Origin of the sequence: Acetobacter vaccinii, assembly GCF_008365315.1 — a bacterium.
Taxonomy (GTDB): Bacteria; Pseudomonadota; Alphaproteobacteria; order Acetobacterales; family Acetobacteraceae; genus Acetobacter; species Acetobacter vaccinii.
Genome location: NZ_CP043506.1, coordinates 230,125 through 286,901 on the forward strand (window position 1 = coordinate 230,125; position 56,777 = coordinate 286,901).

Sequence of the window (56,777 nt, forward strand, 5' to 3'; positions counted from 1 at the left end):
GCTGACCCCGTTCCTGACACAGGCATGGGCAGGACGGATGCTGAACATCCACCCAAGCCTCCTGCCCTCATTCCCCGGCCTGCACACGCATGAGCGCGCGCTGGATGCAGGGGTGCGCGTGCATGGCTGCACCGTCCACCTTGTGACCGAAGGGATGGATGAAGGCCCCATTCTGGGCCAGGCCGCCGTGCCTGTTCTTGCTGATGATACAGCCGACCTGCTGTCCGCCCGTGTGCTGGAGCAGGAACACCTGCTATACCCCCGCGCGCTGCGGCATTTTCTGACCCGACAGCCTGCATCAGCCAGCACAGCCTCGGCCCTGCTGGTGGCCTGATTACGGCCATTTTTCATTCCATCCTGCTGCCACAACACGGTTGTTCCCCGATCCCATGACATCTTCCCCGCGCCCAGCCCGCCCCGGACGGCGGGGCCAACCCCGCCCACAGCCCGACCCCACGCGTGACATCGCCTTCGATATCCTGTGTGGTGTGGTGGAACACCGCCGCATGCTGGACACCAGCCTGTCACGGGCGACAGAAACCCATAAGGCAGACCCCAGAGACCGCGCAGCGGCCCATCGGCTGGCCGCCGCCACACTGCGCCACCTGGGCACCCTGCGCGCCGTGCTGGAGCCATTCCTGCGCAAGGAACCACCCGAACCCGTACGCGTGGCCTTGATGATGGGCTGCGCCCAGCTGCTCTATCTGGAAACACCGCCCCACGCTGCCGTGGGCACAACCGTCTCGCTCCTGCGCCGCCGCGGGCTGGCCCCGTTCGCAGGGCTGGCCAATGCCGTGCTGCGCAAGGTCGCGACAGAAATGGGGGCCCTGCTTGAAGGGCTGGACCAGCCCCGGCTGGATATTCCCCAGTGGCTGTGGAGTTCCTGGGCCACCATGGGGCCAAAGGTTCCCCGCGCCATTGCCACAGGGCTCAGCCACGAAGCCCCGCTGGACATTACCCTGCGCCCAGGCGTTGCCGTGCCAGAAGGCGGTGTGCTGCTGCCTAACGGGTCTGTCCGTTTCCCCGCTGGTACCCGCGTAACCGAGTTGCCGGGCTATGAGCAGGGTGATTTCTGGGTACAGGACGCCGCAGCCACCTTGCCAGCCCGCCTGCTTGGCGCGCGTGAGGGCGAGCATGTGGCCGACCTGTGTGCAGCCCCCGGCGGCAAAACCGCCCAGTTGGCCCTGACAGGAGCCACCGTCACGGCGGTTGAAAACAATCCGGCCCGTATGCCCCGCCTGTTGGAAAACATCAGCCGCCTTGGCCTGACAGCCCAGGCCATTCAGGCTGATGCCACAAGCTGGCAACCCCCGGCACCGCTGGACGCAGTCCTGCTGGATGCCCCCTGCTCCGCCACAGGCACGGCCCGCCGCCACCCCGATGTGCTGTGGGTCAAACGCCCGCGCGACCTTGCCGGGCTTGCCGCCACCCAGGACCGCCTGCTTGCTGCCGCGCGTGACATGCTGCGCCCCGGCGGGCGGTTGGTCTATGCCGTATGCTCCTTGCAGGAAGAGGAAGGCCCAGCCCGCGCCCGCGCCGCCGAAGCCATGGGGCTGGAACCCATGCCCTTTACGGAAGAGGAACTGGCCTTTCTGCCAGAAGCCCGCACACGGGAAGGCTGGCTACGCACCCACCCCGGCCTGTGGGCGGACAAAGGCGGTATGGACGGGTTTTTTGCCGCCCGTTTCACACGCAAAGGCTAGGCGGTACACTGGCCACACCCCATGGTTGCACCGCATCGCGGAATTTCGGATAAGAAACATATGCGCCCAGCCTCCTGCCCCCTGATTGCCCCCAGCCTGCTTGCAGCCGACTTCACCCGTCTTGGGGAAGAGGTTGAGGCCATAGCAAACGCCGGGGCGGACTGGCTGCATCTGGACATTATGGATGGGCATTTTGTGCCCAATATTTCCTTCGGCCCGTCCGTGGTCAAAGCCCTGCGGCCCCGGACCTCCCTGCCGTTTGACGTGCACCTGATGATCGCCCCGGTGGACCCCTATCTGGAAGCTTTTGCCCAGGCTGGGGCGGACCAGATTCTGATCCATATCGAAGCCGGGCCACACACCCATCGCTCCCTTGAACGGATTCGCAGCCTGGGCGCCAAGCCCGGCATCGTGCTGTGCCCCGCCACACCGCCCGAAGCCATCGCAGAAGTGATGGACATGGTCGATGTCATCCTGGTCATGACCGTTAACCCAGGCTTTGGTGGCCAGAAGTTTCTGCACAGCCAACTGGCCAAGATCAGCCGCCTGCGGGACATGATTGCCCAGACCGGCCGTGACATTCGACTGGCTGTGGATGGGGGGATTGATACCACAACAGCCCCACTGGCAACCAAGGCCGGAGCGGATGTGCTGATTGCAGGCAGCGCAGTTTACGGCAAAGCTGATTACGCCGCAGCAATAAACGCATTGCGGGCACATTAGCCCTGCCAAAGCCACGCTCTGGCCAAAAAGGTTTTTTACTCCTGTAAGTCCACGCTGCCTTACCCCACCCCAGCCATGGAGTTCTTGCCGACGATGCCCCTGCGCCGATGGACCCGTGGAGCCCGCCTGATTTACGCCATGCGCAATCCGCTTGGCGGTTTTACCCGCGTGCCTGCGGCCCCCAGCATCACTCTGCGCGACCTGTGGCCCGGCAATGCCGCCATTGGCGAACGGCTTGTCCGCAATCAGACCCAGTACGACGGTGTCACCCGTAGCCTGCATGCCGGACAGTGGGATGACAGCGCGTGGCCTCAGTCCTACCGACGCTGGCTACAAGGCTTTACGTGGCTGCGGGACCTGCGCGAGCTTGGGGCGGAATCCGCCCGCATCAAGGCCCGTACCCTTGTTGCCCAATGGATGCGCCTGCCCCCTTCGGAGCGCCCCGTGGCAGACCCGTCCATTACCGGCGCGCGCCTTGCCGCCTGGTTGGGCTGTTATGATTTCTTTGCGGCTTCAGCGGACGACACATTCCGCCAGAACCTGATGGCCTCGCTGATCATGGAGGCCCGCTCGATCATGACCCTGCTGCCCGAGGCCACGCAGGGCTGCGGGACGCTGACTGCCCTGAAAGGGCTCCTGGCCACGGCGGTCTCCCTGCCCGACCAGCCCGAATTCCTGACCCGTTACCTGCGCCTGATAGACCCGGTGCTGGCAGACCAGTTCCACCCTGATGGCGGACATTATTCCCGCAACCCGCAGGACCAGTTTCTGGCCGTGCGGGAACTGGCGGAAATGCTCTACACCCTTCAGGCAGCCCGCCTGCCGCTGCCCACAGGCCTGCTGGAAGCCGCCAACCGGGCAGCCCCGGCCCTGCGCGCAATGCGCCATGGTGATGGAGGGTTGGCGCTGTTCAATGGCAGTGCGGAACAGGACAGCCAACTGATCGAGCATGTCCTCAACCGGGCATCACGCAGCAGGGTTGTGGCGGCGGGCCTGCCTGATACAGGCTTTGTACGCATGAGCAGCGGCCATGCCCTGGTGCTGGCCGACGCCGCAGCCCCTGCCCCACCCGGCTTTGACCAGAACGCCCATGCGGGCATGCTATCGTTTGAATTTTCATCCGCCCGACAGCGGCTGATCGTCAACTGCGGGTCCAGCATGCACCCCGGTTGGGCAGGGGCGCTGCGCTACCCCGCCGCGCATTCCGTTCTGGAAATGACAGGCCTGTCACCGCTGGACTTCAACCCGGATGGCACCGTTGTCAGGCCGCCGCAGGTCACCCGCACCCATGTCACGCGCGACGGCGCACATTGGCTGGAGATGACACATAACGGCTACGAACATCAGGGCGCTGGCCTGTATTACCGTCAGCTTTACCTGAGCCGTGATGGCCGGAGCCTGCGGGGGGAGGAACAGGTACGCGGTGCGCACTCGCCCCTGTCGCTTTGCATCCGCTTCCATCTACATCCTGACATCATGGTTGAAACAACCGAAAACGGCTATCTGCTGCATGCCGAGGACGAAAGCTGGCTGTTTCAGTCCGATGCCACCATCAGCGTGGAAGAAAGCGTTTATCTGGGCAAGGGCACACCCACCCCAACGCTGCAACTGGTCCTGACACCCCCTACCCCGGCGAGCCCCGCTCCCCAGCCGCTCTCCGAACCTCTTGAAGACCCGGCCCCCGAGCAGGAGCAGGAGGACGGTGCCCCAGTCGAGCATGATGCCGAACAGACGCGTGATGACGATATCACCACCGCGCCGCCAGCAGACCTCCCTCTCCCACTGGCGGAACCACTGCCACCCGCCATCGAGGCCATACCGCCCCCGCTTGTTCCCGCAGGCCTGCGGCCCATCCACTGGGCGCTGTCACTCGTCAATGACTAGTGCGGGCTGAACCTGTGTGAAAATTCTCGAAGTCACCAACACCGACTTCGCACTGGCGCATTTTGTGCTCCCGCTGATGCGCGCACTCAAGGCAAACGGGCATGATGTGGTTGGGGTCTGTGCAGATGGCCCCTTGCTGGCACAGGCCCGCGGGGAAGGCTTTCGGGTAGAAACACCCCCACTCGCCCGCAACTGGTCGCCCACCGTCCAAGTGCGTGCCCTAATTGCGCTGGTCAGGCTGATCCGGCGGGAGAAACCCGACCTGCTGCATGCCCACATGCCTATCAGCGGTATTCTCGCCCGGATTGCGGCCCGGATCTGCAACGTGCCCTGCATTGCCTATACCTGCCACGGGTTTTTGTTCAATCAGCCTGCAACACCACTGCCCCGCCGCCTTCTGGCTTTGGTGCTGGAACTGATCTGCGGCCGCATGACCCATGTTTACATGACGGTATCACGCGAAGAAGCACAGGATGCCCGCCGCCTGCATATTCACCCAGCCCCCATAGCCATTGGCAACGGGCGGGACAGCCGTGTTTTCAAACCCGATGCCACCGCCCGCCTACGGATACGGCAGGAGCTTGGCACGGCAGAGACAACGCCTGTCATCATCATTGTCTCACGCCTGGTGCATCACAAAGGGTATCTGGAACTACTGGAGGCCATGACCCACGTTACAGCGGCTGAACTCTGGATTGTGGGGCAGCGCCTGCCCTCCGACCATGGGCTAGACCTGGCACCGGCACTCAGCAAGGCGCAGGCGGATATGGGTACACGGCTGAAATGTCTGGGCTATCGCACCGACATTCCCGCCCTGCTGGCCGCTGCGGATATTTTTACACTGCCCAGCCATTTTGAAGGCCTGCCCATGTCGGTTATCGAGGCCATGCTCTGCGGGCTCCCAGTGGTCAGCACCGATATCCGTGGGCCGCGTGAGCAAGTTGTGCCGGGGCAGACCGGGCTTGTTGTGCCTCCGGGCGCTCCCAAGCCTCTGGCGCAAGCCCTGAGCAGGCTTGTCCACGACCTGCCATCCGCACGGCAGATGGGAGACAGAGGGCGCACACGCGCCCTTGCTCTCTTTGAGGAAAATCAGATCCTGAACACAGTCGTCACCCTGCTCGAACGCCGGGGCTGACTGGCAAGCCGTGTTGCGTCAGGGGGTGCCCGTAGCCGCAGGTGCTGCGGGGGTAGCGGGAGCCTCCACAGGCTTGAGCAGGCGGATGGTCAGCCGCGATGGTGAGGCCGCAAGACGGCCACCGGTGCGGCTTTCATCCAGACGGATACGCACGCCATCATCATTTTCCATCAGCGAGCCGGAAACACCCCGGCCTATCGTGGCCTCGCCCGACAAGGCCCAGTAGGTGCCGGGAAAGTCCTCAATCCTCTGGAGATTGTAGACCTTGCCGATACTCTTGCCGGACGAAAAACCAACAGCAGCGGCCGAAGCCCCCGCCACTTCAAAAGGATACTGGCGACCGCCGTAGGTCAGCACCCCATGGCCCCATGTGTAGCCAAGCCCCAGACTGGCAGAGCTTGATACAAATGTGACCTCCGCCGTCACAGGGCCAAGCACGGGCTCGGCCCATGCAGGCATGGACCATACCCCACACAAGGTCATGGTCACGGCAAAACGGCAGGATGCTGAACGCATCAGGTACGCTCCCTGTAACAGCAGGCAAAAACGAAGCTGACTGCACAGGCCGGAAGAAAACCGCCAACCTGACAAGACAGATGCCATTTTGTTGTTATCGGCCCAAGGATGGCATACGCGCCACCCTCTGCAAAGCCCTTTCCTGAAAGGGGACTGACACAAGACGCGTTACCCCAGCCAGAGTGGTTCTTTCAATTTCCCGACAAATTCGGCGTGGCGGGCCAGTTCCTCGGCAGTGGGTGTCACGCGCACAACCGTGCGTGTGACCGGGGCATCGTAGGTTACAATCTGGGCCGGGCCACCATCGGCAACCAGACCCAAGCCATGCTGGCGGCCGCCCATCAGCTCAACATACACCTCGGCCAGCAGGGTGCAGTCCAACAGGGCGTTGTGGGTGGTACGGGCGGACAGATCTATGCCAAAGCGGCGGCACAAAGCATCCAGACTGTTGGGCATGCCGGGAAAGCGCGTGCGCGCCATGTCCAGCGTGTCCACCATGCGGCCCATATCCAGCGGCTTGTAGCCTGCCCGGCGCAGTTCGGCATTGAGAAAGCCAAAGTCAAAGCGGGCATTATGGGCAATGAGTTGGTCATCCCCGATAAAGGCCAGAAAGCGCTCCACCTCATCCGCAAACTTGGGCTTACCCTGCAAATCAGCCTGCGTGAAGCCATGGACGCGTGTGGCCTCCTCAGGCACATCCCGCTCCGGGTCCAGCACGACATGGAACTTATTGCCTGTTGGCAGGTCACCCACCAGTTCCAGCGCCGCAATTTCGATCACGCGGTCACCTGTCGCGGGGTCCAGCCCTGTGGTTTCCGTATCAAACAGGACTGAGCGTTTCATGCCTGCAAACTCCTTAACACCTGGCGCGCCTGCCGCCGTGTTTCATACAAAGACCCGCCCGTTTGCAATACACGATCAGCCCTGAGCCTGCGCCGGGCATCGGGCATCTGGCGGGCTATCAGCCTGCGGGCCTCGGGTGCTGGCATGCCCCGCCGGGCTGCCACCCGGCGGGCCTGTACCCAGCGCGGGGCCGACACGACCAGCACACGGTCGCACAGCTTCTGCCCCCCGGTTTCAAACAGCAGAGGAATATCCAGCACGACCCACCGCGTGCCCGCCCGCCGCTGCCGGGACAGAAAACGCGCGCGGGCAGCCCGAACCTGCGGATGGATGATAGCTTCCAGCTTACGCAAAAGGGCTGGATTTGCTGTTACGGCCTGCCGCAAGACAGCACGGTCCAGACTGCCATCACGCACCACGCCTGGCACAAGCCGCTCCATGGCCGACAGTACCGGGCCAGGGCTGGACTGTAGCCGCAGCACTTCGGCATCCGCATCAAACACAGGCAGGCCAGCACGGCGGAACAATGCCGCGACCGTGCTTTTACCCATGCCCATGCCGCCTGTCAGGCCCAGCACCTTCATGCGGGTCTCCGGCAAAGCAGGCCGGACTTAACTGCGGCCACCACGCAGCACGTAGTCACGCGTGGCGTCATCCACCTCGGGGTTGACACCAAACCATTCCAAAAACCCAAGCCGTGCCTGATGCAACAGCATGCCAAGGCCGCCCAGCGTTTGCAGCCCCTGCCGTTCGGCCTCAGCCAGCAACGGCGTTTTGCGCGGCACGTAGACAATGTCAGCGACCACAAGCCCGCGCCCTGCGGCCTTAAGAGACGGGCAGAACGCCGGATCAGGCCCGCCCTCCATACCCAGTGATGTCGTGTTGACCAGCAGGTCGTAAGCCCCAAGAGCTTTCTCCCAATCCTCCCACGGGCAAACCCCAAGCCCCGGCAGGGCCTCGACAAGCGCATCGGCCCTGTCGCGCGTGCGGTTGGTCACACTCACACGCATGCCAGTCGCCTGCAGGGCAGCCGCGATGGAACGCGCAGCCCCCCCAGCCCCCAGCAGCAGGGCATGCGGCTGCGCCAGACCACCGTGCCTGTCCAGACGCGCCAGCTTGAGACCTTCCGCCTTCAGGCTGGCGACAAAACCATCGCCATCGGTTGAGAGACCACGGATGCTCCCATCTGCCTCAAACACCAGCGTGTTGACCGCGCCTGCACGACGCGCGGATTCGTCCAGCACATCGGCAATCCGATAGGCTGCCTCCTTATGCGGGATGGTCACATTAGCCCCCCGGAAACCAGCCGCTTTCAGCCCCTGTACGGCGGTAGCAAAGTCCTCCGGTTTGACGGGCAGCGGCACATAGGCGCCATCCACCCCATAACGCCGCAGCCAGTAATTATGCAGCAGGGGTGAGCGGGAGTGGCCAACCGGCCAGCCCAGCACCCCCGCAAGCCGTGCGCGGCCCGTAATACGCTGCTCTGCCTGGGTCAGTGCCGGGGCTTTCATGGCTGTTCTCCATACACGTGGCAGAACTGCTGCCAGGCGGCAGGCAGCAGTCGGGCCAGACGTTGCGCCCATTCTGCCTGCCCTGCCGGGGTGGCTATCAGGTCCTGGCGGATTTCAATTTCCAGATACGGTAAGCCTCGCTTTTCGGCATGGAGCGGCACCGTGTAGTCGGATGTATCGGTCAGGGCGTAGGGTTCATTATCGCCCACCGTCAGCCCCTCGGCACGCAGCAGGTCGAGCATGATCTGCGCCAGCCGGGAATCGCGATTGTGCAAAATACCCGCCTGCCATGGTCGTGCCTTACCACGCATGGAGGGCGTAAAGCTGTGCAGCGCCACAAGCACCGTTGGCCTGTTCTGAGCCTGCCGCTCGTCCAGCGCTCGGGCAATACGGGCATGATACGGGTGCAGGATAACCTGCTGCCGCCAGGCCACCTGCTGGTCGGACAGGTCGTGGTTGCCGGGCACCGGTGTTTCATCACTCACCCGCACGATCGAGGTCGGGTGGCCGGGGGCACGGTTGCAGTCAATGACAAGGCGGGAATAGATCTGTTCTATCAGCACGGCGGGCAACAGCTCCGCCAGTGCCCGCCCCATGCCATCGATCCCAATGTCCCAGCCGATATGGCGCGCCCGTTCGGCCTCGCTCAGCCCCAGCCCTGCCAGATCAGGCGGTATGGCCTGCCCCGCATGGTCACTGACCAGCAGAAAGGGGCCACCCCCGTCCCTGCCATGCACGACAAAGCTGTCCGCCATATCCTCTCCCTTCCCTACCCCGTGCCGCCTGCCTGATATCAGGCGAGGGCAGACACAATAACCGTTGCCACACCGGCTTCGGCGCGCACTCGGCCAGCATCGTCACCGCCAAGCCCTTCGGCGTCCAGCCCGCTGCCATCCAGCCCGTAAACCAGATAGGCGGTGTCGGCACCGTCCAGAGCTTCCTCCCCGCCAATATCGTAACGGCGGGCGGCCACGTATTCCGGCCCACGCATTTTTTCTTCCATGCGGCGGACAGCGACCACGGGGCTTTCCGCCCGGATCACTTCCAGCAGCACATTGGCGCCCGGATCAATCACACCAAAGGTCTTAAGGTCGTGTGGTGTTGTCATGGTTCATGAACTCCCCGAATTACACACCGACTTTTAAGCAGAGAAACGCCCGCTGGGCCAGCGCCCACCCGACCACGAGGCCGTGGGTTGCCCGCAGGCGCGGCCCACCCGGCACGGGTTTGGGGTTTGCACGTGGCGCGCAGCCCCGGTAGGGTGCGGACTTTGCACCCGCGCCGTGACAGTATAAATCCGGCGCACATCAGGGCATGATGCCATGCCACCACCACGCAGCAAAGAACGGACCAGGCGCAGAGTGATGTCTCCGAACAGCCAGAACACCACGGAAAAAGCCAGCACGGACAACGCCAACGCCCAGTGGGGTGGGCGCTTCGCCGGTGGGCCGTCGGAGATCATGCAGGCCATCAATGCCTCCATCAGCTTTGACAAGGCGCTGTGGCGGCAGGATATTCGCGGGTCTTTGGCACACGCGGCCATGCTGGCGCATGTTGGCATCATCTCCAGCAGTGACGAAACCGCCATCCGTGACGGGCTGACCGGCATCGGGGCCGAGATCGAGGCTGGCACCTTTACCTTTTCCGAGGCGCTGGAAGATATTCACATGAATATCGAAGCCCGCCTGTCCGAACGGATTGGCGAGGCAGGTAAGCGCCTGCACACCGGTCGTTCCCGCAATGACCAGGTTGCAACCGACTTCCGCCTGTGGGTGCGTGACGCCATTGACGGACTGGACCAGCAGGCTGCATCGCTCATGCGCGCTCTGGCCCTGCGGGCTCAGGAGCATGCGGCAGACCCCATGCCCGGCTTTACCCACCTGCAGACAGCCCAGCCCGTCACCTTTGGCCACCACCTGATGGCTTATGTTGAAATGCTGGCCCGTGACCGTGGCCGCCTGGCGGACACCCGCCGCCGCCTGAACGAATGCCCTCTGGGGTCAGCCGCCCTGGCGGGCACCTCCTTCCCCATCGACCGGGCCATGACTGCCCAGACCCTGGGGTTTGACCGGCCGACCGCCAACTCGCTCGACGCCGTATCCGACCGCGATTTCGCGCTTGAATACCTGTCTGCCCTGTCCATTATGGCCATGCACCTGTCGCGGCTGGCGGAAGAAATCGTTATCTGGTGTTCTTCCCCCTTCTCTTTCATACGGCTGTCGGACGCGTTTACAACGGGTTCCTCCATCATGCCGCAAAAGCGCAACCCCGATGCGGCGGAGCTGATCCGCGCCAAGACAGGCCGTATTACCGGCAGTCTGGTCGGGCTGCTGACAGTCATGAAAGGGCTGCCCCTGGCCTATGCCAAGGACATGCAGGAAGACAAAGAACCCGTTTTTGCCGCAACCGACGCCGCTGCCCTCAGCCTTGCGGCCATGGACGGCATGGTGCGCGACATGCAGGCCAACACAGCGCAGATGCGCGCCCTGGCCGGGTCTGGCTATTCCACCGCGACCGATATTGCGGACTGGCTGGTACGTGTTCTCAAGGTGCCGTTCCGCACGGCCCACCACGTGACCGGCCGCCTTGTCGCCAAGGCTGAAGAAAAGAACATCGGCCTGGCCGAGCTGACACTGGAAGACATGCAGGCTGAAGAGCCCGGCATTACGCCAGACATCTACTCAGTCCTGACGGTTGATGCCTCCATTGCCTCGCGCACCAGCCTGGGTGGCACGGCAGCGGACAATGTGCGGGCGCAGGCACAACGCTGGCTGGCCACGCTTGCGGATACGCAGGCATGACCCCGCGCCTGCTCTGCGGGCTTGGTCTGGCCACCCTGCTGCTGCTGCCCCTGGCAGCCTGCGGCAAAAAAAGCCCGCCACACCCGCCCGGCCCATCCAGCCAGATTACCTACCCACGGACCTACCCGCCGGATGATTGATCCGGGCAGGCTCCCACCTCTGCCACCACGATAAGCCCCACGCTTTTCCCTCCCTGCCCGCTTTATTTCAGGTCCTGCTCACCCAATGGCTGACACTGCCCCCCCTACCGACGCCGATCCCACACTGGCAGAACTGCTGGCCACCCACCCCCACCTCCAGACCGACCCTACCTGTGGGCTGGTGTTTGAAGGGGTTGCCCTTAATGCCATTGCCGATGCCGTAGGCACCCCCTGCTGGGTTATGGGGGCTGGCACCCTGCGGCACCGGCTGCGCCGGATGCAGGCCGCCATGCAGGCCGCGGGGCTGAATGTGGGCATCCATTACGCCGTCAAAGCCAACGACCACACTGCCGTGCTGTCCCTGATCGGGGAAGAAGGGCACGGGGCGGATATTGTCAGCGGGGGTGAGTTGGCCCGGACTCAAAGAGCCGGTATTGCAGCCGGGCGTGTTGTCTTTTCCGGCGTTGGCAAGACCGATGCCGAGCTTGAGCAGGCCATCAGCCTTGGCGTTGGGCAGATCAACGTGGAAAGTGCTGAAGAGCTGGCAATCATTTCCGCCATTGCTTCACGCCTGGGGCGGACAGCCAAGGTCGCACTCCGGGTCAACCCCGATGTGGACGCCAAGACCCACGCCAAGATTACAACCGGACTGGCTGCCAACAAATTTGGCATTCCCTTTGCCGATGCCGCAGCCCTGTACGCTCATGCCGCCAGCCTGCCGGGCGTTCAGCCTGTCGGCTTTGCCACCCATATTGGCAGCCAGATCCTGACTGCAGCCCCTTACCGCGCCGCATACGCCCGTGTTGCCACGCTGGTACGCAGCGTGCGCGACAGCGGCCTGAGCGTCGAAGTCGTAGACTGTGGCGGTGGGCTTGGCATTTCCTACCGCACCGAGGCCGAAGGCCAGCCCGAAGCTCTGGCAGGTGCCATCCGTGCGGAACTTGGCGACCTTGGCGTGCGTCTGGCGATCGAACCCGGCCGCTGGCTGGCCGGACCTGCGGGAGTGCTGCTGAGCAGCGTCATCCTGCGCAAGGAGCAGGGCATGGCCGCCCCATTCCTGGTGCTGGACAGCGCCATGAACGAACTGCTGCGCCCCAGCATGTATGATGCCTGGCACGGTATTCTCCCCCTGGCTCCGCAGGCGTTCAGCCAGCCAACGGAACTGGCCCATGTTGTCGGCCCCGTGTGTGAAAGTGGGGACACCTTTGCGCGTGACCGCCTGCTGCCCCGACTGGAACGTGGTGCCCGGGTGGCCATACTGGACACCGGTGCCTACGGGTCTGTCATGAGTTCGACCTACAACAGTCGCCCTCTGGCCGCGCAGGTTCTGGTTGAAGACGGACGCTGGAAGGTGATACGCCACAGACAGACAGTGGAGGAACTGTGGCAGGATGAAACAATGCCTTCCCACCTTGCCGGACACGCATGAGCGCTGGTGGCCCGAAAACTGATCTGACCGCCTCAACGGCGGAAGGAGGCGCACTGGCGGCGCGGCTGGCCAGCACTCGCAGCCGTGCTGCCTATGTGCTGTGGGCCGAGCGCCTGTGGCCCGCGCTGTTGCCCCCCGCAGGTCTGCTGGGGCTTTATACTCTTGCCGGGCTGCTGCGCCTGCCCCAGAGCCTGCCTGATGGGCTGCGCCTTGTGCTGCTGCTTGTTGTTATGGGGCTCTGTGGCTGGTGGGCCTGGCGCAGACTGCGGGCACTCACCGCGCCCTCACCCGCCAGTATCGACCGCAGGATCGAGCAGGCATCCCACCTGCGGAACCGCCCCCTCGCCACCCTGACAGACATGCCTGTGCGGGCGGTGGCACAAGCAACCTCTGTTTTGTGGGAGGCGCACCAGCAGCGGGTTCTGGCCTCCCTTAGCACACTGCGCGCAGGCTGGCCGCATCTGCTACCCCGCACACTACCGGGCAGGGCCGCGCTGGTCTTGCTGCCTGTCACCCTTGGTGCGACAGCCCTACTTGTCGGCCCCTCCGCCCCCGGTCGGGTGCTGGCTGCCTTTCTGCCCGGCACGGATGACCCCGATGTGCCTCTGCCCCATCTGGAAGCCTGGATTACCGCCCCGGCCTACGCGCCGGAAGCCCCGATTTTCCTTGGTGCTGGTGCCCAGACCACGCCACAGGTTGCCGAAGGCGCGCGGCTGACAGCCATTGTCTCAGGCGTAGCCTCCCCCCCTCAATTACGCACCGCCAACGGGCTGGTATTGCGCAACGAGACCCGCCAGCAGCTTGATGCGCATAGCTGGAAACTGACTGCCACCCTGACCCATGGGGGCACGTTACGCCTGCGCGCGCGGGGGCGTATGCTGGCCCAGTGGCCCGTGACCGTGCTGCCCGATGCCGCACCCCAAGCCCAATGGGGGCCAAACCCTGGAGCCCGCAAGGGGGAATGGCGCACCTACCTGCCTTATGCCGCCAGCCATGCCTATGGCCTGTCATCGCTTGAAGTATCGCTGCAAGCCACGCACCCCGGCCGTGGGGCGGACACTGCCCGCAGGCTGACTGTGCCCATCCCGCTGACAGGCCACCCCCGCTCCACCAAGGGCGAGATTGCCCCCGACCTGTCGGAAGACCCGTGGGCCGGGCTGGAAGTTACCGGCAACATTGTCGCGCATTCTGTCAGCGGTCGTGAGGGCAAAAGTGCTCCTGCCACCTTCCGCCTTGGTGCCCGCGTGTTCCATGCGCCACTGGCCCGCGCCATTCTGGACGTTCGCAGGCGCTTTGCGCTGGGGCAGGAAAATCGCGCCGACACCGCCACAGACCTGGAAACACTGGGCACGACCCCTGGCCCCCTGCGTGAACATACCGGCATGTTCCTCAATCTGGCTGCTGTCATCGCCATTCTGGAAGACAATGCGGTTGATACCCAGACTGCACGCACCAGCACCACCAACCTGCTCTGGGATCTGGCACTGGATATAGAAGACCGCCGCACGGGGGATGATGCCAGCGCTCAGGCCTCGATCGACATCCGCGCGGCACAGGCAGCCGTGGCGCAGCAGTTGGCGCGTCTCCATGAAACCGGCAAGCAGGACCAGAACGCTCAGGCGGAACTGGAAACACGGCTGCAAACCCTCAAGGAAGCCATAAGCCGCAAGATGCAGGCCATGGCGCAGGCAGCGCTGCGTAACAACACTGCCATACCCGATCTGTCGGGCCTGTCAGACGCGGGCAACAAGGCGTTTTCCCGCCTGATGAAACAACTGCGCTCTGATGCCATGAACGGGCGGGCGGAAGATGCCCTCAAACGCCTGCAGGACATGGAGAGTGCGACCGAGCGCATGCGCAACGCCACCCCGCAGGACATGGCCGATCTAGCCCGCCAGATGCTGGCGCGCCAGAAAGCGCAGGAGCAGATGGCCGCCCTGAACGACCTGTCCAAAAAGCAGATGTCCCTGCTGGACCACGCCCAGTCCCGACTTGATGAAAACCAGCGCGCCCGTGACAAAAAACTGTCCGATCTGGCAGACGACGGTGATGGTGAAGCCGCTGAACACGCCGGTATCCCCATGGCGGAACTGCTCCAGCGGCTTGGCATTGGCAACACAGCAGGTAGTGCGCCAGCACCGGCCCCTCAGGACCAGCAGACGCAGCCCTCTCTGCCAGACCCTGCCAAAGCCGAGCAGCAGGCCGCCGCCCGCAGGACAGAGCGCGCCACACAGCATGCGCTGGAACAGGCGCTGGATGAACTCCAGAACGAGTTCCATGCCCTGACCGGCAAAACCCCCGATGCCTTTCCCACCGCGCACGACAGCATGCATGCCGCCCGCAAGGCTCTGGCTGACGGTAACGACGCCAGCGCCGCCCAGGCCCAGACCAAGGCACTGGAAGCCCTGAACAAAAGCCGCCAGCAGATGCGCGACATCATGCAGAATAACGGCAAAAACAGCCCCCCCAGCTTCTTGCCTGCCTTTGGCAGCCCCTCCGAAGGGGATGACAGCGGCCAGGGTGGTGCAGGCAGCCCGCAGGACAGTGCGGATGACGGGGCGCAGGAACAAGGCCGCAGTGCAGACAAGCGCGACCCGCTAGGCCGCAAACTGGGTGAAGGCCAAGATCAGACCGAAGACGACAGCACGCATATTCCCGATACTGTCGCCCGGCAGAAGGCGCGCGAGATCGAGCAGGAACTCCGCCGCCGCGATTCTGACCGCACCCGGCCCCAGCAGGAGCTGGAGTATCTGGACCGCCTGCTCAAACCTTTCTGACGCCGCCGTCTTTCCATCACAAAGGACTATCCAGCAGACTCATGGCCCGCTTTCTTGTTACCGGAGGCGCCGGATATATCGGCAGCCATGTTGTCCTGGCCCTTCTGGACGACGGGCACGATGTGGTGGTGCTTGATAACCTGCGCACCGGCCACCGGGCCGCTGTGCCACCTGCCGCCACCTTTATTCTGGGGGACATAGGCGACTCTGCCTGCCTCGACCGTGTTCTGTCCCGTGGCCCATGGGACGGCGTGCTGCATTTTGCGGCCCTGTCCCTTGTGGGGGAAAGCATGCTGCACCCCATGCAGTACATGCAGGTCAATGCCGGATATGGGTACGGGCTGATTGATGCCTGTATCCGCCATGGGGTGCAGCGCTTTGTTTTTTCCTCCACCGCCAACCTGTTCGATGCGGCCCCCACGGCATTGATTGACGAGGACACCCCCCTGTCCCCCGGCTCCCCTTATGGGGAAAGCAAGTTGATGGTGGAGCGCGCCCTGTACTGGGCGGACAGAATCCATGGCCTCAAAAGCGCCTGCCTGCGCTACTTCAACGCCGCAGGAGCCGACCCGGCGGGCCGCGCGGGGGAAGACCACAGGCCCGAGACCCATCTGATCCCACTGGTTATTGATGCGGCTCTGGGCCGTCGCCCGGCCCTGACCCTGTTTGGGGATGATTACCCAACCCCCGACGGTACCTGTGTCCGCGACTACGTGCATGTCTCGGACCTGGCACGGGCGCATCTGGCTGTGCTGCCCCTGTTGAATGAGCGGAGTGTTGTGTTCAACATCGGCACCGGGCTGGGTAATTCCAACCGGGAGATCATCACCGCAGTCCAGCGCGCCAGCGGTCTGGATGTACCCTGGGTTGCTGGTCCACGCAGACTGGGCGACCCGGCCCGGCTGGTTGCAAGCCCCGCCCGCCTGCACGCGGCAACTGGCTGGACCCCTGCTTTCACCTCCATCGACGCTATTGTCGAAACCGCCTTCCTCTGGCGCAAGGCCCACCCACAGGGCTACGGGGACTGATACGGTTTTCTTGAAATAATAGGATAACCTGCACAGACTGTGCGACCGCGCCCACAGCCGCGCCCGATCAGATGATGGCAACATGCGGGAGCGAAGCAGCCTTGTAAGACTTGATGAGCGAAAGCTCTGGCCAGACACCTCAAGGCTACTCAACGCGCAACCTACCACACCACTGTCGGCTTTTTGCCCGCTCTGGAAAGAATAGAGAGCGCCTACGTCTTTCAGACTAGCGGACTCTCCACCGACGCTATATGCGCGGGAAGAACCAACAAACCGCCCGACCTCCTCTCCTGAGGCAGGTCCATCAGGGTCTGTGACCTATGCCCACCATTCAAAACTCTCGCTCCAGTGCCCTCACCAAAGAACACCGCGCCACCCTGATCGGGCTGACGGCCATTATGTCATGGAGTCTGGCTGTCGGGTGGGTACGCAGTATCAGCAATGACTATGGCCCGGTTGGTGGCATGGCGCTGATGTATACTGTTGCCTCTGCTCTGCTGTTCCTGCTGCCGGGCCGGGTCGATTTCAAAACGATCTCTTATCGGTATCTACTGTTGGGGGGCGTATTATTTACCGGCACGGAGCTGACATTTTCATTATCGATTGGTTATGCGGTCAATAACCATCAGGCCATTGAAGTCAGTATGATCAATTACCTGTGGCCGACCTTTACCATGATCGCGTTCATACTGCTCAACGGGCGGCGGCCGACACTGCTGATTATCCCCGGTGTGCTTATGTCGGCTGCCGGTGTCTTCCGGGTGCTAGCAGAAGGGCATGGTATTGAATTTGCGGCAATCTACAGAGACATCGCCTCCAATCCGCTGAGTTATGGTCTGGCATTGTCTTCTGCCATTTTATGGACGCTGTACTGCACGCTTGCCGCCAGAATGTCGGGCGGCAAAAATTACGTGCCTCTTTTCTTTGTCGTTGTGGCGACGATCCTGTGGGGTAAATTTCTGCTCAGCAGTGACAGCATGGTCATGCCCAATGGCACCGCTATCGTACACCTGCTGGGCGGAGCCGCCGCAATGGCAGCCGGATACGCTGCCTGGAATACGGGTATTTTACATGGCAACCGGACACTCCTTGCCGGGGCATCCTACTTCATCCCTGTTCTTTCGGCGGCTTTTGCTGCGTTCCTGCTACAGACCCACCTAACGGTCACCTTCTGGCTGGGGGCAGGCATGGTCTGTGGTGGGTCTGTGCTGTGCTGGGTTGCGACACGCCGGACATAACGCCCACTGGCCCATTCCCAGCCCTGACCGCAGGTAAGTGGCTTTTCTGTCAGCCTGTCTCGACTGAGCCAGATCAAGGACACCCTCCCTACAAAGCGTGGTAGCCTGCGCGTGGCTCATCATCTACCGGGCCATGAAAACGGGAGGGCTGTTGACCATGTTTGCCATGCGCCTGCACGCGCCGGGTACGCCCCTGCGCTGGGAAAACGTACCAGACCCCACCCCCGGACCGGGGGAAATACGCGTCAAGGTACTGGCCTGCGGGGTCTGCCGCACCGACCTGCATGTGGTGGATGGGGAACTCCCCCACCCGACAGTGCCGATTATTCCCGGCCATCAGATTATCGGGCGAATTGACCGCCTGGGGGCCGCGGTCAGTTCCCTTTCTGTTGGGCAGCGCGTGGGCATACCGTGGCTGGGGCATACCTGCGGCCACTGCCCCTACTGCACCAGCCAGCACGAAAACCTGTGCGACCACCCGCAATTTACCGGCTACACGCGCGACGGTGGATACGCCACACTGGCCGTGGCCGATGCCCGTTTTACCTTCCCACTGGGTGAAAAGGGAGACGATGTGGCCCTTGCCCCCCTCCTCTGCGCCGGGCTAATTGGCTGGCGGGCCTTGGGCAAAGCACAGGATGCCCAGAGAATCGGGCTCTACGGCTTTGGGTCCGCCGCCCATATCCTCACACAGGTGCTGGCCCATCAGGGCAGGCAGGCCTACGCCTTTACCCGCCCGGCCGATACACGCACGCAGGAGTTTGCCAGAAGCCTGGGGGCCTGCTGGGCAGGGGGCTCGGAGTCCCTACCGCCAGACGCGCTGGACGCCGCCATTATTTTTGCCCCTGATGGCACTTTAGTACCCGCCGCATTGCGGGCCGTGCGTAAGGGCGGGCGAGTTGTGTGTGCGGGCATACACATGAGCACAATCCCCGCGTTTTCCTACGACCTGCTGTGGGAGGAACGGGAATTGGTGTCCGTCGCCAATCTAACCCGCCAGGACGGTCTGGATTTTCTTGGCCTGGCAGCGCGCATGGATATTCGCACCACAACAACGCGCTACGCCCTGCAAGACGCCAACACAGCGCTGGATGACCTGCGGCATGGCCGTTTTGAAGGGGCCGCCGTGCTTGTGCCCTAGGCGAAGGTTTTAGACACGATCAAAAAAACCATAAATTCTCAAAGGTTTCTGAGAACGCTTTTTGCAAAAAGCTTCAAAGACAACAGCCCACGGCACCAGCTTACAGCATCACTCTTCGGCGCACGTCCCGCCATCACGGAGCAGGCTGGCCAGAACAGAAGCCAGCAGGCCCGGAAAGCGCACCTCCAGTTCCTGCTCCCGCAGACTGTTCATATGGGTCACGCCCACAACCTCGGTGCGCAAAACCCCAGCGCGGCGCAACACCGCAAAATGGTGCGACACCGAGGACTTGGGCCGTCCATCATCCAGCGCGGCACAGCTTTGGGGCTGTGTAATCGCCAGCTTGTACACAATGCCAAGGCGGAACGGATCGGCAAGCGCATGCAGCACCTGAAGGAGTTGGATATCCGCAATATCGGGGTGCTGGTACTGTCTCATAGCCACAGCCTATAGCTTTTTCCCTTGCTTTGCCCAATAGTTCCATTAAAGTCGAACTATTGAGGCCTTACGCCCGCTCTCAAAAGGGACATACAGGATATGCCTGCTCTTTTCGATCCTTATACCCTCAAGGATGTCATTCTCCGCAACCGTATCGCCGTTGGTCCCATGTGCCAGTATATGGCACAGGACGGTGTACCCAACGACTGGCACAGTGTGCATTATACCTCCCTCGCACGGGGTGGGGCGGGTCTGGTCACGATCGAGGCCACCGCAGTCTCGCCCGAGGGCCGCATTTCCCCCCACTGCCCTGGTTTGTGGAACGACACTCAGGCCGAAGCTTTTGCCCCCATTGCTGCAAGCATTCGCAAGGCCGGTGCCATTGCCGGTATTCAGCTTGCCCATGCAGGCCGCAAAGCCAGCGCCAATGTGCCGTGGGAAGGGGACGACCATATTCCCGCTTCCGACCCGCGTAGCTGGCAGCCCATTGCCCCCTCCGCCGTTGCTTTTGGCCAGAACCTGCCCCGCGTCCCACAGGCCATGACACTGGACGACATTGCCCGCGTGAAAGCCGACTTTGTGCGGGCAGCCGAACGCGCGCGTGATGCCGGGTTCCAGTCCCTGATGCTGCATTTTGCCCATGGCTATCTGGCACAGAGCTTCTGGTCCACCCATTCCAACCAGCGCACCGACTCCTATGGTGGCAGCGCGGAAAACCGGGGCCGTTTCCTGCTGGAAACACTGGAAGCCGTACGCGCTGTGTGGCCTGAAAACCTGCCGCTGAGCGCGCGTTTTGGCGTGATCGAGTTTGATGGCAAGGACGAGGAAACCCTTGCGGAATCGATCGACCTTGTGCGGAAAATGAAAGCCCTTGGGCTTGATTTCATCGATGTCAGCATCGGCTTTTCCACCCCCGAAGCCAAAATCCCCTGGGGGCCAGCCTTCATGGCGCCGATTGCCGCCCGCGTCCGCAAGGAAGCCGGTATTGCCGCCACTACGTCCTGGTATATCAGCGAAGGTCGTCAGGCTGATGCCCTGGTGCGCAACGATGTGCTCGATCTGGTTACCCTGGGTCGCCCGCTGCTGGCCAACCCGCACTGGCCGCAGGAAGCCGCTCGTGTCCTGCATGCCCCCAATGCCGCCAAGGTACTGCCGCCTTCCTACGGGTGGTGGCTGGCCCGCTACCAGTAAGGCGGCTGGCCTCTTGCACTTGCCGCACACGGCCTGGGCAAGGGGCACCATCTGCTTGGCGCGCTAGCGTGTGCACTGCCCCGCCAACGCGATACTCAGCCTATTCTCCCACATTTCTGGGATGGCTGGTTTCGTGAGCCGTCAGGGTAACGTCGCCTTTTTGAAAAAAGGCGACACCCAAAAGCTTTTATCTCAGCCCCAGATTTGGCTTGGGGCAGATTTTCAATCCTCTACGGGCATGCCCACACATTCCGCAGGCCCCGGAAAGCTGCGTTCACGCACAGCCTGCGCATAGGCTGCTACCGCGCTATCCACCTCACGCCCCAGTTCGGCAAAGCGCCGGACAAAACGGGGGGTGAAGGTCCCGAACAGGCCCAGCATATCCTCGGCAACCAGCACCTGCCCGCCACAGGCCGGGGAAGCCCCGATACCGATTGTCGGCACTGACAACTTTTGGGCGATCTTACGGGACAGTGGCTCGTACGTGCTTTCAATCACTATAAGGGCAGCGCCTGCCTGCGCCACAGCTACCGCATCTTCCATAATCTGTTCTGCCTCGTCCCCACGCCCGACGGTGCGGAAGCCACCATGCGTATGCACAGCCTGTGGTTTGAGGCCGATATGGCCAATAACCGGAATACCCCGTGTGACGAGGAAATGGATTGTCTCTGCCATTTCCAAGCCCCCTTCCAGCTTGACGCAGCCTGCGCCACTTCTGGCCATGATATCCGCCGCAACACGGAAGGCCTGCTGGGGGCTTTCCTGATAGCTGCCAAAAGGCAGATCGACCGCCACACAGGCCCGCTGGCTCCCACGCACCACGGCCTGAGCGTGCGCCACCATCATATCCGGCGTGACCGCCAGAGTGGACTCCATACCGTACACGACCATGCCCAGAGAATCCCCAACCAGCAGCAGGTCGCAATGGGGGTCAAGCAGGCGGGCCATGGGTGTGGTGTAGGCCGTCAGCGCCACAATAGGCGCATCCAGCGCGGCCAGAGACCGTGGGGTGTGCCGTCGGACCGTGCTATGAATGCTCACTCGTCTTTTTCCCGTTTTTAGATGCTCAGGACAGATGGCAGCACCATTCTCCCTAAGCTGGAAGCTGTCCACCCCGGAGCGGCAAAGAAACCCCGATTTGAACGCCCCTGCCCTGAACAGCCTGTGCGTAAAAGAAAAATCATTCCAAGCATTGACAGGACTCACGCAGACGGGTAGGTGATTGCCAACACGATGGAGGGGTGCCCGAGTGGCTAAAGGGGGCGGACTGTAAATCCGCTGGCGTACGCCTACGTTGGTTCGAATCCAACCCCCTCCACCATGTTTTCCAATACAATTTAAAAAGTGTGGTTCTGCTGTTTTGCAGGAATAACTGCATACACATCACCTTGCTGATGTCGGCACAGTGATAGCCCACCATGCAGCAGCCTGCGTTCAAAACGCGGTCCAACCTCCCCACGGACACGGCTGGCGCACTGCGCCTGAGCACGGCCACCACGTAAGTGCTAGAAACACATCCCCAGCACGCACCCGCTATGCATATGCGTGAATGACGCATGTGCGTAAAACAGTGCGCCGCCCAGCACGGCCGTCAAACCAACAAAAATATAGAACTCAGTTCTGTGCATGCCTCACCATTCCCCCTGCTGTGTGCCCATACAAAAACGCCTGCCATGGGACTGGCAGGCGTTTCGTGCAGACCGGCTTGAGACGTCTTTTACAGAACGCGCCCGGCCACTGTCTTGAGCTTGCTGATCAGTTCTGGGTCGCGCGCATCGGGCGCGGTAATCAGCGCGTATTCCAGGGAACGGTCACACCCGGCCTGGCACGTATGGCGGGCCTTACCCCCAAGAGCCGGGATAACTGCCTTGACCAGTGCTTTTGCTTTGGCGGAGTTGGCCTGCATGATCTTGACCACGCTATCCACGCTCACATTGTCATGCTCGGTATGCCAGCAGTCATAATCCGTCACCATGGCGACGGTCGCGTAGCAGATCTCAGCTTCCCGGGCCAGGCTGGCTTCAGGCATGTTGGTCATGCCAATGACCGAGCAACCCCATGTGCGGTACAGTTCGCTTTCCGCACGGGTGGAAAACTGCGGGCCTTCCATAACCAGATAGGTGCCGCCACGGGTAACATCCATCCCCTGCTTGCGGGCTTCGGCCTCCAGCACATCGCCCACGCGGGAGCACAGCGGGTCCGCCATGGACACATGGGCTACGCAGCCAGTGTCAAAAAAGCTTTTTTCACGCGCGATGGTGCGGTCAATAAACTGGTCGATAATGACAAAACGGCCAGGCGGCAGTTCTTCCTTCAACGACCCCACGGCGGAGAGCGAGACGATATCCGTCACACCAGACATTTTCAGTGCGGCAATGTTGGCCCGGTAGTTCAGGCGTGAGGGCGGAATGGGGTGCCCCCGGCCATGACGGGGCAGAAACACGCAGCGCACACCATCCAGACGGCCAAACAGCAACTGGTCGGACGGGCTGCCCCAGGGGGTTTCAACCGTGCGCCATTCCTTGTCTTCCAGGCCGTCAATATCGTACAGGCCCGACCCACCGATCAGGCCGATTACGGGTTCCAGTGTTTCATTTTCTGACATCAGACCAGACTCTCCGGTTCAAAAGCACAAACAGAAGCGCAAGAAAGCACAGATACAGCCCCGCACCTACCCCCAGCCGATGCCTGGTGTCCTGATGTGGCGCGGAAACCCATGCAAGAAATGTTGTGACATCCCGAGCCTGCTGCTGCACGGTCGGCTCCGTGCCATCCGCATAGTGGAGCGCGCCCTCATGCCAGGGCGGTGGCATGGCCGTAAAATGCCCAATGGCATAGGGGTTTGCAAAACCCTTACCCTCAACATGTCGGGCATCGGGGGCAAAGCCGGTTAGCAACGCATACACACGGTCGGCCCCGCCAGGATAAACCGAGACCATGCGGGAAAGATCAGGGGGAACAATCCCGCCATTAGCGGCCTTGGCTGCCGCCGGACTGCCAAAGGGCATCGGGAAGGCATCATCCGGTCGCCCTTTCCGATATTGCAGGTGGTTATGGGCGTCCAACCCGTCAGGCACGCGCCAGCTTGCGGCCAGTGCCAGAACCTGCTCGGAATCCAGCCCCATATCGGCAAGGTCAGAAAAATGCACCTGTGCCAGACCATGGCAGGTGGCACAGACAGCGGCATAAACGCCGTAGCCACGCTGGACGGCGGCCAGGTCAAAATGCCCCAGCGGCCCCTTGAACGACCATGCCTGCGGGGGGGCGGGCTTTGGCCCTTCCGCCGCATTGGCCCAGACCGGGGCAGCACATGCCACCATGATGGCTGCAAAACGGGAGACTACAGGCCCCATACCTGCGTGTCGGGATAGCACCATCACGCTCCCTCCCCCGCCATGCGGCTACGCAGAGGCAGAAAAAGTAAAAAATAGGCGTAATACAGCGCACAACCCAAACGCCCGGCCAGAAGCCACCCCCCAGCCACATGGTGCCGCCCGGCAGCCGCCACAAGCACAGCCCCCCCGACAAGACAGGCCAGTGCAACAAAAGCCGCTACCCGCCCCACACCAGTCGCCCCCTGCCCGGCCCGGCCCTTGTCCAGCCAGGGCACCGCAAACAAAATCGCGACTGCCCCACCTGACAGCACCATGCCAAACAGACGCGACGGAATAACCTGCATCATGCCGTAAAAAGGCAGGAAGTACCATGCGGGCTCAATATCAGCAGGCGTATGCAGCGGGTTTGCCGGGCGATAATTGGCGGGCTCGATAATCAGGCCCGGCCAGAAACACAGCACCAGCACAAAAGCCAATGCCAGCACGACCACCGCCAGCATGTCGCGCACTGTAAAATAAGGGTGGAACGGCAGGCTACCGACATCACGCATCGTCCGCCCGGAGGGGCTGGAGCTGCCACGCCCATGCACCATGGCCACATGCAGCACAACACCACCCACAATCACGAAGGCCAGCAGAAAATGCAGGGTAAACATACGGTGCAGGGTCGGTGTGCCCGGGCTTGAGCCGCCCAGAAAAATCCCTTCCAGCTCCGGCCCCAGCACTGGTATGGCCCCAACCGCCTTGCTGGCCACATCTGCCCCCCAATAGGACATTTGCCCCCATGGCAGCACATAACCAGCAAAGGCTGTCACCATCAGCAGCGCCATAAGACCACAGCCCCCCAGCCACACCCGCTGGTGTGTGGCCAGGTAGCAACGATAATAAAGCCCCCGCAGGATATGCCCGTACAGCACCAGCATGCAGAAGGACGCCCCGGTCATATGCAGCCCGCGCATTAACCAGCCATAGGGAAAGCGCCGCTCCAGAGCCTCGACACTGCCAAATGCCAGCCCCGCATCTGGCGTATAGCCCAGGGTCAGCACCAGCCCGGTCATCAGCATAAGCACCAGCACGGCAACCAGCATGGCCCCCAGAGTCCAGGCCCAGTTAAGGTCCCGGGGCAATGGCAGGCCCGCGTAACCCCGTAGCCACGCCGCCCCCTGTTGTGCCAGTGGTTGCGCGCTGTCGTGCGCCGTATGTTCTGGTGGTTTTCCGCCAGCCATGGTGCCCTGTCCCCTGCCTCAGCCACGCCCCATCAGGCGCGGCACCGGTTTACCGGGGAACGGGCACGTCTTGCAATGACCGCCAGAGGAGCGCACCCCTAGAGCCCTGCCTGCCTGGGCGAGTCTGCGCCCTGGCTGACACACAGGACAAGAACAGAAGAGCCACCCACCCATGACCCCCAGCACGCCTGCCACCGTTCCCACCCACGACACCCTGCGCGACAGCGCCCGCCACTGGTTTGAGACCCTGCGCGACCGGATTTGCGCGGCGTTTGAGCAACTGGAAACCGAAGCCGTGGAAGGCAACAGCCCCGTTCTGGCAGACCGTGTGCAGGCTGGCCGCTTTGAGCGCAAAGCCTGGCAGCGCCAGAATGAGGACGGCACCCCCGGCGGTGGCGGGGTCATGAGCCTGATGCGCGGCCGGGTGTTTGAAAAAGTGGGCGTGAATGTCTCCACCGTGGAAGGCACCTTCCCGCCCGACTTTGCCACCACCATTCCTGGTGCTTCTGAAAACCCTCATTTTTTTGCCACCGGCATCAGCCTTGTGGCGCATCTGTGCAATCCGCTCGTCCCTGCAGCGCATTTCAATACACGGCTGATCATTACAACACAGGGCTGGTTTGGCGGTGGGGGGGATATTACCCCCATGTTCCCAGAAAGCGCACAGGCGCTGGAGGATGCAGAGCGCTTCCATGCCTCCTTCGCTCAGGCCTGCGCCACGCATGACCCGGAGTATTACCCGCGCTTCAAAGCCTGGTGTGACAAATACTTCCACCTGCCACACCGCAATGAACCGCGTGGTCTGGGGGGTATTTTCTACGACAAGCTGGATAGCGGCAAACCGGAGATGGACTTTGCCTTCACGCGCGATGTGGGGCTGGCTTTCCTGTCATCCTACCCCGACATCATCCGTAGCCGCATGATGCAACCCTGGACCCCCGCCGAGCGCGATGCCCAGTTGATCCGCCGTGGCCGGTATGTGGAATTTAACCTGCTGCACGACCGGGGCACACTTTTTGGCCTGAAAACCGGCGGCAATACAGAAGCGATTCTGATGAGCATGCCGCCCGAAGTAAAATGGCCGTAATACAAAGTGCCGTGATTCTGCCAACAATCTGGCGTAGGATGCCCCGCTGAACAGAAACAGGACCATAATGCTTGCCCGCGCCTGACACCGCCCACACTCATACCAAGACCTCCACACCACGCCTGCCCGTGCTGTCGCGCCGCCTTTTCATGGGTGGTCTGGCGGGCAGTGCCTTGGCGGTGTCATCGGCGCATGGGCAGGAAGTGCTGGCCGATTCCCCTCTGCCCAATACGCCACCAGGCACAGCGGAAGGGCGGATTATTATTGCAGGCACGGCAGAAACCCTGTGCGGGCGCTGGGCAAGCCTGATGACCCCCCTTATGGCGCAGGCACTGCACCATAACGACAGCTTCCAGCTTCAACCCACCACTGGCTGGGACGGTGTGACAGGTGCCAACCTGTTTGAAACCCGCCAGCAAAGTGCCACCTCCCCCCTGGCCCTGATCGCCCCCGGCTCCGCCATGCTGGCGGCCATGGTGGGCGACAGCCGTGTGCATTATGACTACCAACGCTGGCTGGCTATATTGAGCGTCTGCCAACCCACGGTAACAATCGGCCGTGTGGCGCTGCACCGCTCACTTGGCACCATGCTGGGCAACCACCGCACACGGGTTGCCGTGTCCAGCCCCACCGGGCTGGAACTGCCCATGCTGCTGGCCTTTGAGCTGCTGGGCCTGCGCCCCCAGCCCATAACAGGCCAGGCAACGCCAGAGGCCGCCATGGCGGCGCTGACCGCAGGCACGGTAGATGCCATTCAACTCCCGCTGGACCCCCAGTTTCCTGAACGCGCGGCCGCACTGGCGCAGCAGGGGTTTGGACCGCTGTTTTTAAACACGACCCACACGGGCACTCAGACCGACATGACCGGCCTGCCCCCTGATTTTATGAGCATCCTGCAACAGGAAAGACCAAAAGCTGCGCTAACACCGCTGGCTCAGGCCTGGCTGGCCGCTACTGCTGCCGCCAATACCAAGGCTGTTCTGCTACTGCCCCTGCTCAGCCAGCCCGCAACCGTCGCCCGGTGGCGTAATGCCGCAGAAATTTGCGCGGCCATGCCACAAGTCCGTCAGGCTGCCAGTGCGGACAGGCAAACCCTGCTGACGGGCGCGGACTGCATGGCCCTGTATAGCCAGCTCATGCCTGACACCACGGTTATCATGGCCCTGCGCCGCTGGCTGGCAAGTAACCTGCCGCAATGGCGGGACATGGCGCTGCGGGGCAAGACCTAAGCCACCAGCGATCACTTATTTGCTTTTACGCCGCTTAAGCAGTACCCGCACCGACCCCCGATTACCCGCATGAGGATAAGTCGTGCCCAGAATGCGGTGGCGGATTTCTGGCCTTTCCAACCAGACGGGCAACTCCCTGCGTAGAATACCGCCCTCCTCGCCCGAGCCTAGTCCGGTAATGATCTCGACACAGCGGGCCCCGCGCCGCCATGCGACATCCATGAACTCCATAAGCCTGCGAAAAGCGTCCTGCGCCACCATACCGTGCAGGTCCAGACGGCTATCCACCCGCATGCCCCCCTGCGAAAACCGACGCCAGCTATAATCATCCATCCCTGGCTGGCGCTGCCCTATACTGTCCGCCAGTTTTGTAGCCAGCAGCAGCCTAACCGCAGGCTCCGTAGGCAAGGATGGTGGTGGAATTGCAGGAGAAAAATGACGCGCAAAGCGTACCGGGCTCCCCGCAGGCGGCACGGCACCCGCTACGGGCGCTGTGACCTCCACCGGGGGTAAAGAGGGGGGCATAATCACCCGCAAGGGTGCGACATCCCGCACCACCAGCGCCCAGAGTGCCTTTTCCTCTTCCCCCAACTGTCTGCTGCGTCTGCTCACCCTACGCTCCATTCACCAACCTCTGGCTGGTAATATGGCCTGTGGGCCACCCCATAACAAAACAGCCCGGTCAGTAGGGTTATCGCCTACTGCCGGACCGTTTTTCAAGCCACAACGCCGCAAGTGGGCGTTACGTTGCCACCCTTGGGGCTTTTTGTGCCCCCATGCCGGGTTTTGACCAGCATGGAAACATAACGGGCTGCCGCACCTGCTTTTTAGTGGTGCATGTCGTCCAGAGAGTGCCCCTGATAACGCCCTGTCAAAGTTTTGAGGAACGCGACAATATCGGTCACGTCCTGCTCCGACGGTGTATGGTCGGGGGTCTGGTAACGCGCCATCTCACGCACCGCCTGTTCCAACGTCTTGGCACTGCCGTCGTGGAAATACGGAGCCGTCAGGGCGATGTTCCGCAGGGTCGGCACCACAAAACGCGACTGATCCTCGGCCTTGTTGGTGACTGTGTAGCGGCCTTTGTCAGCATCTGTCAGCGGGCCACCACGATCCTTGAAGTAGTCACCCTCCAGCCCCATGACCTCATAAGCGCCACCACCCAGAGCAATACCGCTATGGCAGCCCGCGCAGCCTATGGCCTTGAAGCGCTCATACCCCCGCTGGGCCTCCGGGCTGATCGCGTTCTTCTGCCCTTTCAGATACTCATCAAAGGGGCTGTCCGGGGTGATCAGGGTTTTTTCAAACTCGGCAATCGCGGTCGTAATGGTCTGTTTGTCAATCTTGGCATCAGGCCCAAAAGCCGCCTGGAACAGGGGCGTATAGGCTTTGTCGGCATCCAGCTTGTCAGCAACCTGCGTCCAGTCGTGCGAGCCCATTTCCAGCGGGTTCATCACCGGACCTGCGGCCTGCTCGGCCAGATCGGCTGCACGCCCGTTCCAGAACTGCGCGATCTTGAAATAGGCATTATAGACAGACGGGACATTGATTGGCCCTTTCTGCCCGCCAATACCGGTCGCGGTGACCAGATTATCCACGCCGCCCGTTTCCAGCCCGTGGCAGCTTGCACAGCTTAAAGTGCCGTCGCCCGACAGACCTTTGTCAAAAAACAGCTTCTGCCCCAGCACAACCTGCGCCTGATTGACCGGCACGCTGGCGGGCACAGGGCGTACAGGCTCGGCTGTAAAGGCTGCTGCCGCGCCGGTGTTTGCATAATAGTGCCGCCGTGTGTCAGCCACCCATGTCAGCACGGCCTGACGGTCGGCGGCTGTCAGATAGGCATGCCAGTGCAGCAGCAGATACTGTGCGGGCGGCATACGGTTTTGCAGAATGACTTCCTCAATCCGCGACAGCTGCTCTTCCGACGGCGGTTTCCCCTGCTCGAAGGCTTCCAGCACCGGCTCAATACGGAAGTGCCGCAGCCCCTGTGTCAGATCACGCTCCATCAGCGTATGGGCCAGGGGCAGCTTGAAATAGAACGGCAGATCACGGCCCTGGGCGTGGCAGTAATCACAGCGTGCGTTGCTCAGCACATCAAAGGCGGCCAGAGCCACCGGGTTATGCCGCGTGGGGGATGCCGCGGAAAGCACTGGCGCAGTCTCGTGGTCGAAATGCTGCAAAAACGCAACAGTGCCGCCATACGCCACAATACCCGCACCGGCCAGAGCCACCAGTATCCGTTTCACCACTCGACCTCCTGCTGTGTGTCAGACCGCCGTTATGCGGACTGCCCCCTTGTGTGGGTCGCAGGATGAAATGTCAAAACGATTATTTTTACAAAAATGATTTATTCAATCGATAATCATTCGCTACGCCCCGCCATGGCATCCCGCAGGCGCGCACGCGCAACCGCCACGTAGTCGGCATCAATATCAATCCCGACCCCGGTGCAGCCCAGGTTCTGGGCCGCCAGCAACGTTGTGCCCGTACCCATGAAAGGGTCCAGCACATGGGCCTGCTCGCGCCCATGCAAAAGAATGCACTGCTCAGGCAGAGCCACGGGAAATGTGCCCGGATGATCGAACTTTTCAGCCCGCCCCCGCACGGTCTGGTAGGGGATAAACCAGGCATCCCCCCGGCAGCGCCTGTCCTGCGAATGACCGCGCCGGGCAATGTTGGATTTGTCCTTGTAGGGCACCCCCGCCCCCAGCCGGTCGAGCTGGACCGTGCCATCGCATGTAAAGTGGAACACATGCTCATGCCCGCGGTGCAGGTAGCGCTGGCTATTCATGGGTTTGAAATGACCAAAGCTGTCCACACCCACGGAAATGGATTTGACCCATGAAATATGGTTTTGCAGCACAAACAGCGCACGCAGGCGCACGGCCAGTTCAAACGGCAGCCATGGCTGGGCGGACGAACCCGAAATGTTGAGAAAAAACGACCCATCGGGCTTGAGCACACGCCGCAACTGCGTGCCAATGGCCACCATCCAGTCCAGATAGTCTTCCTCTGCCCTGCGGTCGGGGTAGCTCCGGTAGGACAGGCCGATATTATAGGGTGGTGATGTCACCACTACATCAACGCTGTGCTCCTGCATGCGCTTGAGCACACGCAGGCAGTCACCACGCACTATTTCCTGCAATCCAATTCTGTACCGCCTCAGGCGCGGAGCCCGGGCCGAGTCGGCCTCTGTCACGCACTACGCGCCGACGCAAGCCGCCACGCACCACCGCTGACACCGGGCATGCGCTCGAAAGTCCACAGGTCGGAAAACTCGGTCACGGCATCTGTCCCGGTCACCGGCTGGCCAGCGCTGTTCAGCACCAGACTGACCTGATCGGACACAATCCGCACATCAATAGCCACAACCGTACCAGCCTCCTGCGGGGTAATACGGGCGTCCTCGATAGCGAGGGAACGCACAGCCCGGATGTCTGTCTTCTGGGTCTCACCCGCAGCTTCACGCGCGGCTATCGCGGCCTCGAACGTGGCGTAAACGGAGGGTACCAGTGCCGCCCTGAGCGTGTCCCGGTTGCCATCGGCATAGGCTTTGACCACCTGGGTAAAGGCCACCTGCGCACCGTTGAGAAACTGCTGGGGAGCAAAGGTTGTGTCCTGCTGCCTGACAGCCTGCAAAACCTGCCCCACCCGTGTGCCTGGTGAAGGAATATCGTACTCGACCGCAACCGTTTCAGCCTGTTCCGCCTGCGCTTCGGGCACATGGGGGGCTATGGCTGGCCGGGGTGCCACTGGCAGCACAGGCGGCTGGATGCCCACCCGCTTGCCCAGCACGCTACGCAGCCGCAGTACAAGAAACACCGCCACCAGAGCCAGCAGAACCAGATCGACCGGGAAATGGCCGAGAGAAAAATCCATCTGTCTTACGTCCACCTATCTACCCTGCCTGCCGGGTGCCACAGGCCCAATACCACGGGGAATCCCGCTTTCCCTTTTGTGCACCTTACCACATAGTCATGTGTACAGGCCGATACAATGCCGTTCCCTCCCCATGGGGTGGATTATCCTGCCCAGAACCCTCCGGACCCTGCATGATCATCCTGCGTCACTGCGAAAGTGAATTCAACCGCCTCTATACCCTGCATGGGCGTGACCCCAACCTGCCCGATCCCGGCCTGTCAGCCCGGGGTCTGGCCCACGCGCAGGAACTGGTGCCCCAGCTTACGGGCCTGGGTATTACGCGTATTCTCGTCTCGCCCTTTACGCGGGCTCTGCAAACTGCCCGCCCGCTGGCCACCGCCTTGGGAATTGTGCCAGAAATTACTCCACTGATCCGCGAAAGAGGGTTATTTTCCTGCGATGAGGGCACCCCCGCCTCCACTCTGGCGGGCGATTGGCCTGCGCTGGACTTCAGCCACCTGGCAGAACACTGGTGGTCGCCCCCGCCCGAGCCAGACCATGCGCTGAACCAGCGTGCACAGGACTTCCGCACCACACTCAAAACCCACCCCCACCCGCAGGGGCAGACGCTTGTGGTCTCCCACTGGTGGTTTCTGCTGGCGCTGAGCGACCGCAGTCTGGAAAATGGGGAATGGCGGCACCAGCACCCCTGACGCCAACAGGGCAGGACTGTGTTGGCTAAGCCCCGGGAGCATGCTACCGCAGAAGGGTTGAAGAACGCCCAGAGTAGGAAAACGGTCATCCATGTCTGAAACTGTCCAGCCCACCCCGCCCGCGTTGCCGCTGTCCATCAACCTGCAGTACACACGCGACCTGTCCTTTGAGGTTCCGGCGGGTGCTGAAATTTTTGCAACGCTCCGCAGCCAGCCTCAGATTGGCGTCAACATCGACGTCCAGGCCAACCGCCTGCAGGACGACCAGATGATTTACGAGGTTGTTCTGTCCATCAAGGCAGAAGCCAAGGAAGCCCCGGAGACCGAAGGTGGCCAGGCTGGGCGCGTCGTGTTCATTACCGAACTGGTGTACGCCGCTGTTGTAACCCTGACCAACCCGCCGCAGGACCTGCTGGAGCCGATCCTGCTGGTGGAAGTACCGCGTCTGATCTTCCCCTACGCCCGCAACATCATCAGCGATGTCACACGTGATGGTGGCTTCCCCCCCATCGTGCTGCAGCCCATTGATTTTGTGGCTCTGTGGCAGGCCCGCCGCGCTGACTTCCCCCAGGCTGCCGGTCACGCCTGATATCGGTTTTGTCCAACCGGGCAAACCAGCCCTCCGCCCTATGGGTGGAGGGTTTTTTTTATGCCTGCTCCGCACCACCACGGCCAGAATACACCCCCAGCGCCGCCATCATACCCGCGGCATCGGGGGATGCCGCAACGGACACCACGCCGTGCCAGCCAAGCGCCTGCACGGCCTGCGCCACCACCGGGGAAATAACGATGGCCCGCACTGCCCGCGCCGCCACTTGTGCAGAGGCCGGCAAAGCCGCGAACCAGCTTGCCGCACTCCGGGCGGAGAAGAACAGAACAGCCGCCGCCTGTCCGCCCTCCAGAGCAGTTGTGACAACAGGCGCAATGCAGGAAACCGGCCGGGCGTCATACACCACCCTGCGTATGACCCGAAAACCGGCCCCCCGCAGGCTATGCACCAACTCCCCCCCCTGCCCACGGCCCGACAGTACCATCAACGCCCCTTGGGCGGGCGTACGGTGCTGGCACAGCACATGGGCCAAAGCCTCGGCATTGCCATCGGCACTTTGCACAGTTGCAAACCCGACCTGACGCAGGCGGGCCGCTGTGCGCGCACCAACAGCATAAAAGGGCATATCTGGCGGAACAACGCCCTGCACCGCAGGTACCGCCTGCCCGCTGGTCACGAGCACGGCAGAGACAGTCCGCGCCACAGCAGGCATCTGCCGCGCCACAATGCGTAACGAGGGGGAGGCATGAGCCAGCCAGCCTGCCTGCTGCACTGCTGCAAGGGTCTCACTCAGGCCCGGTTCGGGCCGGGTGACGATGACCCCGCGCGCAGGCATTGTTCAGCTTTCCAGGAAAATATCCGCCGGGCTGTCCCGGCGCAGGCTTTCACCAAGATCGCGGCCAAGGCGTGCGGCATCTTCTGGCGCACCGCTAATGGTGCGGCGGAGCAGGAAAGACCCATCCTCACGCGCAACAAGGCCTGTCAGGTGCAGTTCCGGCTCGCCCCCCGCCACAACAGGGATCAACTGGGCGTAGCCACCAATAGGGGTGCGGCATGAGCCATCAAGCTCCGCCAGCAGTGCCCGCTCGGCTGTAGCAACAGCGCGGGCTTCGTAATCCTCGATTGCGGCCAGGAGTTCGCGCAGTTCCACATCGTCCTCACGGACTGTCACCCCGACAATGCCCTGGCCAGCCGCAGGCACCATCACGGCCGGGTCCAGCACAAGGGTTGCGCGTTCAGCCATGCCCAGCCGCTTCAACCCGGCGAGGGCAAGCAGGGTGGCCCCACACTGACGGGCTGCCAGCTTGTCGAGTCTGGTCTGCACATTGCCGCGCAGCAGGCCGAATCTGAGGTCTGGGCGGGCATGGAGCATCTGCGCCTGCCGGCGCACAGAGGCACAGCCCACCAGCGCCCCCTGCGGCAGGGCGGAATACGGATCATCCGGGTCAGTCGGCACTAGGTCCGGTCCCAGAATAAGCGCATCACGCGCATCTTCCCGGCGCAGTGTGCAGGCCAGCACCAAGCCGGGCGGCAGGGTGGTTTCCAGGTCCTTCAGGCTGTGGACGGCAAAATCAATACGCCCGTCGGACAGGGCCTCATGAATTTCTTTTGAAAACAGACCCTTGCCACCAATCTCCGCCAACCTCCGGTTTTGCACCTGGTCACCGGTGGTGTTGATCTGGTGCTCCTGGAACGCCCCCATGTCGCGCAGGATCGGGCAGAACCTGGTCAGCGTTGTCAGGAACGCGCGCGTCTGCACCAGCGCAAGCGGAGACCCGCGCGTACCCACACGCAATGGCAGGGAATGACGCCCTGAATGCTCGCTCGGTTTCTTCTGGCGGGCTGCCGCTTCCGCGGCAACTTCCTGCAAGGCTGGCGAAAGGACGGAGGAGGAAGGGTAGGCTGAATCCATAAGATGTGTCTATTACCGGGGTAGAGAGAAAGGACAAGATGTGATGAAGCCCGGCTGGTCTGAAAAACTTGCGCGACCGGAAAAGCGTTCCGCCCCTGTCCACCTTTTGTGTGCTGGCATGGATACAGTTTTTTGGGCCATGCGTCCATGAACCACGCTGCAAACGGGGCTGCCCCTGCCGGGCCGGTGCTGGCCATCGAGTCCTCCTGTGACGAAACCGCCTGCGCCATTCTGGCCCCCGATGGCACGATTCTGGCCCAGCGTGTTGTCTCGCAGGATGGACATGCCGATTTTGGTGGTGTCGTGCCCGAAATTGCCGCCCGCGCCCATCTGGCGCTGCTGCCGGGCCTTGTGGCAGCAACCCTGAATGACGCAGGGCTGGAGGCCTCCGCCCTTGCCCTTGTCGCCGCCAGCACGGGGCCGGGGCTTATTGGTGGGCTGATCGTGGGCAGCGGCTTTGCCAAGGGGCTGGCGCTGGCGCTCGATATCCCCTTTATCGCGGTCAACCATGTGGAGGCCCATGCCCTCACCGCACGGCTGCCCGGCCTTGTACCCGGTGGGGCGCCCTTTCCCCACCTGCTTGTTCTTGTCTCAGGCGGGCACTGCCAGTGCATAGCCGTTGAAGGCGTGGGCCGTTACCGCAAACTGGGCGGCACGATTGATGATGCCGCAGGTGAGGCCTTTGACAAGGTTGCCAAGATGCTCGGCCTTGGGTGGCCCGGCGGCCCCATGCTGGAAAAACTGGCGCGCGAGGGCAACCCCAGCGCCATTGCCCTGCCCCGCCCGCTCCTACGGCGCGCTGGGTGTGATTTTTCCTTCTCCGGTCTGAAGACCGCCATCGCCCAGAAGCTGGCACCTTATGGCCAGACCCCTCTGCCCCGCCAGTTTGCTGCCGATCTGGCCGCGTCCTTCCAACAGGCTGTGGCCGATGTCATGGCAGACCGCATCAACCACGCGCTGGATATGATGCCACAGGCTGGCCTGCTGGTGGCCGCAGGCGGTGTTGCTGCCAATACGCTGCTACGCACAACGCTGGAAACCACAGCCGCACAACGCGGCCTGCGCTTTGCGGCCCCGCCGCTCCGACTCTGCACCGACAATGCCGTCATGGTCGCATGGGCCGCGCTGGAAACCTGGGCCGAGGCCAGCCGCCAGCACAAAACCCCCTTTACTGACACCGCCATGCGCCCCCGCCCGCGCTGGCCCCTGGAAGAGATGGCCGAGCGTATTGCCGCCATAAAAACCGCAGCATGAATTACCGACACGCCTACCATGCCGGCAACTTTGCCGACTGCATGAAACACGCCCTGCTTGTCAGCCTGCTTGGGTCCTACCTGCACAAGCCTGCCCCGTTTATAGTGCTGGACACCCACGCTGGTACAGGCCGCTATGACCTTGAAGGCACTGAAGCGGAAAAAACAGGCGAATGGCACAGCGGCATTGGCCGACTGGCGCACGAAGCCCCCAACAGCCCCCTCGCCCCCTGGCTGGATCTGGTCCGTCAGGCCGGTGGCCCACGGTATTACCCGGGCTCCCCCCTGCTGGCATCGCTGATGCTGCGGCCACAGGACAGGCTGATCTGTTGCGAAAAGCACCCGCAGGACAAGCGTGACCTCTACCGCCTGTTTGCACGCACCCCCAACACCACCGTGCATGAACGCGACGCCTACGAAGCCCTGCGCGCTCTGCTCCCCCCCAAGGACATCAAACGCGGCCTGATCCTGATGGACCCGCCTTTTGAGGAGGCCGGGGAGTTCGAACGTCTGACGCAAGCGCTCCAGACCATACGCACCCGGTTTGCCACAGCGGTCGTTGCCATCTGGTACCCCATCAAGCACCGCACTCCGGTCAGGGCATTTCAGACTGCGATTGCTGATTCGGGCGTGCGGGATGTCCTGACCGCAGAATTGCTGATGCGCCCACCGCATGATCCAGACCAGTTGAACGGGTCCGGCCTGCTGGTTGTACGCCCGCCCTACGGCTTTGCCGAAAACGCAACACGGCTGCTGGACCGCCTGAAAACCGTGCTTGCGGCGCATGATGCCACCGTCAGCACCCTTGTGCCGGAATAGGCCCTAAACCTCCATCGCCCCTTCAGCCCGCGCGTGGGCTGGAGGGATGGTTCAGGTTGGCCCAGATATCGGTAATAAAGCCCTGGGCACCAGCCGCCAGAATTTGCACCCCGATACACAGCAGCACCAGCGCTGCCAGCCTGCTGACAATCCGCGTGCCAGTCACACCCAGCATGGAAACCATTTTTTCCGAGCTGGAATAAGCGGCCCAGATCAGCGCCACAACGCCTATAGCGGCCAGGCTGATGCCAATGCCATAGGCTATAAACGACTGGTCATGCGGTGCCCCTGACCCCAGGGCAATGGCCACCGCAATGGTGCCTGGCCCCACGGTAAACGGCATAGCCAGAGGAAAAAACGCAGAATCCGCCCAATTGGCCGCCATGACGGTGCGACCATCCTGCAAGGCCTGCTTTTCCTTCTGGGCTTCCACATTTTCCGGGCTGTTCAGCAAGTCCCATGCTCTTACGGCCACGACAAGCCCACCCGCCACACGCAGGGCGTTGACGGTAATGCCGAACAGCGACAGCACCATGCTGCCAAACCAGAGCGACACCATAAGCAGCATGAAGGAATAGAACGACACCAGCCGCGACAGGCCCATGATTTCGGTCTGGGACCGACCAGCCGTGGCCTGTGCGAAAATAAGCGCCGCACCAAACGGATTAACGATGGAAAACAGTGCTGGGAAAGCAAGCAGAAAAGCGGCCAAAGTCGATTTGGCCGCTGCTATATTCATCAAATCAAGATGAAGAAAATGCCCCATCATGCCCCGTCGCGGATTGTGCCAACCACCTAGCCAGCAGCAGGTGGCTGAGTGCCGTGTTGCGTCATTGTATCCATTGCATGAGCGCACTGGAATGCAAATTGCGCGGCAAAAGCCATATCAGTTGAAGGGTAGCAGAAATGTCGGCCGCTGCCATCCTCCAGCGCCCATGCGCTCAGGCCTATGTCGTCATAAATGCGCAAAAATGGCTCGCCCACGTTCCAGAAAACAGGCTTTAGACCTTCCTGCAAAGCCAGATCACGCAGGCGCCAGATGGCGGAAATGCAGTCGTCTTCCTCACCCGCGGGGTCACCCAGACCGATCAGGCACCCTTGCCGGACAAACAGGGGCAGCATGGCCTCGTCCGCATCACCGCTGACAAAACCATCGGGTTTAAAATCGGGTGTCTCAGGCATGGCATGGGCCAGCCCCCGGTAACGGGCATGGGCTTTCTCTGTCCAGGGCAGGACGGCAATGCGGCCAGGCAGCAGCAGCCGCACCACCACCACCAAGGCCAGCACGACCGACAAAGCCACAGTCCAGCGGACGGCCCCTTTGACCTGCCCGGCCAGCACAATCTGCCACCAGCTTTCATGCAGGCTCTGGCGCAAGGCCAGCACAATCACACACCCGAAAAGCAGGAGCAGGCACAGCAGGGTGCTCGGGGTCAGGGGTTCGCTCAACAACCGGGCGCGGCGATAATAACAATGGCGATACGGGGCAATGAACAGTGTGGACAGGCCCAGCACCGCAGGCACCACAAGCGTATTGCCACGCAGGAAGGTCAGCACCGAGGCCACCAGCAGCAACCACAAAGCCCCCCGCCATGCCAGCGTAACCCGTTGTGACAGCCCGATCGCCAACCCGACCAGCACCACCCCCATCAGCGACAGCAGGTAGTTGCCCCCAACCCTGGCCAGGGCCGCAAGGCTACCGGGCAGGTCGTCGGATACCGGGGCCGGGGCCAGCAGGGTCAGGCAGGTCAGCAGCAGGCCACACAAGGCCACTGTGCCGGTTGCAACGGCTACGGAAAATGCAGCTTCACTCTCACGCACCACAAGGCTGGGCCTGCGGCGCACCGCAACAGTCTGGGTTCCCTCGGCATTGGCTTTTTTCTTGGCCAGCGCGGCATCACCACGCAAAAACAGTTCATGCCCGGCAAACATGATCCCGGCCAAAAATAGCGGGATGATGTAGTAGAACAGCCGGAAAATCAGGATCATGCCCAAAATCTGCGGCGCGGGCATATACGGCCCCAGAGCCAGCAGCATGGCACCGTCAAACACACCCAGCCCACCCGGAACGCTGGCCACCAGCCCGGCTGTGTAAGACGCCAGATAAATGGCCAGAAAGGACCCGAAATCGATCCCTGTACCCGCAGGCAGCAGCACAAAGGCAATACTGGCTGTTGCCGCCACCTCCGCCGTGGCCACCCCTGTCTGCATGATCGCCATGGCGGGGGACGGCAGGGCGACAACCCATTTGCGGAAGCGGAACTCCCGCACCCGGAAGGCCAGCCCGATATAGGCAATAACCGCCAGCCAGAGCAGCCCCCCCACAACCGCCAGCACCCACTGGGGTACGTGGGTGCCAAGCCCCGGTAGCACACCCGGCTCCCAGATCAGCACGGCGCCGATCAGCACGGAGGCACCCAGCAGATACGTAGCGGAGCAGAACGCAATAATCTGGGTTATGGCAAAGGAGTCCACCCCCCAGTTCCGGTACAGCCTGTACCGCACTGCCGCGCCCGAAACAGCAGAAAACCCAAGGTTATGCGACAGCACGTAGGAGCAGAACGCCGCAAACGCCGCCCGGCGGAACGGCAGTTGCCTGTACCCCACCTGTATGGCCGCCAGCCTGTCGTAAAAGGACAGGATGAAATAGGACAGCACGGTGCAGAAAGCGGCTGCCAGCATGCCTGACACCGGCGTTGCCGCCATAGCCTGTTTGATATCGGCCAGCCGCAGGTGGCGCAGTTCGTGCTGCACCACAAAAATGGCGGCGGCCATCAGCACCAGCCCCAGCACATGGGGAAGGTGCCTACACCATCTGCGCCAGCCACATGCCTCCGCCGCCTGCAAGGGGGAGGGTGTGTCCTGTGGTGCGCCGTTCCGCTTCATGACTGCGGTGGCCCCTGCTCAGCCCTGTCGGTCGCGCAGAAGGGCCGCATCAATCAGGGCGACTGTCTCTTCCACACCATACAGGGCAACAAAACCGCCAAAGCGCGGCCCTTCCTTCTGGCCCAGCAGAACCTCATACAGGCAGCCAAACCAGCTTCGCAGCGGCTCAAACCCATGGCGCTTGCCAACTTCGAACACAAGGTTCTGCAAGGTTGCGGCATCTGCTGCCTCGCCCTCAAAACCACGCAGCACTTCTGCCAGATCAACCAGTGCCCCGCGCTCATGCTCGGTCGGCGCACGGAAGGTTTTGGCCGGGCGCACAAAATCAGCGTAATACGCAATGGCATGGCTAACCAGGCAGGCCAGCATCGGGTGGCTCTCTGCCGACACATCTGGGTCATACCGGCGGATAAAGCCCCACAGCACTTCGGGCGTTTCCGCATTGGCAACACTGGCCAGATTAAGCAGCATGCTGAACGAGACCGGGCTACCAGCATCCTCCGCCACCTGACCTTTGAGGATAAACCACGCCGGGTTGGCCCGCAGGTCATTACCTGTGGGGTTTTCGGCCTGCTGGGCGCGGGCTTTGTCAACATGGGTCAGATAGTCATCCGCCGTTTTGGGAATGACATCAAAATACAGCCGCTTGGCGCGCTGGGGCTGGTTGAACATAAACTGGCCCAGACTTTCCGGCGGGGCGTAGCGCAGCCATTCCTCTACCGACAGGCCGTTGCCCTTGGATTTGGAGATCTTGCCGCCCTGCTCGTCCAGAAACAGTTCATACGTCAGGCCTGCCGGGGCCGTGCCCCCCAGAATACGGCAGATCTTGCCCGACAGGCGTACGCTGTCGATCAGGTCCTTGCCTGACATTTCGTAATCAACGCCCAGCGCATACCAGCGCATGGCCCAGTCGGCCTTCCACTGCATTTTGGCGTGACCGCCGGTTACGGGCGTTTCAAACACTTCACCCGTTGCAGGGTCGGTCCAACGCACTGTCCCGGCAGCAGGGTCGATGGCGTCCATCTTGACCTGCATGACTTCACCCGTACGCGGGTGCAGCGGCAGAACGGGGGAATAGGTCGCCCGACGGTCCGGCCCCAGGGTGGGCAGGATGACGCCCAGAATTTCCTCATGCACTTCCAGCACCCGCTTCAGCGCGGCGTCAAACCGGCCAGAGGTGTAGTAGGCGGTGGAGGACGCAAATTCGTACTCAAAGCCAAAGCCGTCAAGAAATGACCGCAGGCGAGCGTTGTTATGGGCCGCAAACGATTCGTGCGTGCCAAACGGGTCGGGCACGCGCGAGAGCGGCTGGCCGATAAACCCTTGCAGCATGTCGCGCTGGGGCACATTTTCGGGCACCTTGCGCAGGGCGTCCATGTCGTCCGAAAAAGCCAGTAGGCGGGACGGACGGCCAGTCAGCGCCGTATAGGCCTGACGTACCCAGGAGGTACGCGCCACCTCGCCAAAAGTACCAATATGCGGCAGGCCCGACGGGCCATAGCCGGTTTCCAGCAAGGCCGGGCGCACGTCATCACCGCCCTCACGGGTGGCTACATGGTCGGCCAGTCGGCGCGCCTCCTCAAAAGGCCAGGCGCGCGGAATATCAGCTACAGGAGGTGTTTGGCTTTCGGACATGGGCGGAAGCTATGAACTGCTCTGCTCCTGGTCAATCCAAAAACGCGTGCCGCGCATGCCAGCCGCCATTTTTTCCTGCCATTGACCCCGCCCGTCCATGGCTTCATCCTCTGTGCAGACAGACGTCCCGACGTATCCCAAGGACAAAGCCAGACCATGCGCCGCACATCCGCCCTTATCCTGATCGGCAACGAGATCCTTTCCGGCCGCACACGGGACGAGAACATTCAGTTCCTGGCCCGCAGACTGGGGGAACTTGGCATCCCCCTGCGTGAAATCCGGGTTATTCCCGATGTGCGCGAAACCATTGTCCGCACCGTGACCGAACTGCGCGCGGCCTTTGACGAGGTTTTTACCACCGGGGGGATTGGCCCCACCCATGACGACATTACCGCCCCCTGCGTGGCCGAGGCCTTTGGGGTGCCGTGGGAAATTGACCCCCCGACCTTCGCCCTGCTGGAAGACTATTTTCATAAGTCGGAGTTCAACACCGCGCGCCAGCGCATGGCCCACCTGCCCCGTGGGGCAACACCCATTGCCAACCCGGTCTCACTCGCGCCCGGCTTCAGCATTGGCAATGTGCATGTCATGGCGGGCGTGCCCCGCATCATGCGCGCCATGTTTGAGGAACTGGCCCCGAGCCTGAAAAAAGGCCCGCCCGTGTCCTCCACAACATGGCATACGCTGTCACTGTATGAAGGAACGCTGGCCCAGGGGCTGGAAGACGTGCAGGACCATTACCCACAACTGGATATTGGCTCCTACCCCTTCCACCGTGAAGACGGCAGCTATGGTGTCGCCCTGATTGCCAAAGGACAGGATGAAGCCGCCGTGCAGGCCGCCGCACGGGAAATCCATGACCTGATTGTGGAAAAAGGCGGCACCCCCATTGCCGGGGAACCTGCCCGCTGAACACCCAGCCCTGAAAACACAAAGGGCGAGAGCCAGCGGTATTCCCCGCCCTGCTCTCGCCCTTGAGATGGAACTCTTGCTGGCGGCTTAGTGCAGGGCTTCACGCCCCATGGCCAGAAACTTCTCGCGCCGCAATTCCTTCAGGCGGGCCGGAGCCAGCGGCAGAAGGTCCTTGAGGGTTTCGGACAGCACCTTGCCCACAGCCTTGCGGGCCGCATCGGGGTCACGCTGCGCGCCACCTACGGGTTCTGGAATAATCTGGTCAATCAGCCCAAGGCGCTTGAGGTCCTGCGCCGTCAGCCGCAGTGTTTCTGCCGCTGTGCTGGCCTGTTTGGGATCACGCCACAGGATGGAGGCACAGGCCTCGGGCGAGATGACGGAGTAGATGGCGTGCTCAAGCATAAGCACCTTATCGCCAGCACCCAGAGCCACAGCCCCACCGGAACCGCCTTCCCCGATCACAGTCGCGATCAGCGGCACGGGGGCATCAAAACAGGTGGCAATAGACCGGGCAATTGCCTCGGCCTGGCCACGCTGCTCGGCATCGATACCCGGCCATGCGCCTGCCGTGTCAATAAACGTCAGGATCGGCAGGCCAAACTGGCCAGCCAGCGTCATCAGCCGCTGTGCTTTGCGATAGCCTTCGGGCCGGGCCATGCCAAAGTTGTGCTGGAGGCGCGTTTCCAGGTCCGAGCCGCGCTCGGTGCCGATCACCATGACGGGGGTACCGTCAAAACGACCCATGCCACCAACAACGGCCTTGTCATCCCCAAACAGCCTGTCCCCCGCCAGCGGGGTGTAGTCTGTCACCAGCGCATTGATGTAATCCTGCGCATGCGGACGCTGGGCATGACGGGCAACCTGCACCTTCTGCCAGGGCGTAAGCTTGGCATAGATGGTACGCAGATGCTTTTCCGCCTTTTCAGAAAGGCGGGCCGTTTCTTCTTCAATGTTGACCCCTTCGGGGTCTGTCATCTGCCGCAGTTCGTCGATCTTGTTTTCAAGTTCGGCGACGGGCTTTTCGAAATCCAGGAACTGACGCATGGCAATGCCGATAGCACAATGACGTTGAAAACCAAGTCACTTCCTGCATCCAAACGTATCATCAGGTCATTTTTCATGGTCGCACGACCCTGCGACACGGCATTTTCAGCCTTTTGCGGCCGTGCCGCCTTCCGCCGCGTCCGTGGCGGACTCCGCTCCGGCAGCCAGCGGATGGTGTTCCGCCACCACCTGCCGCAACCGTTCGGTCTGCACATGGGTGTAAATCTGGGTTGTCGCAATGTCCGCATGCCCCAACAGCACCTGCAACGCCCGCAAATCCGCCCCATGGGCCAGCAGATGCGTAGCAAAGGAATGCCGCAGGACATGGGGGGACAGGCGCGCTGGGTCCAGCCCCGCACGCAGCCCGACATCATGCAAAATACGGTCAAACGCCTGACGGGTCATCGCCCGGGTGGGCACACGGCCGGGGAATAGATACGGGCTTTGCAGCATGGCATCCGCCTGCAACAGCGCCTGAGCGGCCTCCCGCGCACTGTCTGACAGGGGCACAAGCCGCTGCCGCCCGCCTTTGCCCCGCACCATCATCATCCGGGCATCTCGCCCCAGCGCCTGCCGGGGTAGAGCCAGCAGTTCTGATATACGCAGGCCCGAAGCATACAGCAGTTCCAGCGCCGCGCGCGCAACCAGCCCGCGCCGCCATTTTGCAGACGATGCGCCCGAGAGCGGCAGGCAGGCCTCCAGCAGGGCCAGCACCTCCGATTCGGACAAAAAGCGCGGCAATGTCCGTTCTGGCCTGGGGGTATCCAGGCTGGTAGCCGGGTTGTCAGCCCGCAGCCCCTCACGCAGCTGGAAAAGGCAGAACTGGCGGATACAGGACAGCCTGCGCGCCACAGTCCTGCGGGACTGCCCATCCTGCGCGAGGTCGGCCAGCCAGTGCCTCAGCCCCTGTGTGGTGGCATCAGCCAGTGTTTCCCCACAGCGTGCAAGGCTGTCCGCGCAGGAGCGCAGGTCAGCCTCGTACGCAGCAAGGGTGTTGGGGGCCGCAGCCCGCTCCGCCGCCAGCATTTCCAAAAACAGGTCAACACCGTCGGCACGCCGGGTCACGGGTGGGCGGGAGCCTGCTGCTGGACAGGCGGCTGCGCAGGAGCGGCAGGCACCACGGGGGTAATAACCGGCGCATCGGGCACAGCCAGTGTCGGCGCGGCCTGAATGACCGGGGGTGCTGGCAACGGCAGGTCACGGTGGACAGGCTGTGGCACAGGTGGGTGCGCCGTAAGACCCAGCGCGGCAAACCCGCCAAGCAGCGCAATAGCCACAATAGAAACAACAATCAGAACCATACGGCTCATACAGGCTGGCTCCCAAGGATAACGTGATAAATAAGTGTGTTCTTCCTGCTCTATGTTAAGCTGTACGACATGTCATCACGTATCTCCACACCTCCGCCCGAAACCACAGACCCGCCCCCCATTCCGCTTGACCTGGAACGGATTGTCCGCTGCTCCACCGATGGCTTTCTGCCTTCGGGGCGCAGCATTGTGCTTGTTGGCCTGATGGGGGCAGGCAAGACAACGATCGGCCGGCACCTGGCCGGGCGACTGGGCCTGCCTTTTGTAGATGCGGATGTTGAAATTGAACGGGCGGCTGGCTGCTCCATAGCCGATGTCTTCCGGCTGTATGGTGAAGCCGCCTTCCGTGACGGAGAACGCCGCGTGATCCGCCGCCTGCTTGAAGGCCCACCCATGGTGCTGGCCACGGGCGGCGGCGCGTTCATGGACACCGCCACCCGCACCATGGTGCGCGAACATGCCATTTCCCTGTGGCTGCGCTGCCCCCTGCCGGTGCTGCTGCGCCGTGTTTCCGGCCGCACGCACCGCCCGTTGCTGAACACAGCCTCCCCCCGCGATGTGCTGGAGCGGCTGATGACCATCCGCCACCCGGTATATGCCGAGGCGGACATTATCGTTGATTGTGGAGATAACAACGTGGAGCATACCACAACACGCGTCATGGAGGCGCTGGCCCTGTCAAACCGCCCCCTGCGGCTACCTGTCAGCCTTGCCAGCACCCGTTATGATGTCGTGATCGGCAGTGACCTGATCAGCCGGGCCGGTGCCCTGCTGGCCCCCGTGCTGCCGCGCAAGGCCGCCATCATCATTACCGATGAAACGGTCGGGGCGCTGTATCTGAACCGCCTGGAAGAAGCACTGGCCCAGACCGGCATTGCCACACGCAGCCTGATCGTGCCGCCGGGTGAACGCAGCAAGAATATCGACACCTATGCCGGGCTTGTCGATTCCATCCTTAAAGAAGGTGTGGAACGACGCACCAGCATCATCGCCCTGGGGGGCGGTGTTGTCGGAGACCTGGCAGGGTTTGTGGCCTCCACCACCCTGCGTGGCCTGCCGTTTGTGCAAATACCGACCACCCTGCTGTCCCAGGTCGATTCCTCCGTCGGGGGCAAAACGGGCATCAACTCGCGCTGGGGCAAGAATCTGATCGGGGCATTCCACCAGCCCCTGTGCGTTCTGGCCGATGTTTCCGCCCTCGCCACCCTGCCCAGGCGCGAGCTGATGGCCGGTTATGCCGAAATTGTGAAGGCTGGCCTGATCGGTGACCCCGAGCTGTTTGCCTGGTGCGAAAAGAACGGCGCGGCCCTGCTGGACCAGGACCCCGAAACCCTTGCCGAGGCCGTACGACAGGCCTGCGCCTTCAAAGCCCGGGTTGTCGCTGCTGATGAGCGTGAAGAGCAGAAAACCGATGGCCGGGCACTGCTGAACCTGGGTCACACCTTTGGCCATGCGCTGGAAGCCGAACTGGGGTACGACGGCCGCCTGCTGCATGGTGAGGCTGTTTCCATCGGGCTGACTCTGGCTTTTGCCGTGTCTGTCCGACTTGGAGCCTGCCCGCAGGCCGATCTGGAGCGCGTCACCCGCCATCTGGAAGGGCTGAACATGCCCGCCCACATCCGTGACCTGCCTTATTCCTTCAAGGTCGATGACCTGATGAGCCACATGCTCAAGGATAAAAAAATGCAGGATGGCAAGCTGTCTTTTGTGCTCGCACATGGAATCGGACAGGCCTTTACAACCCGCGATGTACCCGCCCAGACAGTGCGTGACGCACTGGTTGCGGACGGTGCCGCACCTTAAAATATAAGGGTGTGCGCGGCCCAAAGCGGTGCGGCGTTGCAAAAACGTCGCCCTGCCTCAATTCTGCCCCAATCACGCAGGAGAGAAGCAGCAAGCTTTGCTATTGCAATGCGTTAGATACACAGGAATTATCCAGCGGCATGCCACATGCAGCAGGCACATATTCGAGCACCGAAATGGACTGTTGCAAATAAAGCACGCGTATGACTTCTAATGGTGAACAGTAGGAAGCTACGGGTTTCTATTTGGGAACCGATCGTTTTATACGACCTTTAGGCATCTAGCTGGACCTGCCCGCCGAGACGGTTGGCGGGGAAGTCGAACAGATGAGACATTGAGGACGAAAAAATGCGTCTCCGCACGGCGTTACTTGCAACGACACTGATGGCAGCGGCTCCGGCGGCCGCATCTGCCACCACGATCACAGGCCCTTATGTTGACGTGGGCGGTGGTTACAACCTGGTCCAGAACCAGCACATGCACCTCGGCAACCCTGCCGGTGCAGCCATTCCTGGCGGTGGTTCCTCCCAGATTCGCCACAACACCGGCTTCACCGGTTTTGGTTCGTTTGGCTGGGGCTTCGGCAACGGCCTGCGCGCTGAAGTTGAAGGTGTTTACAACTTCTCCTACATCAACCACCGCGGCGGCACCAATGTTCTGGGCAAGACGCACAGCAGCGACGAGTCCTACGGCGGCTTTGTCAACGTGCTGTACGACATCGACCTGAAGCAGTTCGGGATCGACGCACCTGTCACACCGTTCGTCGGTGTTGGTGCTGGCTACCTGTGGCAGCGTTATAACAACATGCACACCAACTTCGTTGGCGGCGCGTCCACCACCGTTGCTGGCACCCGTGGTGGCTTTGCCTACCAGGGTATCGTTGGTGCGGCCTTTGACACGGGTATCCCCGGCTTCCAGGTCACGACCGAATACCGCATGATCGGTCAGCCCGGCTCCTTCGTTGACGGCGCTTACAACTACAGCTCCTTCAACTCCACTGGTGCACGCACGACCCACGGTCATGCCAACTTCGACCAGCGCTTCAACCACCAGTTCATCCTGGGCCTGCGCTATGCGTTCGACACGGCTCCCCCGCCGCCGCCGCCCGCTCCGGTCGTTGCTGCTCCGGCTCCGCTGCCCGCACGCTCCTACCTGGTGTTCTTCGACTGGGACAAGTACAACCTGACCGCTCGCGCTCGTCAGATCGTGGCTGAAGCTGCTCAGGCTTCCACCCACATCCAGACGACCCGCATCGAAGTTAACGGCTACACCGATAACTCCGCTGCACGCCCCGGCCCGGCTGGCCAGAAGTACAACCTCGGCCTGTCCGTGCGTCGTGCTCAGAGCGTGAAGGCTGAACTGATCCGTGACGGTGTTCCGGCTGCTGCCATCGACATCCACGGCTACGGTGAAGCTCACCCGCTGGTCCCGACCGGCCCGAACACCCGTGAACCCCAGAACCGTCGCGTGGAAATCATCCTCCACTAATCCGGTTCGGTTCCGATTTGCTTCGGAGAAGAGAGGCGCCCTCGGGCGCCTCTTTTTTTGCCTTTACCCCAAAGCTATCCCATGGCCCGGTCATGCCCCTTCCCCTTTCCGGCACCAGATGGCGCCAGCTAGAGCAGTTTCTTAAATTTGGTGTTGTCGGCAGTCTGGGACTTGTGTGCGACATTGCCTCGGTCTACGCGCTGCGCCCCCTGCTTGGGCTGGACCTTGCAACTCTTGCGGCCTATTTCATCGCAGCGACATTCAACTGGGTGTTGAACCGACTCTGGACATTCCACGGCTTGGGCCTGCACCACCACCCGATCATGCAATGGCTGCGCTTTCTCTCGGCCAACAGTCTGGGCTTCTGCCTGAACCGTGGCACGGTCTATGCGCTGTTTTTCTTTGTGCCGCTCTGCGTCCACCACCCGGCATTAGCACTGGCTGCTGGCGCGCTAGCAGGCATGCTGGCCAATTTCAACATCAGCCGGGCCATGGTCTTTCGCAACCACCCCGGTGCGCCCCAGACTACGCCCACGCAGCCAGACAAAAAGCCACATTCGACCACGCCATAATACAGCCTCTTTCGGAGAAACCCGGCCTGCGCTACATCTAGGCGCAGATCATGACCACACAGTACCTTCCGTACGGCCCGTGAGGACAGCTTTCCCGCTTCGAGGATACATCACGCGCTCAACCCGTTTCAGGACGTTTTGCCCCTCGCCATGCTGACAACAAACGAAATTCGTAGTGCTTTTCTGGAGTATTTTGCCAGCAAGGGCCACCAGATCGTACAGTCCTCCTCCCTTGTACCGCGCAATGACCCAACGCTGTTGTTTACCAACGCAGGCATGGTGCAGTTCAAGAACGTCTTTACCGGCCAGGAAACGCGCCCCTATTCGCGCGCGACCACGGCGCAGAAAGTCGTTCGGGCCGGGGGCAAGCACAACGATCTGGACAATGTCGGCTACACGGCGCGCCATCACACATTCTTTGAAATGATGGGCAACTTCTCCTTTGGCGACTACTTCAAGCCCGAAGCGATTGAACTGGCCTGGACGCTGGTGACAAAGAACTTCGGTCTGGCCAAGGACAAGCTGCTGGTCACCGTCTTTGCCGAAGATGAGGACGCAGCGGGCCTGTGGCGCAAAATTGCGGGGCTGGATGACAGCCGCATTATCCGTATTCCCACATCGGATAATTTCTGGCGCATGGGTGACACCGGCCCCTGCGGCCCCTGCTCGGAAATTTTTTACGACCATGGCCCCGATGTTCCCGGTGGCCCCCCCGGCTCCCCCGATGAAGACGGGGATCGGTTTGTCGAAATCTGGAACCTTGTGTTCATGCAGTATTTCGAAGACCCGCCGGGCGTGCGTACTCCCCTGCCCCGCCCGTCCATCGACACCGGTATGGGGCTGGAACGCTTTGCCGCCATCATGCAGGGCAAGCGTGACAACTACGATACCGATACCTTTGTGGCGCTGACACAGGCCTCGGCCGACATCACCCACCAGTCTGTGGATGGCGCTTTCAAGGCCAGCCACCGGGTTGTGGCCGACCACCTGCGCTCCGCCGCCTTCCTGATTGCTGACGGTGTGCTGCCCTCCAAGGACGGGCGCGGCTACGTTCTGCGCCGCATCATGCGCCGCGCCATGCGCCACCTGCACATGATGGGCACGACCGACCCCGTGTTCCACAAGCTGCTGCCAGCCCTGATCCAGCAGATGGGCGGCGCCTATCCCGAACTGGTGCATGGGGAAGCCCTGATCCGCGAGACCATGCGTGGTGAGGAAGAACGCTTTAAAGCCATGCTGGATCGCGGCCTGCACCTGCTGGAGGACGAAAAGAGCCGCCTGCAGTCTGGTGCCCCCCTGCCCGGTGATATCGCCTTCCGCCTGTATGACACGTTTGGCTTCCCGCTGGACCTGACACAGGACGCCCTGCGCGGCAGCGGCCATGATGTGGACGTAAAAGGCTTTGAAGATGCCATGACCGTCCAGCGCCAGCGTGCCCGTGCGGCATGGGCCGGGTCCGGTGACAGCGCGGTTGAAACCGTGTGGTTTGAAGCCCGCGACAAATTTGGTGCCTCCGAGTTCCTCGGCTATGCGACAGAGCAGGCTGATGGTGAGGTCCAGGCTATTATCAACGACAACGCCTTTGTGGCTGAAGCCCCTGTTGGGGCAGAAGTGGCCATCCTGCTCAACCAGACACCCTTTTACGGTGAAAGCGGCGGTCAGGCGGGGGACACCGGCTTCCTGACCGCTTCTGGCGTCAAGGTTGCCATCCGCGACACCCAGAAAAAGGCCGGGGACCTGATCGTCCACTACGGCACCGTGACCGAGGGTACGCTGCGCACTGGCGCTGCCGTTACCGCCACGATCGACCATGACCGCCGTTCGGCCATTCGGGCGCATCACTCGGCTACCCACCTGCTGCATGAGGCCATGCGCCGCCACCTTGGCGCGCATGTTGCCCAGAAAGGCAGTCTGAACGGCCCCGAACGCCTGCGCTTTGACGTCAGCCAGCCCCGCCCTGTCACGGCAGAGGAACTGCTGGACATCGAAGCCGAAGTGAACCGCCGCATCCGTGAAAACTCGGCTGTCATCACCCGCTCCATGACGCCTGAAGAAGCCGTGAACGAAGGGGCCACAGCCCTGTTCGGGGAAAAATACGGTGATGAAGTGCGCGTTGTGTCCATGGGTGCAGGGGACGACACCCGTGGTGCCTGGTCGATGGAACTATGCGGCGGCACGCATGTGGCCCGCACCGGGGATATCGGGCAGTTTCGCATTGTCTCCGAAAGCGGTGTGTCTGCCGGGGTGCGCCGGATTGAGGCCGTTGCGGGCAGAGCAGCCGAAAGCCTGACTGCCACCAACGAGCAGCGCCTGGCCCAGATGGCAGCGATGATGAAAGTTGGCGCAGCGGAAGCCCCCGAGCGTCTGGCAACCCTGCTTGAAGAACGCAAGCTGATGGAACGCCAGATCAGCCACCTGCAACGCCAGCTTGCTGCGGGCACCGCGACTGCTGCCGGTGTGGAAACCATTGGCGCTATCCGTCTGGCCACCCGCAATGTGGCCGAAACCCCGGCCCGGGAACTGAAAGGTCTGGCTGAGACCATTCTCAAACAGGGCAATGCCGATGTTGTGGTCCTGATCTCCACCGCAGAAGGCAAAGGTAGCGTTGTTGCCGCCATTACCCCGGAGTGGGCTGAAAAAGCTGACGCTGTAGCCCTGGTACGCGCTGCCAGTGCTGCCATGGGTGGCAAGGGTGGCGGTGGCCGCCGCGACATGGCGCAGGCTGGCGGGCCTGATGCCGGTGCCGCCGACGCCGCCTTTGACGCCGTACGGGCGACCCTGAAGGAACTGGCCTGACCCACAGGGTGCGCGGGGTGCCTTGCCCCGCGCATTTTCGTGCTTTTCTTGTGACGGCTGGCGTCCTCGCGTAAGGATTATCTCATGTCCCTGTTATCTTCGATCAAGCTGGTTGCCTCCCGCCCTCATCCGGAAGCGCGGCCGTTCCTGCTGGCATCAGCCGCTACGTCCCTTCTGGCCTACTGGGCTGGCCGCAAGCTGAACTGCCCCATGCTGCGGCGTGCAGGCCATGCCAGCACCGGCTTTTTTGCGTTCTGCCTGTATTTCTTCCGCGACCCCGAGCGCGTAACCCCGCCTCAGGCTGATCTGGCCGTAGCCCCTGCTGACGGGCATATTGTCTCGATTGAAAAAATCGCCCCACCCAAGGAACTCGACATGGGCACAGCCCCTGTCTGGCGCATTGCCACCTTCCTTTCGGTGCTGGATGTCCACGTCAACCGTATGCCCGCCGCTGGCACCGTGACACGCATTGCGTACCACCCCGGCCTGTTCCTCAACGCCAGTCTGGACAAGGCATCCGAGCAGAATGAACGCAATGCCCTCAGCCTGACCCTGCCCGATGGCCGGATGCTGGCTGTTGTCCAGATTGCCGGGCTGGTGGCACGCCGCATTGTCTGCTCCGTCACCGAAGGCATGCAGGTGGAAGCAGGGGAACGCTTTGGCCTGATCCGCTTTGGCTCCCGCACCGACCTGTACCTTCCGCCGGGTGTTGAGCCGCTGGTGGCCGTTGGCCAGACCATGGTTGGCGGTGAAACCATTATGGCGCGCCTCTGAAAACCGCCGTGACAGTTCCCGCTCCTCTCCCTGCCCTTTCCGGGCAGGAACCCCCGCCCCGCCGCCGCCTGCGCCGGAGGGTCCGCAACAAGATCCGGGGGCCGTCGTTTAACCGGCTTGTCCCCAACATCCTGACCATGCTGGGGCTGTGCGCGGGGCTGAATGGCATGCGTTTTGCCATTGATGGCCGCTTTCAGGCTGCGGCTGCCGCGTTGCTGATTGCTGCTTTCATCGATGGGCTGGATGGCCGCATTGCCCGCCTGCTGCGTGGCTCCACCCGCTTTGGCGCGGAGTTTGACAGCCTGTCGGACTTTCTGTGCTTTGGGGTTGCACCGTCTTTTCTGCTGTATTTCTGGGCACTACGCGACAGCAACCGCTACGCTTTCCTGCCCTGCATGCTCTTTACCGTCTGTATGGCGTTGCGGCTGGCCCGCTTTAACGCCAACCTTGATGGTGAGGAACATAAGCCCAAATACGCCAGCAACTTTTTTACAGGCGTGCCTGCCCCGGCAGGAGCCGGACTCGCGCTGTTTCCCCTTTTCCTGGGGCTGGAAGCGCAAAAGCTGCATATTGACTGGCTGTATGACTTCACACGTCAGCCATGGCTGCCATGGCTGAGCCTGACCGGTACAGCCCTGTTGCTGGTTTCCACCCTGCCTGTGTGGTCGTTCAAGAACTTCAAAGTGCCCGCCCAGTATGTGCTGCCACTTATGCTGGGCACCGGCATCTATGCGGTTGTGCTGATCGCTGACCCATGGGCCGCACTCGCCGCCGCTGGGGTTATTTATATGGGGCTGCTGCCGCTCAGCCGCCGGAGTTTTCTCAAACTCAAACGCGCGGCAGAAGCCTTGCAGGAATAAACTCCACCCTACCGTGCTGGCGCAGCCGCCGCCCCAACCCTGCCGCCAAACAGCGCACTTAACCCGGCCAGCACATCTGCCGGGGTAGGTGGGCAGCCGGGAATGGAAAAATCAACGCTGACCTTCCGTTCCAGACCACCCATGACGGCATAGTTTTCAGCAAAAAACGGCCCGCCATTCTGGGCACAGGCCCCCACCGTGATCAGCCCTTTGGGGGTTGGCATGGCATCCCACGCGGCTTGCAACACGGGGGCCATGGCCCAGGTGACTGCCCCTGTTACCAGCAGAACATCTGCCGCGCGCGGTGTTTCAACAAAGCCAAATCCCGCCCCGCGCAGGTCATACGGCAAATGGGCCAGAGCCTGTAGCTCCATGCCACAGCCCCCACACCCGCCCGTATCAACATGAAACAGCCACACAGGCCAGCGTTCGCCCGGTGGTTTTGCGGCCTGCCTTGCCTGCCGGAACATGCCATCAAACACGGCGTGAATCAGCCCCATGGGATGTTGCCTTTCCTGTCCATCCCCACAGCTCTAGGCGTCCAGCGCTGCGGCATTGACCCCAAGTGAACACGCCAGAAGAGGCAAGTCCTCGACACTGTGGCCGCTCAGGGCATTTTCAAACAACAGCAGGGCTGCCTGCTCTGGCCCGTGCTGAAACACATGGGCCACACGCCCCTGCGACAGGCGCACCCAATAGAGCACAGGCCCCCATGGCCCTTCCACCATGGCGGCCCCTTCTGCACTGTCTGCCTGACAGTCCACATAGCCTGCGGCGGCAAGGCCAAGCTGGTCTGCCGCAATGCCTAACATACGCAGGCTTTCAACAACTTCATCCAACAACAGAAAAGCCCTGTCCTCAGCCGTTCCATGTCGCTTGGCGGAAGTATAGCGCCATAGCCCGGCGTAGCTGGGCATGGCGCGGCGGTGGTCACAGTCCCCGCCGCTGGCACGGGCTACAAGCCCTTCCAACCCAAGCTGGCCGACATCATCACGTGTAATGGCTCCCAGGCTGGCAAGCCGCGCACCAAGCCCTGGATAGTCCCGCCATGCACTGGCCAGCGCCGGAATACGCCCCTGGGCCAGGTCACAGACCTGACCGCATAATTCACCCATCCGCATGGTTTCAGCCAGACGCACCCCACCGGGCTGGCAGACATCCATCAACAACCGCGACCCGGTCACAGGGGCTATTGCTGCCAGCAGGGTCTCGCGCAGGCCCATGCTGCGGCTGGCCAGCACATCGGCCCCAGCCAGCCGGGCAAGCTTGGCCAAAGTGTACAAATGATGGCTGACACGCTCCATTTCCAACAAGGCAACCCGGAGCAGCCCTGTTTCCGCCGCAGCCAAAACACCGCAGGCATTTTCTACCGCCATGCAAAACGCAACCTGATGCGCGACCGAGACACCGGCGCTGACCCTGCTACTCAACCGACAGGCTTCATCCAGCCTCGTATTCCGCCAGCGCAACGCCAGCCCACGGTGGGCATAACCTGTCTGGCTTTCTGCCCGCAGTATGCGCCCACCCTGCAAAGCCAGTCTGACGTGCAAAGGGGGAGCCATGCCACCGGTTGCAGGCCCCCAGCCATCCACATCACCCGCACCATGCAAGAACTGCTCGGACGGCTGAAAGCGCACCAGCCCCTTATGGCCACCAGCCAAGCCGGGTGCCTGCGCTAATGGGGTAGAGGCCTGCCAGACATCATGGTCCAACAATGGCCGCACATCGACCGCCCACATGGCCTCCGCACCATACAAATCGTACGCTGCGCGCTCATACAGGCTGGAAACCGGCCTGACTGGGGACAGGGCGGGGTAACGCCCATCTTCCAACGCCACAGTGGCCGCAAGGGGCTGGCCGTCTGGCAGGAACAGGGCATGCATATCCTGTCCATCACACCACAGGCCAGCAAAAGGCAGGCGATCATGGGCCAAGGCCTGCACGAGGTCGCGCCATGCCAGCTCATCCAACCGATAGCGCCATGGGGTCTGTGTCTGCTCCGCCGCGCGGATGAGGGATGCAGCCTGCATCAGAACGCCCCCAGCATCATGGCCAACGGCACAAGAAAGCCCATCCCGGCCAGCACCACACAGGCCAGTTGGCCCGCAGCTTCATCAGGCCACACCAAATGCAGCGGCACACGCTCTGGCAGGCCGCGCACAACCACCAAAAGCAGGCCCGCTACGGTCAGTACGGCAATACTCCATGACCAGTCGGGCAACATGGACAGCAACAGCAGGCACCCCACAAACGGCGCACCGGGGGGAAAACACGCCAGTGCCCGCACTGCCCAGCCACGCTCCAACCGTCCGCCACCGGCCAGGCACCACCCACACAAAAACAGCAGGGCCGCCACATCGGCCTGAATACCCACGGCCATAAAGCCCAGTGCCAGCGGAAAAGTGCGAAACATACGCCGCCCGGACAAACGCCCCACGCACCCCGTCAGCCAGACAGACAGCAGCCCTGCCGCAACCAGCGCCATGGCAAAAGCTCCCCCCCCATGCACACGCAGGCGCATGGCCAGCAGCAGGGTTGTCGCAGCCAGAGGCAGCAGCAGGAAAACATCATTGTCTTCCCGGCCGAACTGCCCAAACGGGGCAAGCCCCGTCAGCACCACAAGGCCGCACGCCATTGTCAGCCCTGCGACCAGAGTATCCTGCGGCAATGTCAGCCCACACAGGACCAGAAACACTCCGACAGCCCCGGTGCGGATCAAACTCCAGCCTGTCATGGCCTGACCCGCTGGCCGGGTAAACACAAAGACCCCCCAGCCCAGTTCAATCACCAGTATGCCCAGCCCCACCGCCGGGTCGGGGGCGACGCAGGCCAATCCGGCCAGAGCCGTGGAAACATGGGGCAGGCTGCGCAACAGCCGGTCGGGCAGAACCGGGCTTTCCAGCACCATCAACAGCAGGCCGAATGCCAGCATCACCCGCCCTGCCCGCTGCACCGGGTCATCATCCCACCCTGCTGCTGCGGCTTCGGAAACAGGGAAAAGGAATACCGCCAGCGCCAGCGCACACCCAATGCCCGCAACCCATATTGCGTACTCCCGACTGCGGGGGGCCGCGAGTGCCGCCACAAGCACCGCCCCGACAAAGGGCCACACAAACGCCAGCGCCGCCAGCACAACCGTCAGTTCGGCGCCAAGGCTCATGCACTGTCTCCCTTTGGTGCGTCATGCTCTGGCCTGCGGGCACGCCGCACGCCTGTAGCCCGCAAGGCCGACAGGCGCGGCAGCACCCGGTGGATACACAGCCCGCCCTGCACCAGCACCACAGCCCCGGCAACACCCGCCACACCCACCAACACACCACGCTGCGCCGTCACGCCTGCCATTAGCGCCCCCTGCACACACGCCTGCAAACCTGCCCACTGCCAGATCATGCCCTGGCGGCAGACAACAGCCACCAGGCCCGCCACAATCACACAAAGCCCGGAGGGAAAAACCACCATTCCCGCGCGGGCACTTGTCAGCAACAACAGAACCATCAGGCCCAACGCCAGGAATGGCGCGGTAACCCGGCTCCGTTCCTGCGGGGTATCAACCTGGTAGCGCAGCAAAAACAGCGGCGGCAGAATGGAAAACACAAGTGCCAGCGCCGCACCGCTAAGGTTAAGGGCCTGCTGCCCGCCCACCAGCATATCCAGCGCCGCAGCGACCCCCAGCAGAGGCAGAAAACCCATGCCACGCGCCACAATGGCCAATGCCAGCAAAGGAGCAAGGATAGCAGCAAGGGTCATGATGTCGGCCCTGTGGTGTCTGTGGCGGGGGAAGGGTCGGTCAGTTGTGTGTCGTTCATGCTCTGCGCCTGCCGTGGCGCATGCGCCCATGTGACCTGCCAGGCCAGCAGACCCAGCAGAAAAACAGCCCCCAGCCGGATACGCACACGGCGCGTTGCGGGCAGCACAAGCAACCGGGCCCCGGCCAGAAGCAGCGCGGCCACCCCCAGCTTGCACACCCACAGGACCGCACCCACAAGACACTGGAAAACCCACTGCCCGGCAGGCATGCCACCGGGCATGCTCAGGCTGGCGGCCCAGGCCATATCAGCCGCCAGAGTAACCCAGCATAGCCGCACACAATCAGCCGCCAGCAGCCACAACCCCCTGTCCGGCCCTGCGAGGGGGGCCATGGCCCCTGCGGTCTCTCGCCCATCAGGCCCAAGAGCCACGACGACAAACAGGGCCACACCGGCCAGCACATAAGG

54 protein-coding genes and 1 tRNA gene (2 of these 55 only partly in view) are annotated in these 56,777 nt (G+C 62.3%); 27 read left to right on the top strand and 28 right to left on the bottom strand.

What is annotated here, in order from left to right:
- From purN to FLP30_RS01010, 5 genes are all read left to right on the top strand, one after another.
- Positions 1 to 334 carry the 3' portion of a phosphoribosylglycinamide formyltransferase gene (purN, locus tag FLP30_RS00990; RefSeq protein WP_149277949.1) on the top strand. The gene continues 290 nt to the left of window position 1, outside the view, so the window shows 334 of its 624 coding nt (coding positions 291-624); its start codon lies off the left edge, out of view; it ends in the stop codon at positions 332 to 334.
- A 55-nt stretch (positions 335 to 389) separates the two neighbouring features.
- On the top strand, positions 390 to 1,703 hold the full coding sequence (locus FLP30_RS00995; protein ID WP_149277950.1) for an RsmB/NOP family class I SAM-dependent RNA methyltransferase: 1,314 nt from the start codon (positions 390 to 392) through the stop codon (positions 1,701 to 1,703).
- A gap of 60 nt (positions 1,704 to 1,763) precedes the next feature.
- On the top strand, positions 1,764 to 2,426 hold the full coding sequence (rpe, locus tag FLP30_RS01000; RefSeq protein WP_149277951.1) for a ribulose-phosphate 3-epimerase: 663 nt from the start codon (positions 1,764 to 1,766) through the stop codon (positions 2,424 to 2,426).
- A 93-nt stretch (positions 2,427 to 2,519) separates the two neighbouring features.
- A complete protein-coding gene (locus FLP30_RS01005) occupies positions 2,520 to 4,310 on the top strand; it encodes a heparinase II/III family protein (protein WP_149277952.1) in 1,791 nt (596 codons plus the stop codon).
- 16 nt (positions 4,311 to 4,326) lie between these two features.
- Entirely contained in the window at positions 4,327 to 5,445 is a 1,119-nt protein-coding gene (locus FLP30_RS01010) for a glycosyltransferase family 4 protein (RefSeq protein WP_149277953.1), read from the top strand.
- Positions 5,446 to 5,463: 18 nt separating this feature from the next.
- Here FLP30_RS01010 and FLP30_RS01015 read toward each other — a convergent pair whose 3' ends face one another.
- The 6 genes from FLP30_RS01015 to FLP30_RS01040 all read right to left on the bottom strand — a co-directional run bounded on the left by FLP30_RS01015 (position 5,464) and on the right by FLP30_RS01040 (position 9,423).
- Complete coding sequence (locus FLP30_RS01015; protein WP_149277954.1) at positions 5,464 to 5,961, bottom strand: hypothetical protein; 498 nt, start codon at positions 5,959 to 5,961, stop codon at positions 5,464 to 5,466.
- 168 nt (positions 5,962 to 6,129) lie between these two features.
- Positions 6,130 to 6,804 (bottom strand): DNA polymerase III subunit epsilon, encoded by a 675-nt coding sequence (dnaQ, locus tag FLP30_RS01020; RefSeq protein WP_149277955.1) that lies wholly within the window; start codon positions 6,802 to 6,804, stop codon positions 6,130 to 6,132.
- On the bottom strand, positions 6,801 to 7,388 hold the full coding sequence (gene coaE, locus FLP30_RS01025; RefSeq protein WP_149277956.1) for a dephospho-CoA kinase: 588 nt from the start codon (positions 7,386 to 7,388) through the stop codon (positions 6,801 to 6,803). Before coaE ends, dnaQ begins: the two co-directional genes overlap by 4 nt.
- A gap of 27 nt (positions 7,389 to 7,415) precedes the next feature.
- Positions 7,416 to 8,315, bottom strand: coding sequence for a shikimate dehydrogenase (locus FLP30_RS01030; RefSeq protein WP_149277957.1), 900 nt, complete (start codon positions 8,313 to 8,315; stop codon positions 7,416 to 7,418).
- A complete protein-coding gene (locus tag FLP30_RS01035) occupies positions 8,312 to 9,070 on the bottom strand; it encodes an N-formylglutamate amidohydrolase (protein WP_149277958.1) in 759 nt (252 codons plus the stop codon). Before FLP30_RS01035 ends, FLP30_RS01030 begins: the two co-directional genes overlap by 4 nt.
- 38 nt (positions 9,071 to 9,108) lie before the next feature.
- Positions 9,109 to 9,423 carry a hypothetical protein gene (locus FLP30_RS01040; protein ID WP_149277959.1) on the bottom strand — a complete coding sequence of 105 codons (315 nt, stop codon included), beginning with the start codon at positions 9,421 to 9,423 and terminating at the stop codon, positions 9,109 to 9,111.
- A 256-nt stretch (positions 9,424 to 9,679) separates the two neighbouring features.
- On the opposite strand from FLP30_RS01040, the gene argH reads away from it, so the two are divergent.
- The 7 genes from argH (at position 9,680) to FLP30_RS01070 (ending at position 18,869) form a co-directional block, all read left to right on the top strand.
- Positions 9,680 to 11,116 (top strand): argininosuccinate lyase, encoded by a 1,437-nt coding sequence (argH, locus tag FLP30_RS01045; RefSeq protein ID WP_149277960.1) that lies wholly within the window; start codon positions 9,680 to 9,682, stop codon positions 11,114 to 11,116.
- Complete coding sequence (locus tag FLP30_RS14045; RefSeq protein ID WP_168200025.1) at positions 11,113 to 11,256, top strand: hypothetical protein; 144 nt, start codon at positions 11,113 to 11,115, stop codon at positions 11,254 to 11,256. The genes argH and FLP30_RS14045 overlap by 4 nt, the downstream gene beginning before the upstream one ends.
- Positions 11,257 to 11,341: 85 nt before the next feature.
- Complete coding sequence (lysA, locus tag FLP30_RS01050; RefSeq protein WP_149277961.1) at positions 11,342 to 12,685, top strand: diaminopimelate decarboxylase; 1,344 nt, start codon at positions 11,342 to 11,344, stop codon at positions 12,683 to 12,685.
- Complete coding sequence (locus FLP30_RS01055) at positions 12,682 to 15,462, top strand: DUF4175 domain-containing protein (protein WP_149277962.1); 2,781 nt, start codon at positions 12,682 to 12,684, stop codon at positions 15,460 to 15,462. The genes lysA and FLP30_RS01055 overlap by 4 nt, the downstream gene beginning before the upstream one ends.
- Before the next feature lie 41 nt (positions 15,463 to 15,503).
- On the top strand, positions 15,504 to 16,490 hold the full coding sequence (gene galE / locus FLP30_RS01060) for a UDP-glucose 4-epimerase GalE (protein WP_149277963.1): 987 nt from the start codon (positions 15,504 to 15,506) through the stop codon (positions 16,488 to 16,490).
- 320 nt (positions 16,491 to 16,810) lie between these two features.
- A complete protein-coding gene (yddG, locus tag FLP30_RS01065) occupies positions 16,811 to 17,728 on the top strand; it encodes an aromatic amino acid DMT transporter YddG (RefSeq protein ID WP_149277964.1) in 918 nt (305 codons plus the stop codon).
- 157 nt (positions 17,729 to 17,885) lie between these two features.
- Complete coding sequence (locus tag FLP30_RS01070) at positions 17,886 to 18,869, top strand: zinc-dependent alcohol dehydrogenase family protein (protein WP_149280138.1); 984 nt, start codon at positions 17,886 to 17,888, stop codon at positions 18,867 to 18,869.
- A gap of 108 nt (positions 18,870 to 18,977) precedes the next feature.
- On the opposite strand, the gene FLP30_RS01075 is transcribed toward FLP30_RS01070, so the two are convergent.
- Complete coding sequence (locus tag FLP30_RS01075; RefSeq protein ID WP_149277965.1) at positions 18,978 to 19,307, bottom strand: ArsR/SmtB family transcription factor; 330 nt, start codon at positions 19,305 to 19,307, stop codon at positions 18,978 to 18,980.
- A gap of 99 nt (positions 19,308 to 19,406) precedes the next feature.
- Here FLP30_RS01075 and FLP30_RS01080 point away from each other — a divergent pair, with 99 nt between their 5' ends.
- Entirely contained in the window at positions 19,407 to 20,498 is a 1,092-nt protein-coding gene (locus FLP30_RS01080; protein ID WP_149277966.1) for an NADH:flavin oxidoreductase/NADH oxidase, read from the top strand.
- Positions 20,499 to 20,720: 222 nt separating this feature from the next.
- Here FLP30_RS01080 and panB read toward each other — a convergent pair whose 3' ends face one another.
- A complete protein-coding gene (gene panB / locus FLP30_RS01085) occupies positions 20,721 to 21,539 on the bottom strand; it encodes a 3-methyl-2-oxobutanoate hydroxymethyltransferase (RefSeq protein WP_168200026.1) in 819 nt (272 codons plus the stop codon).
- A 194-nt stretch (positions 21,540 to 21,733) separates the two neighbouring features.
- Between panB and FLP30_RS01090 the strand changes: the two genes are divergently transcribed.
- Positions 21,734 to 21,819, top strand: a tRNA-Tyr gene (locus tag FLP30_RS01090).
- 396 nt (positions 21,820 to 22,215) lie between these two features.
- Here FLP30_RS01090 and FLP30_RS01095 read toward each other — a convergent pair.
- Genes FLP30_RS01095 through FLP30_RS01105 form a run of 3 tightly spaced genes read right to left on the bottom strand, consistent with a single transcriptional unit; the run spans position 22,216 to position 25,059 of the window.
- Positions 22,216 to 23,103 (bottom strand): S-methyl-5'-thioadenosine phosphorylase, encoded by an 888-nt coding sequence (locus FLP30_RS01095; protein ID WP_149277967.1) that lies wholly within the window; start codon positions 23,101 to 23,103, stop codon positions 22,216 to 22,218.
- Positions 23,090 to 23,818, bottom strand: coding sequence for a cytochrome c1 (locus FLP30_RS01100; protein WP_338028490.1), 729 nt, complete (start codon positions 23,816 to 23,818; stop codon positions 23,090 to 23,092). Before FLP30_RS01100 ends, FLP30_RS01095 begins: the two co-directional genes overlap by 14 nt.
- Positions 23,819 to 23,874: 56 nt before the next feature.
- Positions 23,875 to 25,059 carry a cytochrome b gene (locus tag FLP30_RS01105; RefSeq protein ID WP_149277969.1) on the bottom strand — a complete coding sequence of 395 codons (1,185 nt, stop codon included), beginning with the start codon at positions 25,057 to 25,059 and terminating at the stop codon, positions 23,875 to 23,877.
- Between the two features lie 172 nt (positions 25,060 to 25,231).
- Between FLP30_RS01105 and hemF the strand changes: the two genes are divergently transcribed.
- Positions 25,232 to 26,146, top strand: coding sequence for an oxygen-dependent coproporphyrinogen oxidase (hemF, locus tag FLP30_RS01110; RefSeq protein WP_149277970.1), 915 nt, complete (start codon positions 25,232 to 25,234; stop codon positions 26,144 to 26,146).
- 71 nt (positions 26,147 to 26,217) lie between these two features.
- On the top strand, positions 26,218 to 27,375 hold the full coding sequence (locus FLP30_RS01115; protein WP_149277971.1) for a hypothetical protein: 1,158 nt from the start codon (positions 26,218 to 26,220) through the stop codon (positions 27,373 to 27,375).
- 15 nt (positions 27,376 to 27,390) lie between these two features.
- On the opposite strand, the gene FLP30_RS01120 is transcribed toward FLP30_RS01115, so the two are convergent.
- From FLP30_RS01120 to FLP30_RS01135, 4 genes are all read right to left on the bottom strand, one after another.
- Complete coding sequence (locus FLP30_RS01120; protein WP_149277972.1) at positions 27,391 to 27,987, bottom strand: Smr/MutS family protein; 597 nt, start codon at positions 27,985 to 27,987, stop codon at positions 27,391 to 27,393.
- Between the two features lie 215 nt (positions 27,988 to 28,202).
- Positions 28,203 to 29,621 carry a cytochrome-c peroxidase gene (locus tag FLP30_RS01125; RefSeq protein ID WP_149277973.1) on the bottom strand — a complete coding sequence of 473 codons (1,419 nt, stop codon included), beginning with the start codon at positions 29,619 to 29,621 and terminating at the stop codon, positions 28,203 to 28,205.
- Positions 29,622 to 29,737: 116 nt separating this feature from the next.
- Positions 29,738 to 30,508 carry a DNA-methyltransferase gene (locus tag FLP30_RS01130; protein ID WP_408834550.1) on the bottom strand — a complete coding sequence of 257 codons (771 nt, stop codon included), beginning with the start codon at positions 30,506 to 30,508 and terminating at the stop codon, positions 29,738 to 29,740.
- A gap of 62 nt (positions 30,509 to 30,570) precedes the next feature.
- Entirely contained in the window at positions 30,571 to 31,254 is a 684-nt protein-coding gene (locus FLP30_RS01135; RefSeq protein ID WP_149277975.1) for a Tim44/TimA family putative adaptor protein, read from the bottom strand.
- A gap of 173 nt (positions 31,255 to 31,427) precedes the next feature.
- Here FLP30_RS01135 and FLP30_RS01140 point away from each other — a divergent pair, with 173 nt between their 5' ends.
- Positions 31,428 to 31,949 (top strand): histidine phosphatase family protein, encoded by a 522-nt coding sequence (locus tag FLP30_RS01140; RefSeq protein WP_149277976.1) that lies wholly within the window; start codon positions 31,428 to 31,430, stop codon positions 31,947 to 31,949.
- 91 nt (positions 31,950 to 32,040) lie between these two features.
- Complete coding sequence (secB, locus tag FLP30_RS01145) at positions 32,041 to 32,538, top strand: protein-export chaperone SecB (protein WP_149277977.1); 498 nt, start codon at positions 32,041 to 32,043, stop codon at positions 32,536 to 32,538.
- Positions 32,539 to 32,596: 58 nt separating this feature from the next.
- On the opposite strand, the gene FLP30_RS01150 is transcribed toward secB, so the two are convergent.
- Both FLP30_RS01150 and hemC read right to left on the bottom strand, forming a co-directional pair.
- A complete protein-coding gene (locus FLP30_RS01150) occupies positions 32,597 to 33,334 on the bottom strand; it encodes a uroporphyrinogen-III synthase (RefSeq protein ID WP_149277978.1) in 738 nt (245 codons plus the stop codon).
- Positions 33,335 to 33,337: 3 nt separating this feature from the next.
- Positions 33,338 to 34,411, bottom strand: a complete 1,074-nt coding sequence (gene hemC / locus FLP30_RS01155; RefSeq protein ID WP_149277979.1) for a hydroxymethylbilane synthase — start codon at positions 34,409 to 34,411, stop codon at positions 33,338 to 33,340.
- Between the two features lie 147 nt (positions 34,412 to 34,558).
- Between hemC and tsaD the strand changes: the two genes are divergently transcribed.
- Positions 34,559 to 35,665: a tRNA (adenosine(37)-N6)-threonylcarbamoyltransferase complex transferase subunit TsaD gene (gene tsaD, locus FLP30_RS01160; RefSeq protein WP_149277980.1), complete on the top strand. Its 1,107-nt coding sequence runs from the start codon at positions 34,559 to 34,561 to the stop codon at positions 35,663 to 35,665.
- On the top strand, positions 35,662 to 36,483 hold the full coding sequence (locus FLP30_RS01165; protein WP_149277981.1) for a 23S rRNA (adenine(2030)-N(6))-methyltransferase RlmJ: 822 nt from the start codon (positions 35,662 to 35,664) through the stop codon (positions 36,481 to 36,483). The genes tsaD and FLP30_RS01165 overlap by 4 nt, the downstream gene beginning before the upstream one ends.
- 22 nt (positions 36,484 to 36,505) lie before the next feature.
- Here the strand turns inward: FLP30_RS01165 and FLP30_RS01170 are convergent, their stop codons facing one another.
- From FLP30_RS01170 to FLP30_RS01180, 3 genes are read right to left on the bottom strand one after another with little or no spacing between them, the layout of a single operon-like run.
- Positions 36,506 to 37,222 (bottom strand): MarC family protein, encoded by a 717-nt coding sequence (locus tag FLP30_RS01170; protein ID WP_149277982.1) that lies wholly within the window; start codon positions 37,220 to 37,222, stop codon positions 36,506 to 36,508.
- Positions 37,223 to 37,278: 56 nt separating this feature from the next.
- Positions 37,279 to 39,369, bottom strand: a complete 2,091-nt coding sequence (locus FLP30_RS01175) for a lysylphosphatidylglycerol synthase domain-containing protein (protein WP_149277983.1) — start codon at positions 39,367 to 39,369, stop codon at positions 37,279 to 37,281.
- Between the two features lie 18 nt (positions 39,370 to 39,387).
- Positions 39,388 to 41,004, bottom strand: a complete 1,617-nt coding sequence (locus FLP30_RS01180; RefSeq protein ID WP_149277984.1) for a lysine--tRNA ligase — start codon at positions 41,002 to 41,004, stop codon at positions 39,388 to 39,390.
- 156 nt (positions 41,005 to 41,160) lie between these two features.
- Between FLP30_RS01180 and FLP30_RS01185 the strand changes: the two genes are divergently transcribed.
- Positions 41,161 to 41,916, top strand: a complete 756-nt coding sequence (locus FLP30_RS01185; protein ID WP_149277985.1) for a competence/damage-inducible protein A — start codon at positions 41,161 to 41,163, stop codon at positions 41,914 to 41,916.
- Between the two features lie 87 nt (positions 41,917 to 42,003).
- Here the strand turns inward: FLP30_RS01185 and FLP30_RS01190 are convergent, their stop codons facing one another.
- From FLP30_RS01190 to FLP30_RS01200, 3 genes are all read right to left on the bottom strand, one after another.
- Positions 42,004 to 42,960 (bottom strand): acetyl-CoA carboxylase carboxyltransferase subunit alpha, encoded by a 957-nt coding sequence (locus FLP30_RS01190; protein WP_149277986.1) that lies wholly within the window; start codon positions 42,958 to 42,960, stop codon positions 42,004 to 42,006.
- A gap of 105 nt (positions 42,961 to 43,065) precedes the next feature.
- On the bottom strand, positions 43,066 to 44,025 hold the full coding sequence (locus tag FLP30_RS01195; RefSeq protein ID WP_256366596.1) for a tyrosine recombinase: 960 nt from the start codon (positions 44,023 to 44,025) through the stop codon (positions 43,066 to 43,068).
- Positions 44,022 to 44,270, bottom strand: a complete 249-nt coding sequence (locus FLP30_RS01200; protein WP_149277987.1) for a hypothetical protein — start codon at positions 44,268 to 44,270, stop codon at positions 44,022 to 44,024. Before FLP30_RS01200 ends, FLP30_RS01195 begins: the two co-directional genes overlap by 4 nt.
- A 69-nt stretch (positions 44,271 to 44,339) precedes the next feature.
- On the opposite strand from FLP30_RS01200, the gene aroB reads away from it, so the two are divergent.
- The 6 genes from aroB to FLP30_RS01230 all read left to right on the top strand — a co-directional run bounded on the left by aroB (position 44,340) and on the right by FLP30_RS01230 (position 52,563).
- Positions 44,340 to 46,073 carry a 3-dehydroquinate synthase gene (gene aroB, locus FLP30_RS01205; RefSeq protein ID WP_149277988.1) on the top strand — a complete coding sequence of 578 codons (1,734 nt, stop codon included), beginning with the start codon at positions 44,340 to 44,342 and terminating at the stop codon, positions 46,071 to 46,073.
- Between the two features lie 348 nt (positions 46,074 to 46,421).
- Positions 46,422 to 47,561 carry an OmpA family protein gene (locus tag FLP30_RS01210; protein ID WP_149277989.1) on the top strand — a complete coding sequence of 380 codons (1,140 nt, stop codon included), beginning with the start codon at positions 46,422 to 46,424 and terminating at the stop codon, positions 47,559 to 47,561.
- 92 nt (positions 47,562 to 47,653) lie between these two features.
- Positions 47,654 to 48,133 carry a GtrA family protein gene (locus FLP30_RS01215; protein ID WP_149277990.1) on the top strand — a complete coding sequence of 160 codons (480 nt, stop codon included), beginning with the start codon at positions 47,654 to 47,656 and terminating at the stop codon, positions 48,131 to 48,133.
- A gap of 150 nt (positions 48,134 to 48,283) precedes the next feature.
- Positions 48,284 to 50,929: an alanine--tRNA ligase gene (gene alaS / locus FLP30_RS01220; RefSeq protein ID WP_149277991.1), complete on the top strand. Its 2,646-nt coding sequence runs from the start codon at positions 48,284 to 48,286 to the stop codon at positions 50,927 to 50,929.
- Between the two features lie 84 nt (positions 50,930 to 51,013).
- Complete coding sequence (locus tag FLP30_RS01225) at positions 51,014 to 51,703, top strand: phosphatidylserine decarboxylase (protein ID WP_149277992.1); 690 nt, start codon at positions 51,014 to 51,016, stop codon at positions 51,701 to 51,703.
- A gap of 8 nt (positions 51,704 to 51,711) precedes the next feature.
- Positions 51,712 to 52,563, top strand: a complete 852-nt coding sequence (locus FLP30_RS01230; RefSeq protein WP_168200027.1) for a CDP-alcohol phosphatidyltransferase family protein — start codon at positions 51,712 to 51,714, stop codon at positions 52,561 to 52,563.
- 8 nt (positions 52,564 to 52,571) lie between these two features.
- Here FLP30_RS01230 and FLP30_RS01235 read toward each other — a convergent pair whose 3' ends face one another.
- The 5 genes in view from FLP30_RS01235 to FLP30_RS01255 are tightly spaced (at most 33 nt apart) and all read right to left on the bottom strand, a layout consistent with a single transcriptional unit that may run on beyond the window.
- Positions 52,572 to 53,063, bottom strand: a complete 492-nt coding sequence (locus FLP30_RS01235; protein WP_149277994.1) for an NADH-quinone oxidoreductase subunit B family protein — start codon at positions 53,061 to 53,063, stop codon at positions 52,572 to 52,574.
- Positions 53,064 to 53,096: 33 nt separating this feature from the next.
- On the bottom strand, positions 53,097 to 54,593 hold the full coding sequence (locus FLP30_RS01240; protein ID WP_149277995.1) for an NADH-quinone oxidoreductase subunit D-related protein: 1,497 nt from the start codon (positions 54,591 to 54,593) through the stop codon (positions 53,097 to 53,099).
- Entirely contained in the window at positions 54,593 to 55,723 is a 1,131-nt protein-coding gene (locus FLP30_RS01245) for a hypothetical protein (protein WP_149277996.1), read from the bottom strand. Before FLP30_RS01245 ends, FLP30_RS01240 begins: the two co-directional genes overlap by 1 nt.
- Positions 55,720 to 56,310 (bottom strand): hypothetical protein, encoded by a 591-nt coding sequence (locus tag FLP30_RS01250; protein ID WP_246856548.1) that lies wholly within the window; start codon positions 56,308 to 56,310, stop codon positions 55,720 to 55,722. Before FLP30_RS01250 ends, FLP30_RS01245 begins: the two co-directional genes overlap by 4 nt.
- A protein-coding gene (locus FLP30_RS01255; RefSeq protein WP_149277997.1) for a hypothetical protein crosses the window boundary here: on the bottom strand, positions 56,307 to 56,777 show its 3' end. The gene runs 549 nt beyond the window's last position; the window shows 471 of its 1,020 coding nt (coding positions 550-1,020); its start codon lies beyond the right edge, outside the window; it ends in the stop codon at positions 56,307 to 56,309. The genes FLP30_RS01250 and FLP30_RS01255 overlap by 4 nt, the downstream gene beginning before the upstream one ends.

Excerpts from the sequence above, each read along its gene's own strand:
- FLP30_RS01040 (WP_149277959.1), bottom strand. The coding sequence starts at position 9,423 with ATGACAACACCACACGACCTTAAGACCTTTGGTGTGATTGATCCGGGC.
- FLP30_RS01140 (WP_149277976.1), top strand. The coding sequence starts at position 31,428 with ATGATCATCCTGCGTCACTGCGAAAGTGAATTCAACCGCCTCTATACC.
- FLP30_RS01015 (WP_149277954.1), bottom strand. The coding sequence starts at position 5,961 with ATGCGTTCAGCATCCTGCCGTTTTGCCGTGACCATGACCTTGTGTGGG.
- FLP30_RS01200 (WP_149277987.1), bottom strand. The coding sequence starts at position 44,270 with ATGAGCCGTATGGTTCTGATTGTTGTTTCTATTGTGGCTATTGCGCTG.
- FLP30_RS01080 (WP_149277966.1), top strand. The coding sequence starts at position 19,407 with ATGCCTGCTCTTTTCGATCCTTATACCCTCAAGGATGTCATTCTCCGC.
- rpe (WP_149277951.1), top strand. The coding sequence starts at position 1,764 with ATGCGCCCAGCCTCCTGCCCCCTGATTGCCCCCAGCCTGCTTGCAGCC.
- FLP30_RS01185 (WP_149277985.1), top strand. The coding sequence starts at position 41,161 with ATGCGCCGCACATCCGCCCTTATCCTGATCGGCAACGAGATCCTTTCC.
- lysA (WP_149277961.1), top strand. The coding sequence starts at position 11,342 with ATGGCTGACACTGCCCCCCCTACCGACGCCGATCCCACACTGGCAGAA.
- FLP30_RS01240 (WP_149277995.1), bottom strand. The coding sequence starts at position 54,593 with ATGCAGGCTGCATCCCTCATCCGCGCGGCGGAGCAGACACAGACCCCA.
- FLP30_RS01235 (WP_149277994.1), bottom strand. The coding sequence starts at position 53,063 with ATGGGGCTGATTCACGCCGTGTTTGATGGCATGTTCCGGCAGGCAAGG.
- dnaQ (WP_149277955.1), bottom strand. The coding sequence starts at position 6,804 with ATGAAACGCTCAGTCCTGTTTGATACGGAAACCACAGGGCTGGACCCC.
- FLP30_RS01180 (WP_149277984.1), bottom strand. The coding sequence starts at position 41,004 with ATGTCCGAAAGCCAAACACCTCCTGTAGCTGATATTCCGCGCGCCTGG.
- FLP30_RS01005 (WP_149277952.1), top strand. The coding sequence starts at position 2,520 with ATGCCCCTGCGCCGATGGACCCGTGGAGCCCGCCTGATTTACGCCATG.
- FLP30_RS01075 (WP_149277965.1), bottom strand. The coding sequence starts at position 19,307 with ATGAGACAGTACCAGCACCCCGATATTGCGGATATCCAACTCCTTCAG.
- secB (WP_149277977.1), top strand. The coding sequence starts at position 32,041 with ATGTCTGAAACTGTCCAGCCCACCCCGCCCGCGTTGCCGCTGTCCATC.
- FLP30_RS01170 (WP_149277982.1), bottom strand. The coding sequence starts at position 37,222 with ATGAATATAGCAGCGGCCAAATCGACTTTGGCCGCTTTTCTGCTTGCT.
- FLP30_RS01100 (WP_338028490.1), bottom strand. The coding sequence starts at position 23,818 with ATGGTGGCATGTGCTGCCCCGGTCTGGGCCAATGCGGCGGAAGGGCCA.
- FLP30_RS01250 (WP_246856548.1), bottom strand. The coding sequence starts at position 56,310 with ATGACCCTTGCTGCTATCCTTGCTCCTTTGCTGGCATTGGCCATTGTG.
- FLP30_RS01055 (WP_149277962.1), top strand. The coding sequence starts at position 12,682 with ATGAGCGCTGGTGGCCCGAAAACTGATCTGACCGCCTCAACGGCGGAA.
- hemC (WP_149277979.1), bottom strand. The coding sequence starts at position 34,411 with ATGGATTCAGCCTACCCTTCCTCCTCCGTCCTTTCGCCAGCCTTGCAG.
- FLP30_RS01175 (WP_149277983.1), bottom strand. The coding sequence starts at position 39,369 with ATGAAGCGGAACGGCGCACCACAGGACACACCCTCCCCCTTGCAGGCG.
- FLP30_RS00995 (WP_149277950.1), top strand. The coding sequence starts at position 390 with ATGACATCTTCCCCGCGCCCAGCCCGCCCCGGACGGCGGGGCCAACCC.
- aroB (WP_149277988.1), top strand. The coding sequence starts at position 44,340 with ATGTCATCACGTATCTCCACACCTCCGCCCGAAACCACAGACCCGCCC.
- FLP30_RS14045 (WP_168200025.1), top strand. The coding sequence starts at position 11,113 with ATGACCCCGCGCCTGCTCTGCGGGCTTGGTCTGGCCACCCTGCTGCTG.
- tsaD (WP_149277980.1), top strand. The coding sequence starts at position 34,559 with ATGAACCACGCTGCAAACGGGGCTGCCCCTGCCGGGCCGGTGCTGGCC.
- FLP30_RS01135 (WP_149277975.1), bottom strand. The coding sequence starts at position 31,254 with ATGGATTTTTCTCTCGGCCATTTCCCGGTCGATCTGGTTCTGCTGGCT.
- hemF (WP_149277970.1), top strand. The coding sequence starts at position 25,232 with ATGACCCCCAGCACGCCTGCCACCGTTCCCACCCACGACACCCTGCGC.
- FLP30_RS01150 (WP_149277978.1), bottom strand. The coding sequence starts at position 33,334 with ATGCCTGCGCGCGGGGTCATCGTCACCCGGCCCGAACCGGGCCTGAGT.
- FLP30_RS01030 (WP_149277957.1), bottom strand. The coding sequence starts at position 8,315 with ATGAAAGCCCCGGCACTGACCCAGGCAGAGCAGCGTATTACGGGCCGC.
- FLP30_RS01245 (WP_149277996.1), bottom strand. The coding sequence starts at position 55,723 with ATGAGCCTTGGCGCCGAACTGACGGTTGTGCTGGCGGCGCTGGCGTTT.
- alaS (WP_149277991.1), top strand. The coding sequence starts at position 48,284 with ATGCTGACAACAAACGAAATTCGTAGTGCTTTTCTGGAGTATTTTGCC.
- FLP30_RS01070 (WP_149280138.1), top strand. The coding sequence starts at position 17,886 with ATGTTTGCCATGCGCCTGCACGCGCCGGGTACGCCCCTGCGCTGGGAA.
- FLP30_RS01225 (WP_149277992.1), top strand. The coding sequence starts at position 51,014 with ATGTCCCTGTTATCTTCGATCAAGCTGGTTGCCTCCCGCCCTCATCCG.
- FLP30_RS01210 (WP_149277989.1), top strand. The coding sequence starts at position 46,422 with ATGCGTCTCCGCACGGCGTTACTTGCAACGACACTGATGGCAGCGGCT.
- FLP30_RS01215 (WP_149277990.1), top strand. The coding sequence starts at position 47,654 with ATGCCCCTTCCCCTTTCCGGCACCAGATGGCGCCAGCTAGAGCAGTTT.
- yddG (WP_149277964.1), top strand. The coding sequence starts at position 16,811 with ATGCCCACCATTCAAAACTCTCGCTCCAGTGCCCTCACCAAAGAACAC.
- FLP30_RS01105 (WP_149277969.1), bottom strand. The coding sequence starts at position 25,059 with ATGGCTGGCGGAAAACCACCAGAACATACGGCGCACGACAGCGCGCAA.
- FLP30_RS01035 (WP_149277958.1), bottom strand. The coding sequence starts at position 9,070 with ATGGCGGACAGCTTTGTCGTGCATGGCAGGGACGGGGGTGGCCCCTTT.
- coaE (WP_149277956.1), bottom strand. The coding sequence starts at position 7,388 with ATGAAGGTGCTGGGCCTGACAGGCGGCATGGGCATGGGTAAAAGCACG.
- FLP30_RS01190 (WP_149277986.1), bottom strand. The coding sequence starts at position 42,960 with ATGCGTCAGTTCCTGGATTTCGAAAAGCCCGTCGCCGAACTTGAAAAC.
- galE (WP_149277963.1), top strand. The coding sequence starts at position 15,504 with ATGGCCCGCTTTCTTGTTACCGGAGGCGCCGGATATATCGGCAGCCAT.
- FLP30_RS01165 (WP_149277981.1), top strand. The coding sequence starts at position 35,662 with ATGAATTACCGACACGCCTACCATGCCGGCAACTTTGCCGACTGCATG.
- argH (WP_149277960.1), top strand. The coding sequence starts at position 9,680 with ATGTCTCCGAACAGCCAGAACACCACGGAAAAAGCCAGCACGGACAAC.
- FLP30_RS01095 (WP_149277967.1), bottom strand. The coding sequence starts at position 23,103 with ATGTCAGAAAATGAAACACTGGAACCCGTAATCGGCCTGATCGGTGGG.